At 42.9% G+C, this 57671-nt stretch carries 44 protein-coding genes and 2 tRNA genes (1 of these 46 running past the window's edge); 18 read left to right on the top strand and 28 right to left on the bottom strand.

Going from position 1 to position 57671, the window contains the following annotated elements; translation table 11 throughout:
* From ACT3QP_RS02055 to ACT3QP_RS02040, 4 genes are all read right to left on the bottom strand, one after another.
* Nucleotides 1-1092: the 5' portion of a hypothetical protein gene (locus ACT3QP_RS02055; RefSeq protein WP_444524283.1), read on the bottom strand. The gene continues 114 nt to the left of window position 1, outside the view; only the first 1092 of its 1206 coding nucleotides appear in the window; the start codon lies at nt 1090-1092; its stop codon lies off the left edge, out of view.
* Between the two features lie 23 nt (nt 1093-1115).
* A complete protein-coding gene (locus tag ACT3QP_RS02050; protein WP_444524282.1) occupies nt 1116-2345 on the bottom strand; it encodes a PIN domain-containing protein in 1230 nt (409 codons plus the stop codon).
* Between the two features lie 36 nt (nt 2346-2381).
* Complete coding sequence (locus ACT3QP_RS02045) at nt 2382-3671, bottom strand: FAD-dependent monooxygenase (protein WP_444524281.1); 1290 nt, start codon at nt 3669-3671, stop codon at nt 2382-2384.
* A 166-nt stretch (nt 3672-3837) separates the two neighbouring features.
* On the bottom strand, nt 3838-5160 hold the full coding sequence (locus ACT3QP_RS02040; RefSeq protein ID WP_444524280.1) for an FAD-dependent monooxygenase: 1323 nt from the start codon (nt 5158-5160) through the stop codon (nt 3838-3840).
* A gap of 622 nt (nt 5161-5782) precedes the next feature.
* Between ACT3QP_RS02040 and ACT3QP_RS02035 the strand changes: the two genes are divergently transcribed.
* Both ACT3QP_RS02035 and ybeY read left to right on the top strand, forming a co-directional pair.
* Nucleotides 5783-6877 (top strand): PhoH family protein, encoded by a 1095-nt coding sequence (locus tag ACT3QP_RS02035; RefSeq protein WP_444524302.1) that lies wholly within the window; start codon nt 5783-5785, stop codon nt 6875-6877.
* Between the two features lie 268 nt (nt 6878-7145).
* Nucleotides 7146-7736 (top strand): rRNA maturation RNase YbeY, encoded by a 591-nt coding sequence (gene ybeY, locus ACT3QP_RS02030; protein WP_444524279.1) that lies wholly within the window; start codon nt 7146-7148, stop codon nt 7734-7736.
* A gap of 103 nt (nt 7737-7839) precedes the next feature.
* Here the strand turns inward: ybeY and ACT3QP_RS02025 are convergent, their stop codons facing one another.
* Together ACT3QP_RS02025 and ACT3QP_RS02020 are read right to left on the bottom strand one after the other, a co-directional pair.
* Nucleotides 7840-8715 (bottom strand): mechanosensitive ion channel family protein, encoded by an 876-nt coding sequence (locus ACT3QP_RS02025; protein ID WP_444524278.1) that lies wholly within the window; start codon nt 8713-8715, stop codon nt 7840-7842.
* 219 nt (nt 8716-8934) lie between these two features.
* A complete protein-coding gene (locus ACT3QP_RS02020) occupies nt 8935-9822 on the bottom strand; it encodes an energy transducer TonB (RefSeq protein WP_192519235.1) in 888 nt (295 codons plus the stop codon).
* A gap of 689 nt (nt 9823-10511) precedes the next feature.
* Between ACT3QP_RS02020 and ACT3QP_RS02015 the strand changes: the two genes are divergently transcribed.
* Complete coding sequence (locus tag ACT3QP_RS02015) at nt 10512-11363, top strand: hypothetical protein (protein WP_444524277.1); 852 nt, start codon at nt 10512-10514, stop codon at nt 11361-11363.
* Nucleotides 11364-11481: 118 nt separating this feature from the next.
* Here ACT3QP_RS02015 and ACT3QP_RS02010 read toward each other — a convergent pair whose 3' ends face one another.
* The 14 genes from ACT3QP_RS02010 to ndhC all read right to left on the bottom strand — a co-directional run bounded on the left by ACT3QP_RS02010 (nt 11482) and on the right by ndhC (nt 29025).
* The gene (locus tag ACT3QP_RS02010; RefSeq protein WP_444524276.1) at nt 11482-12300 is read right to left on the bottom strand and encodes a ferredoxin--NADP reductase; all 819 of its coding nucleotides are present in this window, start codon (nt 12298-12300) and stop codon (nt 11482-11484) included.
* Nucleotides 12301-12675: 375 nt separating this feature from the next.
* Nucleotides 12676-14154, bottom strand: a complete 1479-nt coding sequence (gene nuoN, locus ACT3QP_RS02005) for an NADH-quinone oxidoreductase subunit NuoN (RefSeq protein WP_444524275.1) — start codon at nt 14152-14154, stop codon at nt 12676-12678.
* A 3-nt stretch (nt 14155-14157) separates the two neighbouring features.
* Nucleotides 14158-15783, bottom strand: coding sequence for an NADH-quinone oxidoreductase subunit M (gene nuoM / locus ACT3QP_RS02000; protein WP_444524274.1), 1626 nt, complete (start codon nt 15781-15783; stop codon nt 14158-14160).
* Nucleotide 15784: 1 nt separating this feature from the next.
* Complete coding sequence (gene nuoL, locus ACT3QP_RS01995) at nt 15785-17659, bottom strand: NADH-quinone oxidoreductase subunit L (RefSeq protein WP_444524273.1); 1875 nt, start codon at nt 17657-17659, stop codon at nt 15785-15787.
* Nucleotides 17660-17663: 4 nt separating this feature from the next.
* Nucleotides 17664-17972 carry an NADH-quinone oxidoreductase subunit NuoK gene (gene nuoK / locus ACT3QP_RS01990; RefSeq protein WP_192519290.1) on the bottom strand — a complete coding sequence of 103 codons (309 nt, stop codon included), beginning with the start codon at nt 17970-17972 and terminating at the stop codon, nt 17664-17666.
* A gap of 98 nt (nt 17973-18070) precedes the next feature.
* Nucleotides 18071-18799, bottom strand: a complete 729-nt coding sequence (nuoJ, locus tag ACT3QP_RS01985) for an NADH-quinone oxidoreductase subunit J (RefSeq protein WP_192519276.1) — start codon at nt 18797-18799, stop codon at nt 18071-18073.
* Nucleotides 18796-19344: an NADH-quinone oxidoreductase subunit NuoI gene (gene nuoI / locus ACT3QP_RS01980; protein WP_192519277.1), complete on the bottom strand. Its 549-nt coding sequence runs from the start codon at nt 19342-19344 to the stop codon at nt 18796-18798. The genes nuoJ and nuoI overlap by 4 nt, the downstream gene beginning before the upstream one ends.
* Nucleotides 19345-19399: 55 nt before the next feature.
* The gene (nuoH, locus tag ACT3QP_RS01975; protein ID WP_444524272.1) at nt 19400-20443 is read right to left on the bottom strand and encodes an NADH-quinone oxidoreductase subunit NuoH; all 1044 of its coding nucleotides are present in this window, start codon (nt 20441-20443) and stop codon (nt 19400-19402) included.
* Between the two features lies 1 nt (nt 20444).
* Nucleotides 20445-23555, bottom strand: coding sequence for an NADH-quinone oxidoreductase subunit NuoG (gene nuoG, locus ACT3QP_RS01970; protein WP_444524271.1), 3111 nt, complete (start codon nt 23553-23555; stop codon nt 20445-20447).
* A gap of 10 nt (nt 23556-23565) precedes the next feature.
* Entirely contained in the window at nt 23566-24990 is a 1425-nt protein-coding gene (gene nuoF / locus ACT3QP_RS01965) for an NADH-quinone oxidoreductase subunit NuoF (RefSeq protein WP_444524270.1), read from the bottom strand.
* On the bottom strand, nt 24987-25496 hold the full coding sequence (gene nuoE, locus ACT3QP_RS01960; RefSeq protein ID WP_192519281.1) for an NADH-quinone oxidoreductase subunit NuoE: 510 nt from the start codon (nt 25494-25496) through the stop codon (nt 24987-24989). The genes nuoF and nuoE overlap by 4 nt, the downstream gene beginning before the upstream one ends.
* A 188-nt stretch (nt 25497-25684) precedes the next feature.
* A complete protein-coding gene (gene nuoC, locus ACT3QP_RS01955) occupies nt 25685-27460 on the bottom strand; it encodes an NADH-quinone oxidoreductase subunit C/D (protein WP_192519282.1) in 1776 nt (591 codons plus the stop codon).
* 114 nt (nt 27461-27574) lie between these two features.
* Nucleotides 27575-28243 (bottom strand): NuoB/complex I 20 kDa subunit family protein, encoded by a 669-nt coding sequence (locus tag ACT3QP_RS01950; RefSeq protein ID WP_444524269.1) that lies wholly within the window; start codon nt 28241-28243, stop codon nt 27575-27577.
* Nucleotides 28244-28401: 158 nt separating this feature from the next.
* Entirely contained in the window at nt 28402-29025 is a 624-nt protein-coding gene (gene ndhC, locus ACT3QP_RS01945) for an NADH-quinone oxidoreductase subunit A (RefSeq protein WP_444524268.1), read from the bottom strand.
* Nucleotides 29026-29791: 766 nt separating this feature from the next.
* Here ndhC and ACT3QP_RS01940 point away from each other — a divergent pair.
* The 5 genes from ACT3QP_RS01940 (at nt 29792) to argB (ending at nt 37236) form a co-directional block, all read left to right on the top strand.
* Nucleotides 29792-31825, top strand: a complete 2034-nt coding sequence (locus tag ACT3QP_RS01940) for a UvrD-helicase domain-containing protein (RefSeq protein WP_444524267.1) — start codon at nt 29792-29794, stop codon at nt 31823-31825.
* A 537-nt stretch (nt 31826-32362) separates the two neighbouring features.
* The gene (mgtE, locus tag ACT3QP_RS01935) at nt 32363-33766 is read left to right on the top strand and encodes a magnesium transporter (RefSeq protein WP_444524266.1); all 1404 of its coding nucleotides are present in this window, start codon (nt 32363-32365) and stop codon (nt 33764-33766) included.
* 105 nt (nt 33767-33871) lie between these two features.
* A complete protein-coding gene (gene dut, locus ACT3QP_RS01930) occupies nt 33872-34336 on the top strand; it encodes a dUTP diphosphatase (RefSeq protein ID WP_444524265.1) in 465 nt (154 codons plus the stop codon).
* Between the two features lie 83 nt (nt 34337-34419).
* On the top strand, nt 34420-36240 hold the full coding sequence (locus ACT3QP_RS01925) for a phosphomannomutase (protein WP_444524264.1): 1821 nt from the start codon (nt 34420-34422) through the stop codon (nt 36238-36240).
* Between the two features lie 93 nt (nt 36241-36333).
* Nucleotides 36334-37236, top strand: a complete 903-nt coding sequence (argB, locus tag ACT3QP_RS01920; protein ID WP_192521000.1) for an acetylglutamate kinase — start codon at nt 36334-36336, stop codon at nt 37234-37236.
* 159 nt (nt 37237-37395) lie between these two features.
* Here the strand turns inward: argB and ACT3QP_RS01915 are convergent, their stop codons facing one another.
* Together ACT3QP_RS01915 and ACT3QP_RS01910 are read right to left on the bottom strand one after the other, a co-directional pair.
* Nucleotides 37396-37755 (bottom strand): hypothetical protein, encoded by a 360-nt coding sequence (locus ACT3QP_RS01915; RefSeq protein WP_444524263.1) that lies wholly within the window; start codon nt 37753-37755, stop codon nt 37396-37398.
* 157 nt (nt 37756-37912) lie between these two features.
* Entirely contained in the window at nt 37913-38290 is a 378-nt protein-coding gene (locus tag ACT3QP_RS01910) for an arsenate reductase (RefSeq protein ID WP_442477815.1), read from the bottom strand.
* A 143-nt stretch (nt 38291-38433) separates the two neighbouring features.
* On the opposite strand from ACT3QP_RS01910, the gene leuS reads away from it, so the two are divergent.
* From leuS to ACT3QP_RS01875, 7 genes are all read left to right on the top strand, one after another.
* Nucleotides 38434-41121: a leucine--tRNA ligase gene (gene leuS / locus ACT3QP_RS01905; RefSeq protein WP_444524262.1), complete on the top strand. Its 2688-nt coding sequence runs from the start codon at nt 38434-38436 to the stop codon at nt 41119-41121.
* A 64-nt stretch (nt 41122-41185) separates the two neighbouring features.
* Nucleotides 41186-41902: an LPS-assembly lipoprotein LptE gene (locus ACT3QP_RS01900; protein WP_444524261.1), complete on the top strand. Its 717-nt coding sequence runs from the start codon at nt 41186-41188 to the stop codon at nt 41900-41902.
* 81 nt (nt 41903-41983) lie between these two features.
* The gene (gene holA / locus ACT3QP_RS01895) at nt 41984-43060 is read left to right on the top strand and encodes a DNA polymerase III subunit delta (protein ID WP_444524260.1); all 1077 of its coding nucleotides are present in this window, start codon (nt 41984-41986) and stop codon (nt 43058-43060) included.
* A 344-nt stretch (nt 43061-43404) separates the two neighbouring features.
* On the top strand, nt 43405-44742 hold the full coding sequence (locus tag ACT3QP_RS01890; RefSeq protein WP_444524259.1) for an efflux RND transporter periplasmic adaptor subunit: 1338 nt from the start codon (nt 43405-43407) through the stop codon (nt 44740-44742).
* Nucleotides 44743-44946: 204 nt separating this feature from the next.
* Entirely contained in the window at nt 44947-46896 is a 1950-nt protein-coding gene (locus ACT3QP_RS01885; RefSeq protein WP_444524301.1) for a MacB family efflux pump subunit, read from the top strand.
* Between the two features lie 357 nt (nt 46897-47253).
* A tRNA-Lys gene (locus ACT3QP_RS01880) sits at nt 47254-47329 on the top strand.
* Nucleotides 47330-47493: 164 nt separating this feature from the next.
* Nucleotides 47494-47569, top strand: a tRNA-Lys gene (locus ACT3QP_RS01875).
* A 59-nt stretch (nt 47570-47628) separates the two neighbouring features.
* Here the strand turns inward: ACT3QP_RS01875 and ACT3QP_RS01870 are convergent.
* Nucleotides 47629-48417, bottom strand: coding sequence for an MBL fold metallo-hydrolase (locus ACT3QP_RS01870; protein WP_444524258.1), 789 nt, complete (start codon nt 48415-48417; stop codon nt 47629-47631).
* A gap of 304 nt (nt 48418-48721) precedes the next feature.
* Between ACT3QP_RS01870 and ACT3QP_RS01865 the strand changes: the two genes are divergently transcribed.
* Nucleotides 48722-50995 (top strand): hypothetical protein, encoded by a 2274-nt coding sequence (locus ACT3QP_RS01865; RefSeq protein ID WP_444524257.1) that lies wholly within the window; start codon nt 48722-48724, stop codon nt 50993-50995.
* A gap of 18 nt (nt 50996-51013) precedes the next feature.
* Entirely contained in the window at nt 51014-51892 is an 879-nt protein-coding gene (locus ACT3QP_RS01860) for a DUF3142 domain-containing protein (RefSeq protein ID WP_444524256.1), read from the top strand.
* Between the two features lie 171 nt (nt 51893-52063).
* Here the strand turns inward: ACT3QP_RS01860 and ACT3QP_RS01855 are convergent, their stop codons facing one another.
* Complete coding sequence (locus tag ACT3QP_RS01855) at nt 52064-54151, bottom strand: catalase (RefSeq protein WP_444524255.1); 2088 nt, start codon at nt 54149-54151, stop codon at nt 52064-52066.
* Nucleotides 54152-54459: 308 nt separating this feature from the next.
* Between ACT3QP_RS01855 and ACT3QP_RS01850 the strand changes: the two genes are divergently transcribed.
* Nucleotides 54460-55251: a dienelactone hydrolase family protein gene (locus tag ACT3QP_RS01850; RefSeq protein ID WP_444524254.1), complete on the top strand. Its 792-nt coding sequence runs from the start codon at nt 54460-54462 to the stop codon at nt 55249-55251.
* 117 nt (nt 55252-55368) lie between these two features.
* On the opposite strand, the gene ACT3QP_RS01845 is transcribed toward ACT3QP_RS01850, so the two are convergent.
* The 4 genes from ACT3QP_RS01845 to ACT3QP_RS01830 form a co-directional block, all read right to left on the bottom strand.
* Entirely contained in the window at nt 55369-56013 is a 645-nt protein-coding gene (locus tag ACT3QP_RS01845; protein WP_444524253.1) for a DUF938 domain-containing protein, read from the bottom strand.
* Nucleotides 56014-56091: 78 nt separating this feature from the next.
* Nucleotides 56092-56556 carry a flavodoxin family protein gene (locus tag ACT3QP_RS01840; RefSeq protein WP_444524252.1) on the bottom strand — a complete coding sequence of 155 codons (465 nt, stop codon included), beginning with the start codon at nt 56554-56556 and terminating at the stop codon, nt 56092-56094.
* 1 nt (nt 56557) lies between these two features.
* A complete protein-coding gene (locus ACT3QP_RS01835) occupies nt 56558-56971 on the bottom strand; it encodes an OsmC family protein (RefSeq protein WP_444524251.1) in 414 nt (137 codons plus the stop codon).
* Between the two features lie 187 nt (nt 56972-57158).
* Nucleotides 57159-57671, bottom strand: a 513-nt coding sequence (locus ACT3QP_RS01830) for a hypothetical protein (protein WP_444524250.1), incomplete at its 5' end; no start/stop codon positions are given.

Below are 57671 nucleotides of genomic sequence, written 5' to 3'. Positions count from 1 at the left end.
CTCAATATAACGGCATGCTCGATAGTTTTTGGCATACTTATCGTAATCGACGATCCACTGCTTACGCGCTTTTAACTCGTTTTGACGTTGCTCAATACTACTATCTGCGTCTGTGCTCTCGGCATCAAACCAGAATTTTTTGGCAGGGATATCTTTAGCCAGCTTATCATCTTCACCCTCAGCCATACGCCACGGCTTTGCAGTGAGCCGCGCTCGAAAACACTGCTGCGCCTGACAGAGGCGTACGTAATTAGCATCCGCATGAAAATACTCAAACCAGTCCGCAACTAACGCGTCACTTGGCGAGATAGTATCGTGGGTCGCAATGATACGAAAGCCTGCCGGTGTTTTATATAAACGAAAAGATTCGGTAGGATGACTAGCAACACGTTGTTGAATCAAATCAGTGATAAAGGATGATAGCGATTCACTATCTTCAGTATATTTTTGCATACGCGCCTTTTCTCTTTTACTGGCTTGTTGCCATAAGTAGGCTGTCACACCTATCATAACCATCAAAAGCCACAACCATGACGCTCCTAGCCAAGAAATGATGCTGGCAATCAGTATAAAGAAAAAGATAAAAAGCCAAACTTTCATTTTGGCTCCTGAAGTCTTTTCATCAGCTAGCAAAGTAGACATAAAGCCATGATAGTTATAGCGTTCAGGATATCTATAATGCAATAGCTGATCGTTATCAGCATCAATAATCGCAATATTATTGACATTGGCAATCTGGGCGCCGTAACTGTTACGCGTGACAACAAGCTGCGTATCAGATGCATGACTCTCTACACCAGCTTTAGTTAAGCCATTCTCTGAAAAAATTTGCTCAGAAATAATCTGCTCACGGATAGGAATGCCATTACTTTCGTTATACTCTTCCCTGCGCTCACGTCTGACAATATCCTCGCCATCTAGCCAGCGTTGATGCGCTTCATTTACTCGTTCCTTAGCATGAGCCAAAGCCTCTGCTTGACTGATATCTGACCAGCCATAGCGCTTAATAGTTGCTTGCTTTGATGACCGATCAGCCGTGGCTAGCGCATCAAAACGCTGCTTGTATTGCGCCCAGTATTTAGGGATGAGCATAAGGGGTTACCTTTTTTAAGCTTCTATATTTTGTAGCTAAGCTTGTTTGTATCTGATATTACGATAACTTTATTTTTAACCATCTGTTTAATAAGTTTATCGATTATTTTAGGATTCTCATTACGTAAATGGCTTTTAAGATAATTCACTAAGCTTGATTTTTTGGACGGTCTAGATGTTAGCGGTCGACTTTTTATTAATGTTATTACACCTTGATATATCGTATCAAAAGCTTCAACCTTCTCACTACTATTTGAAGGTTTGCTTGTATTTTCTGCTATATCATTAAAAGGTGGGTAATGGATAACTTGATTATTCTGCTTAATATAAACTTGCTTTTCTAACCACCTCACAACTAGGCTAACTTGTTTTTCATCATTTACTTGGCGATAAGTTGCAAGTTTCTGCTTAATGACATTATTTAGTCCGTCAATTTTTTTAGCCTTATTCAATAGAACTTGATCTTTTACTAAATCTAATATTCCTTGCCTATCTACCTTATAACTTAGTTTTTCTTCGTTTTGGTCGTGGCTAATAAGACCTAATTTAACAAACTTATCGAAAACTTGTTCAAAAATATAATCTTGCTCAAGATTATTAAAGCTCTCTAACATTTTCACTGGAACATACTTCTTCATCAAATGTAATAAGTTAGACTTATAGCTTGGTAAAAATACTTTACGATTTACAATGCCATCAAAAACTAAGACATAACAGTCGTATATAATCACTTTAGGTATATCATTTTCGATCGGCTGAGCTAGATATTTTTCACTTTCCTTTACCACTTCAGAAATATTATCGCATAAAATATCTTGATTATCGTCAATAACAAGTTTGCTTTGTTCTATATCTAACACTGTGTTTTCATTAAGTTCATAAGCCATACTTAGCTGATTAGCACTTTCTAATCGCATGATATTCATACCATCATAAGCACTATTAAGATGCTCAACTAAGACATCATAACCACTATCTCTTGCTAAAATACAAACATCAGCCTTAGGATCCATTTCAGAAATTTTGCCAAGATAAAAAGATAAATAAAAATCTAGTGCATTTTTTCCTGCATGTTGCATCTTAATAATATGTACACTTTTATTATCAAATCTAAGCAATGTTTCAACCAACTCAAGTGGTAGACTCTTTTGCTGGTTGATACCCAAAAACAACCATACATGACAATCATCGATCTCTACATTATCAAAACTTTTAGGCTGAATGTTCTCATAGTCAATTAAAATATGCTTCATCAAAATATTCTTATTATTTAATTTAAATTATTATCCCTAAACCCCACTCGCTTGCTTAGCAAACAAACGCATCAATGGCTTAATTTTGCCAACGCGGTACATGCCCTCATTACGTATCTGCTGCACGGGGCGTAATTGCGCCATCGACCCTGCGAATAGCCAGTTAAGCGCAGAAAAGCTATGCATCATCAGGCTATTATGCGGACGACGCAGACGCTCGTAACTACGCAACGTTTGATTACTGCCCCAGATCGTACCGCCACTACGAGTAAAGTCGTGTGCTAATTGCTCGCTCAATACTTGTACATCGAGCATACCCAGATTCAGCCCTTGACCTGCCAGCGGATGCACACCATGCGCTGCGTCACCGATCAAGACTAAGTTATCGGCGACGTAACTATTCGCTTGTTGCGCAGTCAGTGGAAAGCTAGCAATGGATTCAATCTGACTGATAGCGCCTAGCTCATAATGACAGGCAGCAGCCAGTTTATCGGCGATAACACGGTCATCTTCCTCTATCAATGCCAATGCCTGATTGCGCGGCAACGTCCATACAATCGACTGCCAATGCTGTGGATTGATTTTGTCGTCGTCGGTGATATCCGCTAATGGCAATAACGCCAGCGTACCCGTAGGCAGCATCGCTTGACGTGCGGTTGCTTGGTGCGGTTTTTCAGTATGAATCGCACAGCAAATGGCAGTTTGATTATAATCAAGCGTGTCTAGTCCTATGGCTGCTTGCTGACGTACAAATGAGCCACGACCATCAGCGCCAACCAATAATTGAGCGTTCACCACAATGCCGTTATCGATGGTCACACGGTAGCCTTTTTGCGTACCTAACCAATCCATATTTGTCACTTTTTGCCCAGCGATAATAGTCAGATAATCACTGACATCATCCTCACCCAGACGTTGCCACAATGCATGCTCAATGACGGCTGGCTCGACCATGCTACCGAGCATTTGCGGCATGATAGTATTAGACGACTCATCGCTACTTTCACCAAAATTATCACTACTCTCACCAAATAACAGCTCACCCCTACCATTCAGTTGCCATACCTGCATTTGTGAGTAATCAGCCTTGCGCTCAGAGCTCGCAATCTTTTGCCAAGCACCCACGTCTTTTAGTAAATTAATACTGGCCAAGCTCAGCGCATACACTCGAGCATCACGTTTGCTCAGCACACCTTGCCAAGCTGATTCATCACGTGCTGGACGAGCATCAATTAACGTCACGGGCATTTTTTGTTGTGCCAGTTTTAGCGCAAGCGTTGCACCAACGATACCACTACCGATAATCAGCGTATGGTTATTTTTCATAAGGTGTCTCTCAATACTGGTCGATATTAGAATACTTGTTATTAGTCTTAATTATATATAGTTGGTTCAGTTTAAAAGAGAGACAAGGCAACCGAGTGTAGATGTATATTGAATACTTCAAGCGAGGTTAACGCTGTCACTCTTTTAAAGAGGATTGTCTATAGCACTACGACTTTAAACCCATCGCATAGGTCGCCACCAGTGGCTTAATATTTGGCAGCTTATCAAAGGCGACTAGAGCCGCATTTCGAGCCAGTTTTATCACTGGATTGGGATGAGTAAAACCATGGACGACAGCGTCACAGAATCGAATGACCCGTTTTTGGTCGCTTAGACGTGCCTTCTCATAACGTTTGAGTAATGTTGGATCACCAATGTCTGCGCCTTTGAGCACTTGCGCACTCATCATCTGCGCTAATACATGGGCGTCTCGCATACACAGATTAAATCCTTGCCCTGCTACGGGATGCAGCGTGTGAGCAGCATTACCCATGATGACACAGCGACCATCTGCCTGTTTTTCCGCTAGCACGCGGGTCAGTGGATAAGCACCGCGACGACCAGCAGCGACAAACGTACCAGCACGCTGACCAAAAGCGTGTTGTAGCGTCTGTAGGAAATGCGCATCGTCTTCTAAATAACGTGTCTCTTCGCCTTTTGGACACACCCAAACGACCGAGCGTCTATAGCCGTTTTGATATTCATTATTGCCATCACCATCTGGATCCGTTAGTGGCAAGACAGCAAGTGGACCTGCTGGGCTAAAACGCTCAATCGCCACATGCTCATGCGGCTTGTCTGTCTCTACCACACCGACGATAGCTGTTTGCTGATAATCATAAGTCGTCGTGCCGATATCCAATAGCTGACGCACGGTAGAGTCACGGCCATCACAAGCGACCAAAACGCTGCCCTGCAATTGCTGCTCTGCTTTCTCTTCACCGTAATGGCTAAAGCTCAGCGTGACACCATCCGCTTTTTGTGTCACTGCGCTGACATTGGCATTATCAATCAGCGTAATCAATGGCGCCTGCTGTGCGGCTAATAAAAGCTCACGCCCAAGCCATGCATTCTCCATTACTTGACCAAATGACTCTACTTTTTCTTCCGCTTTATTGAGCTGTGCGCGACCAAAGCTACCTTGTTCACTGATTTGTACTGAATCGATACGGCAAGCATGGCTTTGTAACTTATCCCACAGACCAATCTCTTGGTAAATCTGTACCGTACGCCGCGACAGTGCGGTATTACGACTGTCCAAATAATGGCTACGATTGCGGTCATCATTTGGGCTGATGGTTGGATAGCGGTTTTTTTCTATTAATGTGCTCGCAATACCATGATTCGCTAGCAGTAAAGCAAAGGATAAACCGACATGTCCACCACCGGCGATGAGTACTTGCTGCTCCGTGATTGCCTGACGGTTGTCAGCTGTAGTTTCAACTTTATTTTGAGCATTCAATAAATTTACATCAGTATTTTGTATCATGCTTATTCCTACTTTATTATATGAGGCATGCTTGCTATACGCAGTTAATGAGGCACTTATTGCCGTTATCAGTTACTTTCATTTAGTGGCTTTTATTTAGTAGCTATCATTTAGCCGTTTTAATATTCTGACCTTGCTTATTTTATTCGTATTTTAAATTCAATTATAAAGCGCTATGATATCATTCATAGACTACCACAAATTACCTATCGCTCCATGCTCTTAACCGTAGACAAAGCGTGTACTAAAAATTCGTGATACCTTGTAATACTGAAGACTAATTCAATATCAGATTGACACGTAAAAGCCATTAATCTTGTAAAAACGTTAAATAAAGCATGACAGTTGCAATCACCATACAAAAACAACGTCATGTAGATGCTGCATGGCTTGAAATTTAAAAACTATCTACCATAATAAAGGCAAGACCGTTACTTATCACCATTCATAAAACAAACAACAGAACCGACAGCCAAACCAATAATACTGCCACCGTCATTTCTATTTCTAAAATTTAAAACTAAGACAATAACGACTAACCATTTTATCTCTTAAGTCCAAAGCTTAATAAAACAACATCACTTTGGGCACACAATAAAAGGATAATCGCTTGACTGATTCCATGAGCCGCCGTATAAAGTTTGAATCATTGACGCCAGCACAGCTTAAAATCGTGCTAGGTGAATACAACAATCATATGAAATATATCCAAAAACGCCTCGATATCAAAATCATGCAGCGTCAAGGTGATTTTTGCCTGAGCGGTGATGTGACTGGTGTTGAGCGCGGTGAACGTATTATTTATAAGATGGTAGATGAAGCGCAAAACAAAAAAGACATCAGCGCAGAAGAGCTGCACCTTATCATCCAATCGAGCATTTCTCGTGATGAAGACATGGCTGCAGATGCGCAACGGGCAGAAGAAGATGCTGCCAAAGAAGAAGATTTCGATGTCACCCATGAGTTCACACCCGTTAGTTTGCGCACGCGTAAGGGTCGCATCATTCCTCGCGGTGGCAATCAGCAAACCTATGTCCAAAACGTACTAAACTCTGACGTCTCATTCGGTATTGGCCCTGCTGGTACAGGCAAAACATATTTAGCAGTTGCTTGTGCTGTGGATATGCTTGAGCGTAATGAGATCGAGCGAATTTTATTGGTGCGTCCAGCAGTAGAAGCTGGTGAAAAATTAGGATTCTTGCCGGGTGATTTAACCCAAAAAATCGATCCTTATTTACGCCCATTATATGATGCGCTATATGAAATGATCGGCGTTGAAAAAGTAGGTAAGCTGATTGAAAAGCAAGTCATTGAAATAGCTCCCCTTGCTTATATGCGCGGCCGTACATTAAACAATTCATTTGTCATCTTAGATGAAGCGCAAAATACCACGCCTGAGCAAATGAAAATGTTTTTGACCCGTCTAGGGTTTGGCTCACGAGCGGTAATTACTGGTGATATCACCCAAGTGGATTTGCCACGTGGTCATAAGTCAGGCTTGGGCCAAGCACTAGAAATATTAAGTGGTATTGAAGAAATTCATATCACCAAGTTTGATTCAAAAGATGTGGTACGCCATCAATTGGTACAAAAAATTGTCGAAGCATACGATGTGTTCGATGAAGAACAAATAGCATTAGAAGAAAAGCGTAAGTTTGAGCGTATCAAAGAGCAAGAGCGTAGACAAGCCATCGCTAATGCAGCAGCCAAACTATAAACTGGCTAGCCTGCTATTTACTTCCATAGAAATGCAAAACCGGATTACTGATTAGTAGTCCGGTTTTTTGCTGCTAGACTGATGGTTAGCATTAGTAATACCATTCACAAAAATTAGAGTAGCAAGGAAAAAGAGTACAAGCACTACACATTGTAGGCTAAGCGATTTTGACACAGCTAATCGTATTCTTGTTAATGGTATAAGTTAATCTTGATCAGTTCGAGCAAATTAAACAAACAACATGGTAATAAAGTAAGGAGAGAACAACATGAGCCAATATAATAATGATGATAGTTTGAAACAAAACAATGAAAGCTTTGAGATATTAGACATCAGTGCTACGAATAGCATCAACGACGAGATTCTCGATGCTTTTTATCATCGTGACATGCTCCTGCCTGTCATAAATGCGACTTTAGATTATATAGATGGGCGTATTAATAATGGTTTGGTACTGCCCTATTTTGCAGAAATTGATATTGAACTGTGGCAGGAAAAACAGAAATCACTTGATATATATATCACTGATGCGACTGAAGGCCGCGAATTAAACTTGGAAGCACGAGGCAAAGATTATGCGACTAACATTCTGTCTTATCCTAGTGACTTGCCAGCCACTATCATCGATCTGATGCCGACCCTAGCACTCGGCGAGCTGATTATTTGTCATGATGTGATAGTGCGTGAAGCAGCAGAACAAGAGAAAACAGTCGCACAACACATTAGCCACCTATTAACACATGGCATGCTACACTTACTGGGATTTGATCATGAACTGGGTCAAGCAGAGCAAGATGAGATGGAGCTTTTTGAGATTGAGGTTTTGGCAGGTTTAAACCTACCAAATCCTTATGCTTAAATATAGGGCGTACTTGATATTTGACCATGGCACTGACAGAGATTGCTTTAGTGATCAGCAGTGCCTATTTATGAGTATTCAACACGCCCTAATCAATTGATAGCTAGTCTTTTGTCATTGGTAGCTTTTGTGATTGATTCATTTGGTTAATCATCTGATCCAGCCCTTTAACATGAACACTACGCTGCGGGAATGGAATTTCAATCTTCTCATCATCGAGTGCATGTTTAAACTGCTCTAGCAAATCGCATTGCATCGTCCACCAATCAGCATTGGTCGTCCAAATATTTAGAGTTAGATCCACTGAGTTGTCACCCAAATTGGTCACGCGCACGACAGGCTCAGGATCAGTAAACGCTAGCGGGTTGTTCCTTGCTAAGTTTAACATCACATCTTTGGCCGTTTTAATATCAGCATCGTAGCCGATACCAACCGTGATGTCGACGCGCCGATTGGGCAATGCGGTGTAATTGATGACCGCTGAGGTGGTGATATCACCATTAGGAATGATTACATCATGATTATTTATCGTCGTTAAATGAGTATTGACCAACGTAATCTCAGTCACTGTACCAGTATAACTACTGATCTGAACATAATCACCACGTACAAATGGACGGAAAACCACAATCATAATACCAGCGGCAAAGTTCGACAGCTGATCTTTTAATGATAAACCAATCGCAACAGCGGCACCACCCAATATAGCCACAACAGATGTGGTCTGTACACCAACCTTACTCAGTGCTGCCAGTGCCACTATCACCAATAGTACACCATAGAGCAGCCGGCTCAAAAAGCTAGCAATGGTATCATCTAAATGACTACGAATCATGATTTTTTGAGCAATGGCAACCGCTTTTTTAGCGAGCCAGCGACCCACGATGAATATTACGATTGCTAGTGCAACCTTAAGAACTAAACTTAATGTGTTGCTGGTAAGGGTAGCAATATCTATAGTAAAACCTAAAAATTCCATACTAACTCTTTATTTTATAGCTGTGTTTGATGAATTGAGGATATTTTTCATCTACAAATCAAAATATTGGGCCGTGTCTTCATTTCAAAAATGGTGATAAAAATAGCGCAGATAATATCAGGATATTAACCAGCTATTTAACGCTGTTTGGCAAGATTTAGCCGTTTTTAGCCCATTTAGATGACTATCAGGTGAATTGAAGACATGCCCTAGTGTCTGCTAATAAGTCACATCAACTTTGTCAGTGTATTGATAGGTACGAATCAAACGCAATTCAACGATATCCTTCATGTCTTCGGTAAATTTACCGAAAGGTGCTGCTTGTCTCACCGACTGCTTAGCAGCTTCGTCTAATATCGTTGAACCGGAGCTTTCTAGCAGGCGGATGGCTTTGACGTTACCATCACTACTAATAATGACCATCAGACGTACGTCACCTGTGATGCCTTGCGCTCGAGCTTGTACCGGATAATGTAGATTACCAATACGCTCAACATGCTCGCGAAAAGTGTTGATGTAATCTGCAGCAGAACCACGTGTCGTTGAGTTACTATCAACCGTCACGACCTTGGATTTGGTCGCATAGACCTGTTGACGTTGAGATAACTGCGCCTCTAAGGTAGCGACTTGTTTACGCAGACGCTCTTCTTGTGCTATTAGATCATCTTGTGCTTGTTTGCTATCATTATCAGACTCTACATTGGCTTGACGCCAACTGAGTGTCGTACGTAAATAGCTCTCTTGATAGCGTTGCTGCCGAACTTTGCGTTGCAAGCTAATGACATCTTGCGTTTCACCCATTTGCTCAGCAGAGAGTGGACTGAACTGATCATTTTCTTGTCGCAACTGCTCCTCTATCGTACCACCGCCTTCTTGAGAAGCATTAGCGATAAAGTGGGCATCTTCGTTTGGCTGCATGTTATCAGTGAGCACTTTTGCAACATCTTGCATCATTGCAGCAGGATCACTCCCCATAGAAAAGCTAACACCAAAAATAATCAATGCGTGTACACCCACTGCGATAACAACAGCAACAGGTAAGCTAATATCCCGCTTAGGTACTTGCGCGGAAAAATGATAGCTTTGTGAATCTTTAATATAGGCCACGGTCAATCTCAGCTTATGGGTACGAGCTTATAGGTACAAAACAGCAGATAATAAGCGTTATAATAATATGCATAGTATAGTCTGGCGCTATGATAACATGACAAAGAATTATATCACTAGTATAACTATTGCTTGAGCAATTTACCCCACTCGCGCAATATTTACAATCTTTGGCCGACTAATTAAAAGAATGTTGTCAAACCTAATACAAAATCAATACGCCAAATTAAAATCGGTTGATGATTTGACTATAGTAGCCACGCCTATTAGGCTTTATATTCTGGGTGTAATTAAGGCGTGCCTTCAGTTCAATTGATAACCATCAAATATTTAATACCCACTAAGTGAATGACTGTAAAGTATATGCGTACATTTTGTAGCCATCATATTTGATATATACTACTTGGTATAGTCAAAGAACTCTAGAACGGATACAAGGCAGCTGACTGCAAATTGTACAAGTATTACATCTAGGAACGAGTAGCCGTTTAGCTGTTCTCTAACTATAGGTATCATCTTACCAAATCAAAACCACTTTATACCAAAACTAAGTAGTAAGATTGGCCATATCAAACTCGTTTTCTTGGCTACTCTAGTTTTTGTAACTGGTATTAATTACCTTGTCTTGATCAGCACTTCTGTGCACGCTCTATTCAACAATACGCCTATAAACTATAAGGATAAGCAGTTTGAGTGATTTTGATAACTTAGATAACTTAGATAACTTAGATAACTTAGATAACTTAGATAACTTAGATAACTTAGATAACTTAGATAACTTAGATAATTCAGAGGATTTTGACGATTTTTTTGAGGATATTAACTACCGTTTCGATGAGTCATTCAGCAATGGTTGGGAACGTCTTATCCAGTCCGTTAGACAGGTATATGACAAAACAGCTGATAAATTTGAAGATGAGCTTGCCTTACCAGTGACACAAGAGTACGTCAATGATGCACTACAAAAATTCGTCACTGATAATGTAAAAGCCATCTTAGAGTTGCGTGTTGAAATGCATGACGACTGGTTTCGCCTATACAGCACGATTAACACAGCGGGTATTTATGTTGAGGTGGCTAGTAACTTTAGCCTAGTTCATATTCAGCTTGATCGCAATGTCCAACGCTTGGTATTTGGTCAGCAGACCTATACTGATATTCTCAACCTACGCTGTGAGTCTTACCTTAAACGCCAAGGTGTTAAGTTCTTTATTTGGTTCTATCACAGCATCCTTAAAAAAGACCCTTTAGGATTTCTACTATCTTACATCAAGATTGCCCGTGCAAAAGATGAAGTCATTTACATTGACATTCATCGTTGGCTAAAAAATAACAAAAAAATCATTAGTACTTTGCATAAGGTACAAGTAAATTATGCCGATCTTGAAGAAGAGCAAATGATTTTAAAAGCTCAAGTTAACTACCGTGACTTACTGGCTGCAAGTAGCAACGAAGATATCATTAGCGATGATGATGAGCCTGAGCTAATGCAGGCATCCGTCAACCCTTCAAATGAGGCTGCTATACCAAGCACAGTATAGACATGACATATTATATAGAAACGTTGATCCTATAAGTTGCTTATTTAAATGCGACTGCTCTTAAACATCAACGTTTTTACAGCATCAAGCTTATAAGATAATCAAACTAGCCACATCTTTACCAGTAATTCTCTACCGCAATATTACCCTCACCGCGGCGATTCATAACCAATCCTAACGCCTTCAGTGCTTCTTTAGTATCTTCTACCATGTCAGGATTACCACATAGCATGACATGCGTACTATCGATGTCTAGTGCAATACCTGCCCGCTGCTGTAGTGTGCCCTCTAATAATAGCTTTGGCAGACGTTCTGCTAACGCACCCTCGACCGGCTCACGGGTAACAATAGGAATAAAGGTTAATTTGGCAGGATTCTCCACCAATGAGCCAAACTCTTGTTGCAAGCTTTCAATCTTCTCAATATAAGCAAGCTCTTCTAGCGAGCGAGCACTATAGGCGAGTACAATATGTTCGTAATCTTCCCACGTTTTCAAGTCTTGTAGCATCGATAAAAATGGTGCCAATCCTGTACCAGTTGCCAGTAGCCATAAATCTTTGGGCAGTGGTTTTTGATAACGTGCTAACGTTAAAAAGCCAAACGGTGTGGTATTTAGCAATAGCTCATCACCCACTTGTAGATATTGCAGCTGTGAGGTAAACGCACCATCAGGGATAACAATAGAGAAGAACTCTAATACCTCGTCAAAGGGTGAAGAAATAATAGAATAAGCACGAAAAATCTCTTCATCGGCAATATCATCACCTAAATTACCTTGCTGCTTATAATAGTTCAAATGACTAGGATTGACGCCCAAACGCACAAACTGCCCTGCAGTAAATTTAAAGCTGTCAGGACGGCTAACCGTAAAGCTAAACAAATTGGGTGTCCATGTGGTTTTACTGAGCACGGTTACTTTTTGAATGTTGTCACTCATGGTAGTTAATCACTTATAGTTGGTAGTTAATTACTTATTTTTATTAAAGTCTAGGGTGTTTCCTCACTCCAAAAACGGAGATAAAAATCAGATAAATTGCCGTCAAACAAGAAAAACAGTATAGATAATATCGAAATATTAACCAGCTATTTGACGCTGTTTAGCAAAATTTAGCTATTTTTAGTTTGGTTAGAGAGCCATCGCTTTAATTTGAGTAGTGGCTCTGATTTTAAAAAACTGATTGTTAAAAATCTTATACGACACAAACAAAAAAGATGCGCCAAGCTTATCATAAAGCTGGCGCATCTTGGTTTCACAACCGTAACAGCAAACAAGGAACAGGTGGTGACTTATCTCATATCCCTAATAATGACACTACCAAATATGTGCCAAACTTGCCCATTCAATCATATTACTTGGCAAGATACCAAAGAGAATAATCACTGCCGTCACCGCAATAATCATGATACCACCCGTACGCATCGCCCATTGTCCAGAGACATCAAACTCAATAAACTGCTTAGGACGTTTGAAGAGTGTGAGCATGACGCGCAAGTAATAAAACAAGCCAATCGCACTACCTAAGATAATCATTGCCGCCAAGAACCAGTTGGTACCTTGTACTGCTGCCAATATCGCAAACATCTTAGTAATAAAGCCTGCTGTCAATGGAATACCAGCCAATGACAACATCATAATCGTCATTACTGCAGTCAGTATTGGACGACGCCAAAACAGCCCTTGGTAATGCGTGAGTTCATCCGCTTCTCCAGTAGCACGATAAGGGCTCGACATCAAGGTGACTACACCAAAAGCACCAATAGAAGTCAAGGCATAAACGGCCATATACATACTTGAGATGCTGTCTGCTGCTCTACCAATACTCACGATTACGATAAGCACGTAACCCATATGGGCAATAGAAGAATAACCCAGTAGACGTTTCAGACTGGTCTGACGTACAGCCAGTAAGTTACCCACTAAGATAGATAAGGTCGCAATTACCATCAATAACATCTGTACCGATGGTAGTGCCAGCAACGCCGTATCAAGTAAGAATCGAACCGCTAATGCCATCATAGCTACTTTAGATACTGAGGCTAAGAACGTAGCGATAGGTGCTGGTGCACCTTCGTAAACATCAGGTGTCCACATGTGAAAAGGTGCGGCGGATAGCTTAAAGGCAATACCAAACATCATCATCGCCGCGCCCAATATCAACAGTGGCGATTCAAAAATATTACTCAATTCCACGCTAATAGGCTTAAAGGCCAACGACCCTACTTCTGCATAAATAAATGCCATACCCATCAATAAAGTGGCTGACGCCGTCGCAGATAGCACTAGGTACTTTAGACCAGACTCTAGCGAGTTTTTACGCATATAGGTATATGACAGCATACCGTACAGTGGTATAGATAGCATCTCTAAGCTCATAAAGAATGACGCTAGATGCTGAGCACTGACCATCAGTAAAGCACCAATCGTCGATAACAACATGAGCAAATAAAGCTCTTCTTTATTATCTTTTAAATTGGTCAAATATGCATAAGATAACGTACAGCAAGCCAATGCACAGATAAAAATAATCACCATGTTAAACTGAGCAAAATTATCAATCACAAATAGCTGTTCAGCATTTGGTGCCAGAGTACCGCTATTGATAACACCAGTCATTTGACCAAGCAAAGTAAATAAACCAATGTTTAAACCAACGACGGTAACTGTGCCAGTCACCACATGTGAGCGTTTAATTGCGATGGCAATCATAACCACCAGTACCGTAATCACTACGGCAATGATTGGTGCATAAGGCAACAATCCCATCAAATCATTCATCGTAATATCATTCATGACTTAACGTGCCTCCATTGCATCAAGCAGGTGCGCCGCATCTACTTGTGTTACTTGACTATATACATACGCATTATTGATCCACTGCATCGCATGACTTGATGTATCAAGGAACGGCTGTGGGTACAGACCGAGCCAAACCAATCCAGCGGCCAATATGAGTAACAATGACAATTCACGTTTGCCCAAATCTTTTAGTTTACGCGGTGGTAGACCATGTGACTTGGTTTCTTGTATTGAAACCGCTTCAATATTATTTTTACCAAATAATGCGCGGTGAATGAGAATAAGCGAATACAAACCTGCCAATACCAAACTGAATGTGGCAAGTACCACAAATACCGGATATTGTGCAAATGAGCCAAATAGAATCATAAATTCGCCAATAAAGTTACCAGTACCAGGGATACCAAGCAACGCGGCACAGAAGAACATCAATATCGGTGCATAATAGCGGAACTGTCCCCACATACCACCCATCAAGGTCAAATCACGTGTATGCAAGCGCTCATACAACTGGCCAGCCATAATGAACAACGCCGCTGAGCTCAGGCCATGTGCAAGCATCTGAATCATCAAACCTTGCAAGCTGAGTAAGGTACCAGCATAGATAGCCAAGACCACAAAACCCATGTGCGAAATACTGGTATAAGCCAATAAACGTTTCATGTCGGTCTGCATAAAGGCCAGCCATGCACCATAAAAGATACCAATCGTACCTAAAGTTATGGCGATGGGAGCAAACTCTTGTGATGCTGCTGGAAATAATGGCAAGACAAACCGAATCAAGCCATATGCTGCCGTCTTAATCAAAATACCTGCTAAATCTACCGAACCTGCTGTCGGCGCCTGCGCATGCGCATCAGGCAACCAGCCATGGAAAGGTATAATAGGCAACTTCACCGCAAAACCAATAAAGAAACACAGCATGATTGGATATTCCCAACCACCAAGTGACGTACCAAGCAAGTCATTATAGTTAAAACTCACCACACCTCTTTGGGCGTAACTAATAATAACTAACATCAAAATACCAATGAGCATGATAAGCCCAGAAGCTTGGGTATAAATGAAGAACTTGGTAGCCGCATATTCTTTGGTTTTACCAACGACATCATGACCCCAAATCGCGATCAAGAAGTAGATAGGAACCAGCATCATTTCCCAAAAGAAGAAGAATAAGAATAAATCAATGGCTAAGAAAACACCAATGACACCGCCCAAACTCCATAGCAAGTTCAGATGAAAAAAACCAACTCGACGCTGAATTTCATTCCACGAACACGCCACTGCCGCAATACCCAGAAATGCTGTCAAAGCGACCATCAGCAAAGACATACCATCTAATGCTAAATGAAAGCTGATACCAAAACTCGGTATCCATGGCACACTAAATTCTGCGACCCACGGCAGATTGGCGCTTGGCCCAATCACTTGCTTGCTCATCCCGCTAAAGTCACCGTAATGCCATAGCACTAGGGACAGTACAAAAGTCAGCATCATGCCAATCAAGGCAATCCAGCGCGGTAGACGTTTATTAAACCGCTCGACCAACCAACATAGCAATCCTGCAATAAAAGGAATTGCAATTAATGCTGGTAGCATCCACGTTTGTTGTAACTCAATCATCTTATACCACCGTCATCATTACCAGCACCAACAGCACAGCCATACCCAAGCCAAAGCTTGTAGCATAACCTCGAAGTGACCCTGTTTGTGTCGCAGACAACATCTTATTACCCGCTGATGCCAGCTTAGGTAGGATGAGCCACGTTTTATCAACAGGGTCGGCTTTAAGTAAGCGGCCGATGAACAAAAAGGGTTTTACAAAAATTATGTCGTATAACGCATCAAAACCTAAGCCATGATAGCACCAGTGATATAACGCACCACCAATACGTGAGCGCTTAAAGCTGGTCAGCATTCGACCTTTATCTGCGACATATAGGAATGCCGCCAATATTAGACCTGCAGCCATCGCACCCATGGCGATATATTCTGCTGTGTGCTTAGCATGTGCTTCACCGGCAACTTCTAATAAGTGCCCAACACTCTCTGGTAGTACTCCTTGCAATGGCGGTGTAATCCATGCACCAATGGCAGTAGATAGCACCAATAATATTGTAAGAGGTAACCAGTACGACATACCAGACAGCTTATGCGCAGGTGTTTTTTCTTCACCAAAGAAAACAATCCAAATCATACGGAACGTATAAATCGCAGTTAAGAAGGCACCAAACACACCCATGTAGAATAATACGAGATGACCTGTGGCATAAGTTTCCCAAAGAATCGCTTCTTTAGAATAAAAACCAACGGTGACCCAAGGTATCGCTGCAAGTGCGCCGCCACCGACTATATAGCACCAAAATACCAATGGTATCTTTTTGCGTAAGCCGCCCATCTTAAAAATATCTTGTTCATGATGTACCGCAAGAATGACCGCACCTGATGACAAGAACAATAAGGCTTTAAAGAAAGCATGCGTCATCAGATGGAAGATTGCCCCTTGCCATGCACCAACGCCCAATGCCAAGAACATATAGCCAATTTGACTCATCGTTGAGTAGGCAAGAATACGTTTGATATCAGTCTGTGCCAACGCACAAAATCCAGCAACAACCAACGTCAAGGCCCCTACACCGCCGACCCAATACAATAAAATACCAGGGGTCAGCTCAAACAACGGATGTAGACGGGCAATTAAATAAACCCCTGCCGTGACCATCGTTGCTGCGTGAATCAATGCTGATACTGGTGTTGGACCCGCCATCGCATCGGCAAGCCATGTATGTAATGGTAGCTGTGCTGATTTACCCATCGCGCCGCCAACCAACATCATCGTTGTCAACATCATCGTTGGGTTATTAATATCGAACACTTCTGGCGCACGAGTAATAATCTCTTGAATATTAAGTGTGCCAAATTCACGGAACAATAAAAACAGACCAAAGGCTAAGAATACATCGCCGACACGTGTAACCGTAAAGGCTTTCATTGCCGCAAGACCATTGGCCCTATCTTGGTAATAAAAACCAATTAGCAAGTATGAACAAAGACCCACGCCTTCCCAACCGAGATAAAGCAAAAACAAATTATCGGCTAGTACCAGTAACAACATACTGGCAACGAATAAGTTCATATAGCTAAAAAAACGTCCAAATCCAGTTTCACCCTTCATATACCAAGCGGCAAACAGGTGAATCAGGAAACCAATGCCAGTGATAACACCCGTCATCGTCAGAGTTAAGCCATCAAAGCTCAAGCCAAAACTTGGCGCAAAATCACCGACTTGGAACCACGTCCAAAGCGGTATCTCTACGACCGTTCCTGCTGGATTGGTGGTCAAAAAAGTATAACTAACGACTAGTGTGCATAGTGCTGATAACAGCATACTACCCACACCGACAATCGCTGCCACCTGCTCCGTTAACTTATCGCGCATAAAGGCTAAGATCAAAAAGCCAACGAGCGGGAATATAAAGGTTAATGGTAATAAACTCATGACATCATCCTTTCATCTCATTGGCGCTATCGACATCAAGATGCCCACGCTGATGATAAAACCGCAATAATATTGCCAAACCAATGGCAGCCTCTGCTGCTGCTAATGTCAAAATAAAGATAAACATAATCTGTCCATCCGGATCGACCCAACGACTACCTGCCACTACAAATGCTAGAGCTGCCGCATTCATCATGATCTCAAGACTCATTAGCATAAATAAAAAATTACGCCGTACCATGACCCCGCACAGACCAATAGCAAATAAGATACCTGCCAGAATCAATCCGTGGCTCATAGGTATCATACCCAGTACACTTTGTGCCTCAGCCACAGGCTGTACTAAGCCTGCCACCTCATGGGCAAACGGCACATTCGCAACATCTTGTGCCACGCTCGCTGCTAGTACCATTAGTCTGACTCCTTGCGTGCAACTTTCTTCACACCTACCTGCGTGCCCACATTCATACTGACATAGTCATGCGGGTCTACTTCTTTATATTCGTATGGTTCGGCCATTTTTACCGTATCATTATCGGTTTGTGTCGTATGTTCGTATTGCTTAATACTACCGACACTAGGTCTGAATGCCTGACTAGCGTTGCTTTCAACTTCATCATCTATAGACTCTTTGCCTAAATGATAAGCAGCAACTAACGCCGCTAACAATAGTAATGCTGCCACTTCTATCAGCATCACGTATTTAGTAAATAACACAGTGCCCACTTCTTTGGCCGAAATAGATGTCACGCCAATCATCGCTGTTTCATCATGATTGAGACCAATCATCGCATAAAGCACAACCGCAATAATGAGCGTCAGTCCTGTCGGTATCGCCCAAGTGCCCGCATCTAGCCAACGTTCTTCACGCTCATCATTACTCATACCTAAATTGAGCATCATGATAACAAAGACGAATAGCACCATAATGGCACCGGCATAAACAACGATCTCTAGGGCTCCTGCAAATGGGGCTCCTAGCACAAAAAAGATACCAGCAATCGCCAGTAATGACACAATCATCGATAAAATAGCATGCACTGGATTGGCTTGGGTTACCACGCGTAGGCTGGCAAATATAGCCACTGCAGCGAGCGAATAAAATCCTGCCAGTTCAGGATGGTTCAAGATATTCATCATGGCAGCAAGCTCCTTAGATCAATCGGTGCAGCTTCATTTTGTGCTGCGCCTTTTGGTTTGTCCGCTACCGCCATACCCGTCACACGATAATAGTTATAATCCGGATATTTACCTGATCCTGAAATGAGCAAGTGCTCTTTTTCATAAACCAAATCTTGGCGCTTATATTCGCCTAACTCAAAGTCAGGCGTCAATTGAATGGCTGTCGTTGGACAAGCCTCCTCACACAATCCACAAAAAATACAACGTGAAAAGTTAATTCGAAAAAACTCTGGATACCAGCGGCCGTCATCACGCTCTGCTTTCTGTAGTGAAATACAGCCCACAGGACACGCTACAGCACACAAGTTGCAAGCAACGCAACGCTCATCACCATCCGGGTCACGCGTCAGCACAATACGCCCACGAAAACGTGGCGGGACTGGTACAGGCTCTTCTGGATAAAGGATGGTATCGCGTGGTCTAAGCGCATGACTATTGACCATCCACATACTGCGAACAATGGTAAATATACCAATGACGGTCTTTTTTATGGTAGTAAACATGGGATTATTATCCTTATCAGCTTTACCCTAGTTCATCAATGATGGCTAGTGATGACTACAACGTTGGGGAAAAGATCAAAATGACTGCAGCAGTAATCAACAGATTAATCAACGTTACTGGCAGACAAACTTTCCAGCCAAAATTCATCACTTGATCATAGCGCGGACGCATGAGTGAGCCTCGAGCCAAAACAAACAGCGTCATAAAGAACAGCGTTTTAATCATGAACCAAAAAGCTGGTGGAATAAATGGAATATCTAAATTAAACGGCGCAAGCCAACCGCCAAAAAATAAGCAGGTCATCAATGCAGAAATCAACACGACATTGACATACTCACCGATAAAGAACATACCGAATTTCATACCAGAATATTCAACATGATACCCTTCGGCCAGCTCTTGCTCTGCTTCTGGCTGATCAAATGGATGCCTATGCGTAACGGCCACACCAGCTACTACAAAGGTCAAAAACCCAAAAAACTGCGGAATGATATACCAGCCATCCGCTTGCGCTTCGACAATAGCACGCAAATTAAACGAGCCAGTCAATGCAACCACACCCATCAACGACAAACCTAAGAAAACTTCATAACTGATGGTTTGTGCCGCTGAACGCAGACCACCCAATAACGAGAACTTGTTGGCAGATGCCCAACCACCGAACATCACGGCATAGACAGCAATACCAGCCATAGCAAAGAAAAATAGAATACCAATATCCCAATCAACCACGCCAAGCGTTGGCGAGATAGGAATGATGGCAAATGAGGCCAATGCAGTAAACATCGCGACCGCAGGTGCCAACGTAAACATAAACTTATCAGTAAAGTTTGGTGTCCAATCTTCTTTAAAGAAGATTTTTAGCATATCAGCAACCAGCTGTAGTGAACCAAATGGGCCCACACGGTTTGGACCATAACGATCCTGCCATAGCGCCAACATACGGCGCTCATAGATAATCATCATCGCGGCAACCAATACCACAACTAAGAAGATAACCAGTGACTGACCAACCAGAAATAAAATAGACCAAGCATCAAAGCTCAGACTTCCTGCCAAAAAGCTTGGCACATCAGGGATAATACGGGTAACTTGCATATTACACCTCCTGTGTGGTGGTAGGCGCTGCGTTTATCTGCGCTGCATCGTTATTGTTAGTGCCATTGCCAGCACCATTATTTATCAAAGTGCTGTCATTAGCCATGCTGCCCATCATAGTGATTGGTGCATCAACTTTACGTACAGACGCTGGCATCGATGGATGAATGATACTCACCTGCCCGACTGGATAACCGATACAACCTTCTGCTAAATAACCAACAATCTGTACAGGCAAGGTGATTTGTTGCTTATCAATCTCAATTGCCAAATAATCGCCATTAGCAATATTCCAGTCCTTAGCATCATCCATACCGATACGCCATGTAGCCACAGGTAGTTGCTCTGCGACGATTGGACTGCGTGAGGCCATCATCGAGCTAGCATAAATATTATGGATAGGCACCAACTTGGCTTGTCCTTGTTGCATATCAGTTGTCGTCACAGACATTGCTTCTGGCGCAATATATTGACGTGTTTCTAGACGTGCTAGCTGATCAAATAAGCGTACGCCTGGATCACCATTTTTCAGATGGCCGCCAACTTTGTCTTGGTACTTGTTCCATGCTTGTGGTGAGTTCCAACCTGCCGCACTGGCAAAAGGAATCATCGAGCTTGGCGTTTGCTTACCGCTATAACCTTCCATTGAGAAGGTCAAACCGGTGTCTAAATCTTTTGGCTGCATCGGCTCATGCACGGATATCGGCGCACGCATAGCGGTACGACCTGAATAGCGGCGTGGCTGACGAGCAATTTTAAGACCAGTCATACGGTAATCAGCATCAGGAGCAGCACCTTTAATACCAGCAAGCTTAGGATGCGTAGCGATTAATGCCTTGATGACATCATCTAGCTGTGTCCAATCAACATCACGACCTTCAATGCTACTATGCACTGCATGTAACCAGCGCCAGCCTTCTTTGATGCTACTCATCGGATGATAATATTCATTGTCATAAACTTGGAAGAAACGCTGCGCACGGCCTTCAGCAGAGATTAGCGTACCATCTGCTTCAGCAAAGCTTGCCGCAGGTAATACGATATCGACATCTTTGTGCCAATCAAGTAGCTGATGATCCAATGCTATGACGGTCTTATCAGATAATAGCTGCGTCAATTTATTGGCATCGATAGCATCAGTCAGTTGATTTTCAGCGACAATAACCACATCAAAATCAGTGGCTAGCAACTCTTCTACTGATTGTCCACCGAGCATGCAAACACCCATGCTATTGGCATCGGTAACTGTTAAGTAGATACCTGCTTGCGCCTGATACTTATTGTTTACTTCTTTCAGCTCAAGTTCTTTAGCAGGCGCGCGTTCTATATTGTCTTGCGTTTCTGTATCAGCACCAGTTTCAGGCTTGTTTGGTTTAGCAGATAGCTCTTTATCTTCTATTTGCGCTTGCTCATCACGAACTTGAGCATTATGAGCCTCAACTTGATGCTGTTCAGTCGCTTTAATTGCTGAACGTTTTTGCGTCAATGCTTGAGTAATCTGCGCCGCTGCTTCTATCAATGCGGTAGACGATAAGCTACTACCCGAGATAACCAGTGGCTTATCCGCTTGAATCAAGTCATAAGCGATTTGCTGCGCCAACGCTTGCATCCCATCAGTCTCATTACTGGCATCAGTACTAGTATCAACATGAGCATCTTGCTCAGCCGCTTGTGGATCTACTATTTCTAATAAATCATCAGCGAAACTAGCAATCTCAGCAGCAACCTTAAAGCCAAGCTTAGTGATATCTTCAGGCGTTGCGACTACGCTGACTTTACTGATGTCTTCGAGCTTAGTCTGAGTCACATCGATGACATAGACAGGACTTAAGGCATCTTGAGCAATACGTTTAACAGGCTCTGCAAGCCACGGCTGCGTTTTTAATGCTGCCGCCATTTTTAGGCCTTCGTTCTTTGCGGCTTGGCGTACTGACAATGCAACACGTGATGAGGTTTGAGTGATATCTTCACCCAATACCAATACCGCATCATAACTTTCGATATCTGTCATGCTAGGATTATAAATGCCTTCAGTACTCAATACTTCGATGCATTTATTGACCAGTGCTTGCTGCTGATGGTTCAAACCAGTTGAAAACTTATCAAAGCCCACCAGGTTTTTTAGCGCAAAGTTGGTCTCTAGACTGGCACGAGGTGAGCCAATACCAATGACTTTTTTATCTTTGATACGTTTGATGGTTTCATCAAGTGCATAATCGATATTTATTTTGACATGCTTATCATTGATACGTTCAAGCGCTTGGGTAGGACGATCGTCACGGTTGACATAGCCATAGCCAAAGCGACCACGGTCACATAAGAAATAGCGGTTTACTTCACCGTTATAGCGGTTTTCGATACGGCGCAATTCACCATAACGCTCACCTGGTGAGATGTTACAACCAGCCGAACAACCATGACAAACGCTTGGCGCATACTGCATATCCCATTTACGGTTGTAACGCTCAGAATGCGTTTTATCAGTAAAAACACCTGTTGGACACACTTCGGTTAAGTTGCCTGAGAACTCGCTCTCAAACTGACCATCTTGGTCGCGACCAAAATAGACGCGGTTGTTTGAGCCATAGACGCCTAAATCTTCGCCGCCCGCATAGTCTTTGTAAAAACGTACACAGCGATAGCAAGCGATACAACGGTTCATCTCATGTGCGATGAACGGACCAAGCTCTTGGTTGTGATGCGTGCGTTTGGTAAATCGATAGCGACGACGATTATGACCAGACATATAGGTCATATCCTGCAGATGACAATGTCCACCCTCTTCACAAGTTGGACAGTCATGTGGATGGTTGGTCATGAGTAGCTCAACCATTGATTTACGGAATGCTTTGGCTTCATCATCAGTGACCGAGATGTACATGTCATCGCCAGGGGCGACCATACATGACATCACGAGACGACCGCGACCCGCTTCCATATCTTCTTTGTTTTGAAACTGCTTGACCGCACACTGACGGCACGATCCTACTGAACCAAGAGCTGGATGATAACAAAAATAAGGCACATCAATGCCGAGCGATAAACAAGCTTGTAACAAGTTATCTGCGCTATCTACTTCGACAGTGGTTCCATCAATATGTATGACTGCCATGCCGCTCTCCTTATTTCACTACTGGCTGTTGGTTGGCTGCAGCATCAATAATATCGACACCAACCGCCTGCGCGATTTTTTGATCAAATTCAGGACGGAAATATTTAATCGCACTCATTAGTGGCTCCATCGCACCTGGCGCATGCGCACAGAAAGTTTTACCAATCCATAAGTCACGTGTAAGGCCCTCTAATTTTTCCAAATCACCTGTCTGCCCCTCACCATCATTGATGGCAGTAAGCAGTTTAACACCCCACGGCAGACCATCACGGCATGGTGTACACCAACCGCAAGATTCACGCTGAAAGAAAACCTCAAGATTACGAACCAGTGGCACCATATCTTGTGCTTCATCCACCACCATAATCAGTCCTGTACCCATACGACTACCAGCTTTTTGAATAGTGTCAAAATCTACTATGACATCTAAATGTTCGGCTGTTAAAAAGTCAGTCGATGCGCCACCTGGTAGCCATGCTTTAAGCGTTTTACCATCAATCATACCGCCCGCCAAACCTTCAATGATTTCGCGTGCGGTATAACCAAAGGGCAATTCCCACAGACCAGGATCATTGACCAATCCTGAACAGCCAAATAGCTTAGTACCTGGTGTTTTGCTAGTACCTTTGATATCCGATAGCGACTGGTACCACTCTACGCCATGGTTTAAGATGGCGGGCATATTGCTCAAGGTCTCAACGTTATTGACAACGGTTGGGCGGCCCCACGCACCAGAAATTTGCGGGAAAGGCGGTTTGGTACGTGGGTTGGCACGTCGGCCTTCTAGACAGTTAATAAGTGCCGTTTCTTCACCGCAAATATAGCGTCCAGCACCCGTATGCACATGCAGGTTAAAACTAAAATCTGAGCCTAAAATATTATCGCCCATGAGGTTGTTAGCCAAGCACTCATCAATGGCAGCAACCAAACGCTCAGCGGCCAAAATGTACTCACCACGAATAAAGATATAACCATCGGTTGCACCAATTGCATGCGCGGTAATAAGCATACCTTCAATCAACTGAAGCGGTAGACGCTCCATTAATAGACGGTCTTTAAAGGTACCCGGCTCCATCTCATCGGCATTACAGATAAGATAGCGAGGTAAACCATCTGGCGGTGACATAAACGTCCATTTCAAACCAGCATTAAAGCCTGCACCACCGCGACCTCTGACGTTAGCAGCTTTAATCATATCGCCGACGGCTTTAGGCGATTGACTTAAGGCCTGCTTTAAGCCATCAAAACCTTTTAGAGATTCGTAAGTGGCCAGATCTAGCACCGCATCATGATGTGCTAGACGCCACGTTAACGGTTTGGTTTCGCTAGTGGCTGTGGCTTTATCACCATAAATTGGAATGCGCTGCTCATTAAGCTGGCTTGGTGCTTTGCCTTGGCTACGTTGAGCAATCTGCTCTGAAAGCGTTAATCTCATGCGTATAGCTCCAATAATTGCGCGACCTCGGAGGGTTGGACGGGACCATACGTGTCTTCATCAATCAACACAGCAGGCCCTTTATCACAGTTACCTAAGCAGCAAATTGGCAATAATGTAAAGCGCCCATCTGCCGTTGTTTGACCATATTCAATACCCAGCTGCGATCTAATTTCAGCCGATAACGCCTCATAGCCTGTCAAAAAACAAGCCACTGAATCACAAATAAGGATAACGTGGCGACCAACAGGCTGACGATAAATACGGTTAAAGAAAGTAGCGACCCCATCCATATCTGACATTGGAATATTTAGAATATTAGCAATGGCGTTCACCTGCGCATCATCTACCCAACCGTTACGCTTCTGCACGATTTTTAGTGCATCTAGTGAGGCAGCACGGGCTTGTGGATAATGGTGCATAAACTCATGGATAGACGCAATTTCCTCGCTAGTGAGAATGCTTTCCACATCTACTTTTGGCATTTTATCGGAAACAATTTTCATAGTTTTCTATCTGTCCTCACTCATCACACTTCATCACCGAATAGCAATAGCCTTAACAGACTTATGAATATCGCTATACCGCAACATATCAGCATTTTGGTGTGCCATTCGGCAATGATATATTGATAATATGTGTCTTTTTAATAACTATAATTTTTCACTCAAAGCACTAGGCTTAAATCAAAGCGTTAGCGATCACAATCTGCCATCACAATATCAATTGATGCCAAATACATGATGGCATCAGAGACGAGCGAACCATTAATCACTGACGGCATCTGCTGTAAATGTGCAAATGTCGGCGTACGGATACGGGTACGATAGCTCATCGTCGCCTTATCTGAGGTGATGTAATAACTGTTTAGACCTTTAGTCGCCTCGACAATCGTCGTACACTCGCCCGCTGGCATCACAGGACCCCAAGATACTGAGATAAAGTGATTAATAAGAGTTTCAATATCGTTTAAGGTACGGTCTTTCGGCGGCGGTACAGCTAGTGGATGATCCGCTTTATAAGGGCCTTGTGGCATATTATCCATACACTGGCGAATGATACGTAACGACTGACGCATCTCTTCGACTTTTACCATACAACGATCATAAGCATCACCGTTGTAACCCACTGGCACTTCAAAATCGTAATTCTCATAGCCCATATATGGACGCGCTTTACGCAGATCAAAATCAACGCCTGTCGCGCGCAGACCTGCACCAGTGACACCCCAAGCCAATGCTTGCTTTGCATTGTACTGAGCAACCCCTTGGGTACGGCCTTTAAGCACGCTGTTTTGCAATGCTGCTTTGACATACTCGTCCAAGCGTTTTGGCATCCAGTCTAAGAACTCACGAACCAGACGCTGCCAACCACGCGGTAGATCAGCAGCAGTACCACCAATACGGAACCAAGCCGGATGCATTCGATAGCCAGTCACTGCTTCGATAACGTCATAGGCTTTTTGGCGATCGGTAAACATATAGAATACAGGGGTCATACCACCCGCATCCTGAATAAAGGTACCGACGAATAACAAGTTATTGGTAATACGAAAAAACTCACTCATCATTACGCGGATGGTTTCAGCGCGCGGTGGAATCTTAATTCCTGCAAGCTTCTCAACCGACATGATGTACGGCAGTTCATTCATCACACCGCCGAGGTAGTCAATACGGTCGGTATACGGAATAAATGAGTGCCATGTTTGACGCTCAGCCATTTTTTCTGCACCGCGATGATGATAGCCAATATCAGGGATACAATCGACGACTTCTTCTCCGTCGAGCTGTAGCACCAAACGGAACGCACCGTGAGCAGAGGGATGGTTAGGACCAATGTTCAAGAACATAAAGTCTTCGTCACGACCTGAGCGTTTCATACCCCACTCTTCTGGGACAAAACGCAAGTTCTCTTGCTCGTATTGTTGCTTGGCAGTATTCAAGAAATATGGGGTAAATTCAGTCGCGCGCGCATGATACTCTTTACGCAGTGGATGACCTTCCCAGTATTTTGGTAATAAGATACGCGTTAGATGCGGATGACCTGTAAAAACAATGCCAAACATGTCCCATACTTCACGCTCATACCAATTGGCATTTGGCCAAATCTGAGTGGCACTCGGCACATTTACATCGTCTTCGCTCAATGCAACTTTGACCCGCACATCACTATTACGCTCAAGTGACATCAAGTGATAAAACACCGTAAAGTCACTATCAGGTAAACCCGCACGATGCTGACGAAGACGCTCATCTATTGCTGATAGGTCAAATAACATGACATAGGGTTTTGGCAACTTACGCAAGAATAAGAGAATGTCGAGTAAGTCAGCACGTGCAACCCACACTGTTGGAATCTCATCAACAGTGTGCTGTACAACGAATTTGCCAGCATACTTATGCTCTAGCTCTTTGATAACTGCTGGAACAGGTTTGATCTTAGGATCTGTGTTTTCGACTACCGTGACCATGAATGATGTATTCCTTCATTAATCATAACTGATTCATCATAACTACACTGTGATGAGCGTATAAAACGTTGACGTTGTTGCTATGGTTATTACCATTAATCTAAACGCACGAGCCTAAATACTGTCTGGGCTACGCAAGTTTTTAACCGCGATACGATCTGCTTGCTTACGATCGCGCTCAGGTGTCATCTGTGGCTGATAGACACCTTTCTCGTTGACATAAGCACCTAACGGACGGCGCTCTTTAGTAATGGACTCTTGTAACAACATCAAACCTTGGATTAGCGCTTCTGGACGCGGTGGACAGCCTGGCACATACACATCGACTGGAATAATTTTATCCACGCCTTGTACGACCGAGTAGATATCATACATGCCACCAGAGTTGGCACAGGCACCCATTGAAATAACCCATTTAGGCTCAAGCATTTGCTCATAAAGGCGCTGAATAACCGGCGCCATTTTGACAAAGCACGTGCCAGCAACGATCATCACATCTGCCTGACGAGGCGACGCACGAATAACTTCCGCGCCAAAGCGTGATAAGTCATGAACAGCGGTTAAGGTAGTGGCATATTCGACATAACAGCAAGACGTACCAAAGTTAAATGGCCAGAGTGAGTGCTTGCGCCCCCAATTTGCTGTTGAATGAACAAGGTCTTCGAGACGACCCATAAAGACGTTTTTATTGACTTCGTCTTCGATAGGATCATTGACCGTTTGAGTGGTCTGTGCAGGGTAAGTATCTGCATCAGGGTTGGCTTTTGTTAATGTGTATTTCATAACATACAACCTTTATATTAGACGTAGTGTGACAATCATCTTGTCCTCGCTATCGCCTTAACTTCTATTATTAATAAGCAATCATCAATACAAACACATCTTCATACTTCTACTATTAGCGCTTGATAGGCTGTTGCCAACTAAGACAAACTTAATAATTAACGCTTAACATTATCTTTTTGATCAGATACCGCAAAGTCCACAGAAGTAACATTACCTGTGGTATTAATGTGATCGATGTTTTCTAGATGATGACGATTGATTTCAATATTGTTTGACACGTTAATCTGGCCTGAAGACTGTGCTGGCACTTTACCCGTGGGATCAACCATTAACTCATGAGCACCGTCAAACTTAGTGATGTCTGCCAGGTTAAAACCAGCAGGTGCTGCGTATAGACGTACTTTTTTGCGCAGCTTATCAGCAGGTGCCCAGTTCATTGCACCGAGACTTAGCTCATAGATTAAACCGATGATGAGAATAGTAATAAAGATGGCAGCCGCAGCAAAACCAAGCCAGCCTGCCTCACGCACTGACACGGCGTAGGCATACAAATAGAGCGCTTCTAGATCAAAGATAACAAAGAAGATAGCCACCAAATAAAATTTGGCAGACAAACGAATACGGGCGTTGCCAGCTCCGACAACACCCGCTTCAAATATTTCTTCTTTTTGTGAACCTTGAGAGCGACCACCAAGCAAACGTGGTACGACTAGCATAAAGACAACTAGCCCAATGGCGGCTAAGATAAAAGCGATTGCTGACCAACTAAAAGCAGACATGATAATACGTGCTCCTCACCCAATCGAGTGTTAAGCGCAGCGCAAGTACGCACCTATTCAAGGTCGTCTAGCGATAGGCATTACACAAACGAAAACACAAAGCGACCGTCATTCCAATCACTGTATTGAAGCAACTGTCATTAAGTCACATTTTAGGTATTTGCTAGTAACAACCAATTATCAAGCATATTGACGACGATGTCAGACATAACCAACGGTAGAATTTCCGAAGATACCTACGGAAAAATGGCTGGTCGCCTAACCCATCTTGTAACAACGTTAGATAAACGTATTAAATCAATATCATATTGGCTTGTTTACTTAATTGATTTAATAGCTCATTACACGTCGTCAACAATGACAAGACAACTGGCATAAATTATTTACGTACTATACGCATTTCAGCGTCTAAAAGCTAGTTTTTAACTGTATTGAACGGTCATTTTATATGCAAAAAAACATGTTTTTTGCAACAACAGTTATGATATATAGGTTACCTTATATTGTGTCCAAATCCATGTTTTCAATCATGAGTAGTAATGACGCCTTATAAAGCAAAGGTTTGATGCCTCTAAACCGCTTTTTCGACATGCAACTCCTCACCCAAAGTACTGCCTTTTGCTTTATAATAGCCCACTTGATTTTATTGAATAACTTTTTGATTAAAACATCATTAGGACAGCCATTTTAGTGATACGCATCGCGTATATCTTAATACTGCTATCAGCACTACCTTCTTTTTTGCTTTTGTCTTACAGGTCACCTTATGAGTCAACTTAATCCTAAACAAGCCGAGGCCATGCTTTATGTCTCTGGTCCACTATTGGTTCTGGCAGGCGCTGGTTCTGGTAAGACGTCAGTGATTACGCGCAAAATTGCCTATCTTATCGAAGAATGCGACATGCCTGCTGAGCGTATCACAGCAGTGACTTTCACCAACAAAGCCGCCCGTGAGATGAAAGCTCGGGTTAGCAAGCTACTGCCTAGCGAAAAAATGCGCGGTTTGACAGTATCAACTTTTCACCAATTCGGGCTGCAGTTTTTACGCTATGAGCTGATTCATACACCACTAAAAGGCAATTTTTCCATCATGGACAGTGACGATAGCAAACGTCTACTGATGGAGCTGATGATGCGTGACAATCTAAGCGGCGCAGAAAGCCGTGAGCTGGTTGGCAAAGCAATAAAAATGATTTCCGATTGGAAAAACGATCTGGTTGAACCCGACAAAGCGATGGAAACCTTAGACGACCCAGAAGAGATGATTTTTGCTACTTTATATGCATTATATGAGCGTAATTTACGGGCTTATAATGCAGTCGATTTTGATGACTTAATTGTCCTGCCAACCAAGATACTGCGTGAGAACAGAGAGCTACGTGATAAGTGGCAAAACCGTATTCGTTACTTGCTGGTCGATGAGTATCAAGATACCAATACCGCTCAGTATGAGATGATCAAACATCTAGTTGGTCCACAAGGTCGCTTTACCGTAGTTGGTGACGATGACCAATCTATTTATGCTTGGCGTGGGGCCAAGCCTGAAAACATGGGACTGCTAAAAGAAGATTTCCCAAAACTAAAAATTGTCATGCTCGAGCAAAACTACCGCTCTACCACGCGTATTTTGACTTCAGCCAACGCCGTCATTACCAATAACGAGCATTTATTTGAAAAGAAACTATGGTCAGATAAAGGTCAAGGCGAAAAAATTCGGATTATTAATTGCCGTAATGATGATGACGAATCCGAGCGCGTGGCAAAAGAGATCGTTACGCATAAACTACGTTTCGGTAATGAGTGGGAGCAGTACGCCGTTCTGTACCGTAGTAATTTTCAAGCGCGGATGCTAGAAGCACAGCTGCGACAGTTACAAGTGCCTTATAAGTTATCTGGCGGTCAGTCTTTCTTTGCACGTAGTGAAATCAAAGATATTATGGGCTATCTACGCCTGATTTTGAATCCTGAAGACGACAGTGCCTTTTTGCGGATTATCAACACACCTAAGCGCGGCATGGGACCAGCCACACTCGAAAAGCTTGGCTTGTTTGCGCAGGAGCACAGCATATCGCTACTGGCTTCCTGTACCCATGCTGGTCTGTCTCATGTTTTGCCATCGAAGGCTTATGGCACAATAAAAGAGTTCGGTGACTTTATCGAGCATTATACGCGTGAGTTAGACCAACATCCTGACCCTGTGCCCATCGTGCGTCAGATGATTGATGAAACTGGCTATATTGATTTTGTGCGTAGCGACTCAAAAACACCGCAACAAGAAAAAAATCGCATCGATAATATCGATATGCTCTACACCAGTATTCAATCTTTGATTAACCGCGCGGAAGAAGATGAAGATCGCACTATTGATACCATTATTCGTAAACTGGTATTACTGGATATGCTGGAGCAGCAGCAAGAGGAAGAGAATACCAACAAAGTCAACTTGATGACTTTACATGCCGCAAAAGGCTTGGAGTTTGATTTTGTTTATATCATGGGTTTAGAAGAAGAAATGCTACCGCACCGCAACTCGATTATGAGTGAAACAATCGAAGAAGAACGTCGCTTAATGTACGTAGGCATCACCCGTGCCCGTCGCGAGCTGACGTTGACACTAGCGACTCAGCGCCGTGCAGGTGGGCAGATGCGTGTCACCTCTGAATCACGATTTTTGGAGGAGCTACCAGAGGATCATATCGACTGGCCTGCCAAAGCCAAAAAGAAAAAAGCGACCAAAGATCCAGAAGCGGTCGCTGATGAATATTTGGCGAATATTCGAGCGTTATTAGGTAATCGCTAGGGCGTGTCCTCATTTTAAAAATGGTAATAAAAATGAGATAAATTGCAGTCAAACAAGGAAAATAGCGCAGATAATATCGAGATATTAGTCAGCTATTTGACACCATTTGGCAAGATTTAGCCATTTTTAACCCTTTTAGATGACTATCGATTGAATTGAGGACACGCCCTAGTATGCATCAACACACTTAAACAATACGACCAAAACTAAGCCAACAATTAGGGCGTGTTGAACATTCAAATGTGGTGCTGGCAGTGACTATTTTTTAGACAATATGCAGTGAAATTTTTGATGCCTAGTCATTTTAGGTTAAACAATTTCGCTATATATTGGCAAAAAAGAGTACTCCCCCGAAGGGCTGATGCTAAAATCACCCCAAACGTTGTTGCAAACCTAGCTAAGGTCTCGACATTATCGGCGGCTTGCGCCTAGTTTAGTGCAATTTTAGCGATCAGCAGCCCTAATATTTGAATGTTCAACACGCCCTAATATTTTAGTAATTGCTACTATTTACAGTTTTAAAAATCAGGAATTTTTATGCCTACTCCTATGCCTGATCAAGACCAACCTTCTTCACTACAAATAGATTATAATTCAGCTGAACACAACGCTGAATATAAGCTGCTGTATCTGCAAGGATTGGTGGCTAACAAGGCATATACAGCCATTACTGAGTTTTTAGAAAAACAGTCAGAATACGAAATTGCCAACCTACTAGAGTCCTTTCCGACTCAAAACCGTCTCTTAATCTGGGCGCAGGTTCCAGAAAGCATTAAAGGTGAAGTCCTTGCTGAGTTAGATGTTGATACGCGCCAGCCTTTGATGGAGAACATCTCTTCAAGAGAAATCTCTCTATTTACCCAAGATCTAGATGCACAAGATATCTCTGAAATCTTGGATACAGTGACTGACAGTGTGCGAACCTCAGTCATGGCGACCTTAGACGAAGATATCCGAGTTCAGGTCAACAGGCTAGACACCTATGTCGACTGGGAAGTCGGTAGCTATATGGATCCTGATATTATTCAGGTAAGAGAAGACATCACGCTTGCAGAAGTGCAAAACTGGCTACGAGAAAACGATGACTTACTCGATGATGAAAGCCAAGAGCTGTTGGTCGTTGATCAAAGCCAACAGTTACTCGGACTATTAAGTTTGGTAGATTTGATTAAACATCATCAAACCACTCTGGTATCCGACTTGATTGATGTGGCTGTTACTATTAATGATCGACTAGATATCCAAGATGCTGCTGCGATTTTTCGATCAGAAGATATACGCTTTGCTCCCGTGATTAATAGCTATGGTGAGCTGGTGGGTCAATTGAATGGTGAGGATATCATGGAAATCATCCAAGATGATGTCGATAGCACCATGAAAAATCTTGCGGGTGTCAGTCAGGACGAAGAGTTGTTTGCACCAATTTTGACCAGCGCCAAAAGTCGTAGCGTTTGGTTAGGCATCAACTTGTGTACCGCGCTATTAGCAGCGGCGGTCATTGGACAATTCGAAGAAGTATTGGCACAAGTCGTGGCGCTCGCGATACTTATGCCAGTTGTCGCTAGTATGGGTGGTATCGCCGGTTCTCAGACACTGACAGTTGTCATCCGTGGTATGGCGATGGGTCAAATCGGTGGTTCTAACCGTGTATGGCTATTAAACAAAGAACTGTGGGTCGGCGCCATAAACGGTATTATTTGGGCAATAATCATGGCATTTATTGCCCAACTGTGGTTTCATGACATCAAAATTAGTGCGGTCATTGGCTTGGCCATTGCTATTAATATGACAGCCGCAAACGTATCGGGTATCAGTATACCGCTAGTGCTAAAACGTATGAATATCGACCCTGCACTATCTGCTTCCGTTATTTTGACCACAGTAACCGATATCGTCGGCTTTATGTCATTCTTAGGCTTAGCCAGTGTCTTGATACTATAATCAAACACTAAACTTTAGAAAATGTCATTACTATTCAACAGACCCTAAATCACCTTTGCTCAAAACCATCATTTTCAAATTCTAAAATCTTTAAGAGAGTGCATTATGCAAGCTGTACAAGTAAAAGTCGTCAACCCTAAAATCACTGAAGATGAAGCATTTTCTCTTCCAACACGTGCCACTGATGGCAGTGCAGGTATCGACTTGCGTGCGTGTATTGATGCGCCATTGACCATTAAAGCCGGTGAAACACATTTGATTGGTACTGGGCTCGCCGTTTATATCCAAGACCCTAATTATGCAGGTATGATCTTGCCGCGCTCAGGGCTTGGTCATAAGCACGGTATCGTTTTAGGTAATCTAGTCGGGCTCATTGATGCTGATTATCAAGGTGAGCTGATGGTTAGTATTTGGAATCGCAGTAACGAAGACTTTGTGCTTAACCCAGCAGAGCGTATGGCGCAGTATATTGTCGTACCAGTTGCCCGTCCTGAGTTTTCAGTGGTATCAGAGTTCAGTGATGAAAGCGAGCGCGGTGCCGGTGGGTTTGGACATTCAGGTCGTCAGTAGTCCATGATCAGTAGCCATTACTGATTTGTTATTTTATTTTTTGTCCATTTTAATAATAACCACGATAATAAGGAGAGTAAGCAATGCCATCTTTTGCTGCGCAGCAATCCTTGTTTCGTGCTTATGATATTCGTGGTTCACGCCAGTATTTTACTACTGATTTTATACAAGCATTGGGTCATGCTTTTGCTCATCGTTATAGCACATTACCTGTTTTTTCGGACCATACGTTCTCAAATGATGCCTGTGCGCATAATACTGAATTAAAAGATATTAGTTCAACAAATAGTCTTATAACTCAAAACCAAAACAATAAAGACACCATTATCGTGATTGGTTACGATACGCGTATCGGTAGCGATATGATTGCGCAAAAGATTGCATCTATATTGGCTCATCATGACTTACAAGTTGTCCAATTGGGTCTGGTTACGACACCTATGATGGTTTTCTGGGCTGAGCAATATCAAGGACACGGCATCATTGTAACTGCCAGTCATTCTGCAAAAGAGATTTTAGGCATCAAATGGTTGGTAAACCATCGGTCGCCAAGCAGTGCAGAGATTCAGCTGTTTTATCAGCAACTCCTGCATCGCCAGCAGGCATCAATCGATGCAGAATACAACTGTGCTATGCAAGCGAATGGTCTTAAAAACCATCCGCAGGATACATGCTTACCTGCGGAGCAAGTAGCAACGACTTATATTGCCTCTATTGACCAAGTCTTTCAGAAAATCCATCAATCTAGGCAGCAACGTTCAAACAAACGACTGTCAAAAAACAATAACCAACTCTTTACCAAGCTTGATTTTCGAGTGATTATCGACTGTATGCATGGGGCGACCAGTATCATCGCTCAGCGTTTATTTGCCCATTTCTGCCAAGATGTTATCATGCTCAATGACACACCAGACGGCAACTTCCCCTCTGGAAGTCCTGACCCTACCGAACCTCATCGTCTTAAACAATTACAGTACAGTGTACGACAACATCAAGCAGACATAGGTCTAGCTTTTGATGGTGACGGCGATCGCCTAATGATCGTGGATAATAACGGCAAAGTCGTCTCGCCTGACCATCTACTGTACTTACTGGCGCAATTAACACTCGCTGAACACCCTGACATGTTATCCCCTAAAATTTCTGTGGATTCACCATTCAAGCCTCAGATCGTTTTTGATATTAAATGCTCTCATCACCTTTCAACCCTTTTGTCTGAGCTTGGGGCAACACCGATCATCAGTCGCACAGGTAGCAGCTTTATGCGCCAGCAGTTACAGTATTCTGCTGGTGAAATCGTCTTTGCTGGTGAACTGTCAGGACATTTTATATTCAATGATAGCCGTTTTATTGTTTATGACGATGGTATGTATGCCGCTTTACGACTGTTACACTGGTTAGCAGCGAATGGCGCTGGACATGGTAAAAAATCGCTGACAGATATGACGGATGAGCTACCTGCAATGGTCAGTACTGCAGACCATTATTTACCGTTGCCAAAGACTTTGAGGACAGAGTATTCAATCGTAGAGCAGCTGTCTCAATTCTGCCGTTACTTACGCCAACTCTTAAAAGCGACATCAGCAGATTCTGAGCAGCATTTAATAAATACTAATTCGCTAGTAGATTGTCATTGTTCAGTGATTGAGCCCCACTTAACACTCAAACAAGCCAGAGAGTTAATGCCAGTAGGGACAACGCTAAGCTGTATCGATGGCGTTCGTTTGGATTTTGCACATGGCTTTGGCGTACTGCGACAATCAAACACCAGTCACCATCTGACGGCGCGCTTTGCTGGTGATAGCATTGATGAGCTAAAAGCAGTTCAAGAAAAATTTGCCACATTATGTCGCCCATTTGATAAAGACCTGGCTGCACAGATTGTCGCGATTCCTGCCGAATAATCATATGTCACAAACTGTTTTATCTATGCGCAAGACTGCATCAAGAAACACAATATAACCAACCCGCTCAACACTGTACTTTAGGAGTTTTTAATGACGCTTAACCTAGATGATGCCAAAATCACCGCTGAAGTATTGACCACAGCCCTACCTTATATTCAGCGCTTTGTCGGTAAATTGATCGTGGTCAAATACGGCGGCAATGCCATGACTGACCCTGCGCTTGAAAGCTCGTTTGCCCGTGATATTGTGTTGCTAAAAACCGTTGGCATGCATCCAGTCGTCGTACATGGTGGTGGTCCACAAGTCGATAACTTGTTAAAAGAGCTTGGTCGTCAGTCTGACCGTATTGATGGTATGCGTGTCACTGATAAAAGCACCATGGATATCGTTGAGATGGTGCTAGGTGGCGGCGTCAATAAATCTATTGTTAGCTTGATTAATAAGCACGGTGGCCGCGCGATTGGTTTGACAGGCAAAGACGCTAACTTAATCCAAGCAAAAAAACTGGTCATGGAAAAAGTGGGCGAAGATGGTGTCGCTGTCCCTGTCGATCTAGGGTTTGTCGGTGATGTAGTTAGTGTTAATAAAGACGTGATTAATATGCTTATCTCATCTGACTTTATTCCGGTCATCGCACCGCTTGGCGTCGATAGCGAAGGTCACACTTATAATATCAATGCTGATCTAGTCGCAGGGAAAGTCGCAGAATTCTTGCAAGCCGAAAAATTGATGTTACTGACCAATATCAAAGGTGTATTGGGTCGTGATGGTCAAGTCGTCACTGGGCTGACGCCGAAGAAAGTCGATGGACTGATTGAAGATGGCACTATCTCAGGTGGCATGATTCCTAAAATTCAGTGTGCGCTTGATGCCGTACGTAGCGGCGTAAAAAGCGCTGTCATTGTTGATGGCCGTGTGCCCCATGCGACCTTGCTTGAGATCTTTACCAACGAAGGTGTCGGTACCTTAATCAGTCGTGAATTAGATGCATAATTGAGCCAACAGCCTACGATTATTAGCATGAAAAATATTCGTATAGAAAACACTAGTATAAAAAAGCCCGAGCTCGGATACCAAGCTCGGGCTTTTTAACTGTCTATCAATTTTATGATCTATTAGGGCGTGTTGAACATTCATTCAAACAAGATGAATTTAATAAGCACAAAACTCAACAGAACTATGATGACTATTGCCATAAATCTTCATATAGTGGTTGCCTTTACTCTCAGTAATGTAAGACGTTTCATTATCATAGCGGTCACCGTCCAATCGACCACTTGGCCCTGAGACGTAAGCCATATTGATACGATCATCGCCAACATTACGAATCACTAAGTTTTGGTCTGCTGCGAGCCATAAACGAAACACTTTTCCATCTTTGATATTGCCTGTAAAGTTACCGCAATAGCTGTCTTTTGCAAAGGTTACTTTAGTTGATGAGTCTGCCGCCTGTACGCTTGTGACCATTATAGGTGCTGCTGCAAGCGTAGCCATCAGTAATAATTTTTTCATCATTCTATCCTCGAACATTAGGGTCTATTGAACATTCAGATACCGTGCTGATAGCACATTTAAACATTCAATAGACCCTATAAATTAGTAAACTTAATTCTACCGATGAGAGCATAGTTTATAATTTGTCAAAGTGACAGCTTTTTATGAAAATTATTTATGAAAAAACCGCCTCAAACTCAGCTTCATTAAAGCCGCACAGCAATATTGACTGACTTTGATTTTTATCGTCAATCTGACCTTCCACAATCGGACGCTTAATCATACTGGTGTTTTCGACTAGTAAATCAATCGCGTTATTTATATCGGCATCAGCTGCTTGCTTTTGCTCATCGGTCAGCTTGCGCCATGTGGTACCACGCTTGTTCAGCACTTTATCGATACCTAGCGCATCTACCCAACGCTGGACGCTTGGTTTGTCGATGCCTTGTTTTTTATAATCATGAAAATCATAGCTAACACCTAACTCCTCAAGCTTAGTAAACGCCTTTTTCATGGTGCTGCATGATTTGATACCGTAAATAGTGATGGTCATAATGATTCCTATATAATATCTTAAGTGCTTATAAACTTCTTAATACTGCTCTATTATTACGTTGCCCCATCGCATTTTTTGCCGATTTGCGCTATTCTAGCGTATCTAATTTTCTTATCAAAATATTCAATCTAGAGCCCACTATGAGTAATACTGTGACATCTGACCAAGCAGAAAACAATTATTATAACCCACAAGCTATCGAAGCGGCGCAACAAGCCAAATGGGCAACTGACAAGCGCTTCGAAGTTAGTAATGAGCCAAGCGATAAGCCAAGCCGTTATATGCTGTCTATGTTTCCTTATCCAAGCGGCAAGCTACATATGGGGCACGTGCGTAACTATACAATTTCGGACGTACTGAGCCGTTACTATCGCCTAAAAGGTCATGAAGTCATGCAGCCAATGGGCTGGGATGGTTTTGGCTTGCCAGCAGAAAACGCCGCGATCGCCAATCAAACCCCACCTGCCAAGTGGACGTTTGCCAATATTGACAACATGCGCGCACAGCTTAAGTTACTAGGCCTATCTATTGACTGGTCACGCGAGTTCGCTACTTGTAGCCCTGAATACTATCAGTGGGAGCAGTGGTTATTCTTACAGTTATACAAAAAAGGCTTAGTCTATAAAAAGCTATCGACGGTCAACTGGGACCCGATTGACAATACGGTATTGGCCAATGAGCAGGTCATCGATGGCAAAGGCTGGCGTAGTGGTGCTGCAGTTGAGAAGCGCGACATTCCTATGTATTACTTCAACATCACTGACTATGCTGATGAGCTGCTGGATGATTTGGATCAATTAGAAGGTCATTGGCCATCAGAAGTACTGACCATGCAGCGTAACTGGATCGGTCGTAGTGCGGGTATGGAAGTACACTTTCCATACGAGTTGGCAGGTGAAAGCAATACCTTAGATGTGTTCACTACCCGTCCTGATACCTTGATGGGCGTCACCTATGTGGCAGTTGCAGCAGAGCATCCGCTTGCACAGTATGCATCTGAGAATGATAAAGCAATCGCAGATTTTTGTGCCTTGTGTAAAAAAGGCTCAGTCGCTGAAGCCGATTTGGCCAAAGCCGAAAAAGTCGGTATGGACACAGGTCTGACTGTCACTCACCCACTAACTGGCGAAGAAGTACCAGTTTGGGTTGCGAACTATGTGCTAATGAGCTATGGCTCAGGTGCTGTGATGGCGGTTCCCGCTCATGATGAGCGTGATTATGAATTTGCGAACAAATATAGCCTGCCTATTAAACAAGTCATCCAGTCACCTGAAGGTTATAAAGAGTCTGTGCTTGCTGATGCCAAAGCAGACGGTTCTGAGCCAAACCTTGCCTATACTGAACGCGGCACCTTGGTGAATTCAGGCGAGTTTGACGGTCTAGACTTTGAGCAAGCGTTTGAAGCGATGCTAGCCAAGCTTGAGCCACAAGAATTGGCCAAGAAAAAAATCCAATATCGCTTACGTGATTGGGGTGTCTCGCGCCAACGTTATTGGGGCTGCCCTATTCCAATGATCAATTGCGAGCATTGTGGTACTGTGCCTGTCGAAGAAAAAGACTTGCCCGTCGTCCTACCGACTGATGTCGTCCCTGATGGTCGCGGCAACCCACTCAAAAACATTCCAGAGTTTGTAAACACCACTTGCCCTAAATGTGGCAACCCTGCTGAACGTGAAACCGATACCTTTGACACCTTCGTCGAGTCGAGCTGGTATTACGCACGCTTTGCTAGTCCAAATGATGCGCAAAGCATGGTCAATAAATCTGCTGCCAATAAATGGCTACCTGTTGATCAATATGTCGGCGGTGTTGAGCATGCTGTGATGCATCTACTTTATGCGCGTTTCTTTCACAAGCTCATGCGTGATGAAAACTTGGTATCTGGCAACGAGCCGTTTGCCAACTTGATGACTCAAGGCATGGTACTCGCTGGTACTTTCTATCGCGTCAATGCAGATGGTAGTACCACCTATTACTTCGCCGAAGACATCGATATTGACTATGATGATCGCGGTCAACCGATTAAAGCCATCTTAAAATCTGATGGACAGCCAGTGACTATTGGCAAAATCGAAAAAATGTCTAAGTCAAAGAATAACGGCGTCGATCCACAGATTACCATCGATAAGTATGGTGCTGATACCGTTCGTCTATACACGCTATTTACCGCGCCTGCTGACCAAACGCTAGAGTGGTCGGATGATGCGTTAAAAGGCCCTTATAACTTCGTGAAGAAAGTGTGGCGTATTGCCGCTGAGCACATGCAAGCACTGACTGCTGCAAACTTAGATCTGACGACGCTAAATAGCGAAGTACTTAATACTGAAGGGCTAAGCAAAGAAGCCAAAAACTTGCGCCGTAAGACCCATGAAACCATTGCTAAGATTGACAATGATTTGGGTGATCGTTTGGCACTAAACACACCAGTATCAAGCCTGATGGAGCTTGCCAATGAGCTTACAAGCTTTAAAGCCACCAATGAGCAAAACCTGCAAGTACAACATGAAGCATTGGTAGATTTGCTTATTATGTTATCGGTGTATGCACCGCACGTCGGTGAACATTTACTTGAGCAGCTAGGGCTAGATACTGTTACCCTAAACTATCCAATTGTTGATGAAAGTGCGCTCGTGCAGGATACCATCACGATGGTTGTACAAGTTAATGGTAAAATGCGCGGTAAGATGGATGTCGCGCCAAACAGCGATCCAGAGCAGTTAAAAGTACAAGCTCGAACCATGGAGAGTGTGGCAAAATTTATCACAGGCGACATCAAAAAAGAAATCGTCGTTCCTAATAAGTTGGTCAATATCGTGGTTGCAGGTTAGGCATTTTAGGCTTAGTGGATACTCTATCCAACCTAAGCCTTTTTATAATTTGAGGATAGCGATTATGTCGTATAAACATCGAACTGGTCAGTTACATCCAAGTAAACAGCGCGAACAACGCTATACTACTGTAAGCGTTAGTAGACAGAAGCTAGCAACAGCATTGCTTGCTGCCCTACCGATGTTTACAGTACTAGGCGCAACCGCTGCTTTGAGCGGTTGTGGCTTCCAACTACGTGGCTATGATGCCCCAATGCTCTTGAACGTTGCAAAAACAGCAGTCATCATCGAAGACGATCGCACTTCCTTCCCACTCAAGCTACCGCTAACACAACGCCTAGAAGCTTTAGGCGTCGACGTTATTAGCAACATGACAGCAAAAGATGTCGCTAATAATAATCAGACCAGCGCTGAACCTATTGCTGCAATTAATATTAGCAACCTCAGTTTTAAGCAATACGAGTTGGTCGGTGTTTTGACAGAGATTCGCTTAGTCATATCAGCAGATGTCAGCTACCAAACCATGGAAAACGGCAATCTAGTAACACTAAGCAACCCTATTCAAGTCGAGCGCAGCTATCAATATAATGAAGCATCGGTTAGCACTGATGATCAGCAAGGTGATCAGATTCGAGAATGGCTCTATGAGAGTTTAGCTCGCCGTATCACGGATCAATATGTCGCTATCTCTCTACCTAAAGTGCCATCGGCAGGTGCCACCATACCTGTACAACCTGGTAATGGCTCATCATCAACCGCCGTCGTGACACCAAACCCTTAACATAAACATATTGCCCGCTGAACGTTTGATACTTATTACCTCCATACTTATTACTACCATCAACCTGTGTACTACCAGTCTATGCAAGATACTTTCATAAAAGCCTATCCAAAGCTACTGCAACCGTCCGTTGCAGTAACTGGCTTGTGGCTAGCACATGGTGACGAACCATTACTCAGTCAATGGCTCATCGATGCCTTGCGTCCTCATTGGCACGCACAAAATTATGCGATTAAGCGCATAGAACTGATATCAGTCAAAAGCTGGCAGGAAGTACTATCAGAGCTAGGCAGCCAATCGCTGTTTGATGATGCCAGTGCCTTGATCGTGACTGGCAATCAAAAGCCCGATAAAACTGTCATCGCCGAGTTAGAACGCTTCGCCGTTGATGCACAAACAGGGGCGCACAGCCATAGCCTCCTATGGCTAACCCCCAAACAAGACAAACGTGCCCAAAGCAGTAAATGGTTTGCGCCATTTGCGCAGTATGGTCACATCATTGACTGCAATCTATACAATGAGCAGCAACGTCAACAACTATTACAGATACAGGCCCAGCAGTTTGGATTAAGACTGTCTCAAGAAGCTTGGCAACTACTGATGTCGCATACTGAACATCATTTGCTAAGCGCTTATCAGACCTTATGGCGGCTGTCTTATCTGTTTGCACCACAGTTGGTTGTCAATAATGATGCTAACAAAGTAGATCATACGTCTGAAAAGTCTACCGCAAACGTCGCTTTGGATGTGCAGGATTTACAGGCCGCATTGGTGAGCGATGCTCAATTTAGCGTGTTCGACTTATCAGATGCAATGCTTGCCGGCAATAGCACACAAGTGGTAAAAATCATCTTTCAGCTCAAAGCCACTGATGAACCAACAACCTTGGTCTTATGGGCAATTAGCAAAGATATGCGCCAAATTATACAGTTGATGGATGGGCAAGATCCACAAGCGCTTGGCATTTGGCGTAGCAAACAAGGACTATATCAACAAGCTTGTCGTCGCCAATCAAAAGCGCATACTACCGCATGGCCTGCACTCCTATACCGCTGTGACCAAGCAATAAAAGGGCTTATTCGTCAGCCAGCGTGGGAGCTACTGCTGCAAGCAGCACTTGAGTTATCAGGTCAAAGGTTATTTGAAAGTCCAAAGTAATTTTGAATGGCGCATTCATTTTCTTCTCAGTCATATTAAAGATAGCCTCAGTTAAATAAAAAACCATTAGTCAAAGCCATGGTCATAGCACCATCACTTATCACTTATCACTTATCACTTACCACTTACCACTTATCACTTATCACTTATCACTTATCACTTACCACTTATCACTTACCACTTACCACTTACCACTTACCACTTACCACTTATCACCTACTCCTTCTCTATTCCCACTATGCTCAAAAAAAACCTTAACCTTTCTTAAACTAATTGCCATTTCCTTTTTTGTATCAAACATTTACTATACCTACAATTGATACTTTTGTGGTTGGATAATCGTCATGCGTAAAATGAGTAAAAAATCTGCTATTAAATGGGGTGTTATCGCTTTGATTGTGGTAGCAGTAGCAGCCTTAGCCTATCACTTTTTGAAACCTAAAGAAGAAGGTCCAACCTACTTAACCGCCACGGCTGAAATTGGCGACATAGAAAACAATGTCATGGCATCAGGTAAAGTAAAAGCACTCAACACCGTTGATGTTGGTGCTCAGGTTTCTGGTGAAGTGACTCGTCTCTATGTAGAAGTAGGCGATGAGGTAGAAAAAGGTGATTTGATTGCCCAGATTGATCAAGTGACGCAAAAGAACAACTTAAGCAATCAACAAGCCAGCCTTCAGCAAAGTGAAGCCGCACTCCAAAGTGCTCGTGCAGAAACACTAAGCAAGCAAGCCAATCTAAAAAGTGCCTATGCTGATCTTGCTAGCCGTCAGTCTGAACTAAAACAAGCAAAATCAGACTTTGCTCGATTAGAGTCTTTGGTCTCTATCGATGCAATTTCTCAGCAGGAGTATGACACACAAGAAACCACTGTCGAAACAGCACAAGCTGCGGTTGCCAATGCGAGTGCTGCCATTGATACAGCAAAAGCAGCCATCGCTACTACAAACGCTAATATTAATAGTCAACAGGCGGCCATACGCATATCTGAGACGAATGTAGGCACAGCAGAGGAAGATCTCAGCTATACCACTATTCGTGCGCCCATATCCGGTACGGTGGTCTCTATCACGACTGAGCAAGGTACGACCGTCAACGCCAGTCAAACTGCGCCAACATTGGTCACACTCGCTGACTTATCTACGGTTCGTATCAACGCACAAATCTCCGAAGCTGACGTTATCAACGTCAATGCTGGCATGCCTGCTTACTTCAATATCATTGGTAACCCAGACCAAAAATACAATGCAACATTGACAGCCATTGAACCGGCACCTGAAGAGATTAGTGAGACTAGCTCAACAGATTCTGCTATCTACTATGTAGGCTATGTAGAGGTGCCAAACCCTGATCGATTATTTAGAATTGATATGACCGCCCAGATTTATATCATCATCGATCAAGCCAAAGACGCGTTGCTTGTGCCATCAGCAGCCATACAAGAAAGACCCGCGAAAAATCAAACTGAAGGTCAAGCAAAAACCAGCAAGATTGTACGCGTACTAAATGATGACGGCACAGTAGAGCCTCGCACAGTAGAAGTGGGCATTGATAACCGAGTAAATGCGCAAATTTTAAGCGGATTGGAAGAAGGTGAGCAAGTCATTATTGGTGAAGCTAGTGCCAATGCTTCAGAGAACCGTAGTAGTAGTACTCGTATACCTGGTACTCCAAGGATGTAATTAACTCTTTGACTATGTTAACGATGGAGGGGCTGAAAAACCTTGGCCCTTTCATCACGACACTCACTATCTTTGATTAAAGACATTGCTATGACTATATCTCAATCTACTAAACAGCCGACTGACAGCACTAGCGCTTCGATAGAAACCAACTCACCGAATAATATCAATACTGCAGCTACCGCTACCGCTGACAAGCCAATTATGGAGCTGTCGGGTATTATTCGAGAGTTTGCTGCCGGCGAGCAAACCATTCGCGTATTGCACGAGGTTAATTTAACGATTAATCAAGGTGAGATGGTCGCGATTATCGGGCAATCTGGCTCCGGTAAGTCTACTCTAATGAATATCTTGGGTTGCTTAGATCAGGCGACAGCAGGTGACTATAAGATTTATGGTCAATCAGCAAACAAGCTAGAGGCAGATGAACTGGCTGAGTTACGCCGAGAGCATTTTGGCTTTATCTTTCAGCGCTACCACCTGCTTGGTGACATTAGCGCTAAAGATAACGTTGCCGTCCCTGCCGTATATGCTGGTATGAACACTGAGGCACGAATCAATCGCGCAGAAAAGCTCTTGACCGATCTAGGTCTTGGTGAAAAGGTAAATAATCGTCCCAGCCAGCTCTCAGGCGGCCAACAGCAGCGTGTTTCTGTTGCTCGCGCTCTGATGAATGGTGGCGATGTCATCTTAGCGGATGAACCAACAGGTGCCCTAGATAGTAAATCTGGCGAAGATGTCATGGAGATTCTGCATGACCTAAATGCTCAAGGTCATACCATCATCATGGTTACCCATGATCCCAAGCTTGCTGCCCAAGCCGAGCGCGTGATTGAACTAAAAGACGGCTATGTCATTGCAGATTACAAAACGGAGCACTACAAACCAACCGAAAAACAGCCAGAACCTATTCTTAGTCAACACCGAAAAAGTGCGTTTGCTAGCTTTATCGATCGCTTTTTTGAAGCATTAAAGATGTCATTACTTGCCATGCGTGCACACAAGATGCGCACCTTGCTGACCATGTTAGGCATTATCATCGGTATCGCTGCGGTTGTGTCCATCGTCGGTCTTGGTCAAGGCTCTCAGCAGCAAATTCTCGCAAATATTAGCTCGCTAGGAACCAATACTATAACAGTGAATGACGGCTACCCTAGAGGCGACCCGCGACGTGAATATAATGACGACAACCTCACACCAGAAGATGCAGAAGCGGTCAGCAGTCAACCCTATGTTATCAATGTGAGCCCTCAAGTCAATACCACCTCTAGTGTACGCTATAACAGCGTTCAGGAAGACTCAACCATCAATGGTGTTGGTGAGTATTACCTAGAGGTCACTGGTGAGACGCTGGCATCAGGTCAAGATTTCGATTCGGAAAGTATCGAACTTCGCAGTCAAGATATTATTATCGATGACAATGCCAAGAGTACTTTTTTTGCAGATATAGATAACCCTATCGGCGAAGTCCTACTCATCGGTAGTGTGCCTGGACGAGTGGTTGGCGTCCTTGAGGCAAGTGACAGTGGCTTTGGACCAGATGTATCTACACCCACCATATATATGCCTTATACCACTGTGATGTCACGTGTAACTGGTAGTGCAAATATTGATAGTTTTATAGCATTGCTAGATGATAGTGTCTCATCTAGTGTAGCTGAGTCAGCTATTTCCGACATAATAGAAGGTCGCCATGGTAAAGATGATTTTGATATTATTAACTCAGATTCTATTCGTCAGACCATTGAAGCAACTACAGGTACTATGACACTGCTTATCTCATCGGTTGCTGTTATCTCATTAATCGTTGGTGGTATTGGTGTGATGAATATTATGCTAGTATCGGTCACGGAACGCACTAATGAAATTGGTGTACGTATGGCTGTTGGGGCTCGTCAAAACGATATCATGCAGCAGTTTTTGATAGAAGCCGTACTCGTCTGTATTTTGGGCGGCTTATTAGGTATTGGAGTAGCGTTCGCTATCGGTGAAATCATTAATAATTTTGGTGGTGATAGCTATAAAGTGATTTACTCATCAACCTCTATTATTGCTGCATTTATATGTTCAACACTGATTGGTGTCGTATTTGGCTTCTTACCAGCACGCAATGCAGCCAAACTTGACCCTGTGGACGCACTTTCTAGAGATTAATAATGAATGACAAGGGTGCTGAATCAGCATATTCAGTGCTCAGAATAGCCCTAATGATAAAATTCTAAAAAAATAGTGATTTTTTTCTCATATTTATAGTTTTTTCCTTATCAGGGGTTGTAATTGTCATAATTATATATATAATGTGCTCTCACGTTTAGGGATACAAACTCTTTAAACGATAAAACAAGCTTAATGTGTTTATTAATATTAAGTTTGATTAACAAAGTTTTTGTTTGAAGAACTTTGACTTGCAGTTAAATGCAAACCTAGTGTTGATATCGAGTTTTTAGAATTTACGAAAATGTAAATCCTCTTGCACTCGGATGAAGTAGTACTTCATTTTATCCTCGCTCAGGGCCGATAGCTCAGTTGGTAGAGCAGTTGACTTTTAATCAATTGGTCCCGCGTTCGAGTCGCGGTCGGCCCACCATATTTAGTATTACGCTTGTTATGTACCTTACCCTATTAGGTAGCGACGTAATAAGTTACAAAGCGTTAAAAAACATCTTAAAGATGTTAAGTTTTACATAATTTCCCTTTAAGGAAATTATTCTTGCGAGACTAAAATTGTATACAATTTTTTCACGTCTCTCAGGGCCGATAGCTCAGTTGGTAGAGCAGTTGACTTTTAATCAATTGGTCCCGCGTTCGAGTCGCGGTCGGCCCACCATATTTAGAAAGCCCAGTTACTATATCGCATAGTAACTGGGCTTTTTTTCGTTTAAATTTTTATTTCTTATGTTTTTTCTTAAAGACAGTAAAGTCGCTATTTTTCCGCCACAGCAGCTTATGCTTGATCGTGTCTTTAATCGTACGTGGATGCTTAGGTGCTTGCGTAATCAACATATCAAAAGTTGCCTCATCTATCGCCAGCTCACACCCATGAGCCATCATGACCATCGAAGGTCTTAACGCTTTGATTTTTTGGAGTGATTGAATATAGACTTTAGGATCATAAATAGGAAAAGGCGCGACAAACTTGTGACGCAGCTTAATAATTAAATCAGCGATATATACCTGTCGACTGGGCATATGAAACAAAGACAAATCACGGTCTGTATGACCTGGGGTCCCTAACACCTGCCATTCATCAAACCCAGGCACGCAGTCACCTTCACTAACGGTGATATCCGCCTTGAGATGCGCTGGATAATATAGGTTTTTGGGCTTTCGACCTTGGCGTTTTGCCACATAATGCGCAAGATTCATATCGACAAGGTGCATGGTACGCCCAGCGATACCGCTATACCACTGCGTCTCTTTGTCTGCTGAGACAATCAGGCAACCCGTCTGCTCTCGAAATTTATGCGCCCCACCAGCATGGTCTGGATGCATATGCGTCACTACAACGACTCTTAGATCCGTTATTGGTCGTTGCAGGGTCATCTTGATGTAATCTAATACCATCGGCACATCAGGGCGACATGCACCATCTAGCAGCATAATCTTATCTGGATATACTGCCAGATACGTACTTTGAATATATCCTTCTAAACGTACAATTTCACATAAACTCATTGGCATTCCCTGCTAAATAATTGCTCACTGTTATAGTATCCCTACTACAGGAGACGCTTTTAACGCGCCTTAATAGAATTTAGTATAACCTTCGCTATTCAACTTGTAACAACTTTGAGTGAACGCTTGTGACTATAGAATACTCATAGACAATCAAACGCGAACGCTCTTATCTATCATAACCCCACCTGTCAAAAGCACAAACCCAGCGCTGAGGCTAGGTTTGTGCTAAAACAAGGAACAGTTAAAATAAAATTCTGCTATGATTGTGGCAATCAACAAAAGTATAATAAACGAGCCATTCATGAATCACCTTGCAGAAACTATCAAACGGCCTACGCGACCCTTCCTAAACCTTATAACTAAACGCTGCGCTTTAACCATATTGACCACAGGACTAATGGGGGTCTCTATCTCTGCAAAAGCTGGTGGCGGCGACTACTGCGGCTCTAATTTTTCATTGGACAATCGCACTTATAACGAATGTCAGATTAACTTTCCAATCCTAGACACAGGCAATGACACCCAAACCAACCTATATTTACTACTCGCTGATAAAGGCTTGATTCACTTTGACGAGCCTAATACGCATGATTCAGACTCCTATCGTGCTTATGACTTTCCGTTAACCTTAAGTACTTTAAGACAAATGGCAGTGAATGAAGTCAAAAACCCCGATCAGAATTTTTTAAAGCAATCTGAAAAAAGTCATTATGCCGAATATTGTAATAGTTTTCATACGGGTGAAGAGGCGCTAAAAGACGCTCTAAAAATTGATACTCAATTGACGTCTAAAGAACGCTTACAACTGATGCAGTTTCGCCAAGCTATCCGCAGCGAATGTACAGATTCGTTTGGTCATGACACCTCATCAGCAAAGAACACATCTACTTTTCCATTGAAATGGTCTGTCAATGCTCAGCCATACGCAGACTATATTATGGCAACTCAACTGTTTTATTTGGGTGAGAAATCAGACTTTGACAGTGCCCATAATCTCTATAGTGCTTTGATTGATCTTAAAACAGGTGACAATGCAGGGCTTGCTTGGCTCGTCGATACTGCCAACTATATGCTGATTCGTACTGGTATTAATCGTGTTTATCAACATGGTATGGGAGACTATCGCTATAAGAGCGAGACCGTTGATCCAAGACTGTTTGCTAGCACTCAAAAGGCGATCAATACTTATCTTAGCCACTTCAAAAACGGCCATTATACTGCCTCAGCTCGCGGCTTACAGCGTCGACTATATTGGCTCGCAGGTCAACAAGATAAGCTAATTGATGAGATAGAATGGCAAATCGATCATACAAACTCACTACTCTTTAATCTTGATAGCCGCTTATTGCCAGAAGAGATCGAACAAAGAGTCTTCTTTGCAAGCTTTGATGAACTAATCGATATCAACAAGCTTAATGGCCCCATTTTACTCACCAGTTTTGCACTATACCGCTTAAGACCTGCCGACTCTCTCAACGCTCCTAAACCTCTAACACTCACAGAGCTTGAACGTCTAAAACCTAAATTTAAAAATCGAATGGATTTGTATCAGTACCTCATAGCGACCTATTATTTCGTGCAAGAGAAAAATCCAAAACTGGCCATAAAATACTTACCAACCACGCTACCGACAGGCGAGATGTCATATTCAAGGTTTAGCCAATACGTCCTAAAAGCAAAAGCCTTACAACAGATAAGCCGTGTCGATGAAGCAAACGCAATATGGGATCGTCTACATCAACTGCCCACACAACCGTTCCAAGACACAGTAACCGAGCTTGCGTTAGCGCTGCAAGCAGATCAAACCAATGATTACAGCAAACTTTTTGGCAATAACGCTACAGTACAATCTCAAAATTTAAAAATGCGAGTGATAAAATATTCTGCCGATCCTACTTTATTAAAAAACATTGCTAACAACCATTCTAGTACCGATACGATTGGTGCAGAAGCTCGCTACGCTCTACTAGCAAAATCTCTGATACATGGACAATATAGCGATTATTTGACATATCAGCAGTCTTATTTGCCAAAAAATGCTCAAAAATACCTAGGTTTCGATAGCGAAGACGAAGCATTGAAATACCTGCCTGCATTCAGTGAATTTAATTGGCAGGGTAAAAAAGTTAGTCCTAGCATCAATTGCCAAGATTTAACGAAAACAGTGACTCGTTTAAGCCAAAACCCAAAAGACAGATTACAAACTCTATGTATGGCCGAGTTTATGGATGATACAACCATCAATTACTATCTCGAAGATTATGATCAGTCTTATCATTCTTCTGATCAAAGCGATTCAGGCTATCGCTATCCTTACTTGGGTGATATACCCAGTCGTTTTGAAGGTCAAGCGCTAAACCGATTGGACATATATCAATCTATATTTAACAGCAATCGAGATGACGAATTATCTGCTTATGCGCTACATCGTGCGATTGGCTGTTTTGCCAGCTCTGGTAGTAACCACTGTAGCGATGAAAATGTGGACATGTCAGTTCGTAAAGCCTGGTTTAAACGCTTAAAATCAGACTTTAAAAATACAAGCTGGGCGAAAAACCAAAAATATTATTGGTAAATTAAAAGGCTTTTTGAATTGATAAAAAATCAGCAACACTATCGAGGGCTAGTATTAGGTGTTATTGGCTTAACCATACTGGTCTTTGAGTCTTTTATTTATAACTCAGTTTATAGTCTTGATTCAATTCATCAATCTGAAACTAAGCCGCAAACCCAACCAGTAGATAGCCCCCTCAATGGTGGATACACTACCAATGCTGCTACTAGCGATGCCATTGTTAATGCGAAAGATTATGAGCAGTTTTGGATATGGACACCGCCTAAGGATGACACAAAGCTTAGCCAAGCTCATACATTGTATATCTTACAAGGTGAAATTCGTCCAAACAATATCCCATACTATCATTCAAGCGCTAGTGACAATAGAGCACCTGCTACACTTGCAACGCTGACACCGCAAGGTTTAGGTGTTCGTTCTTTAAGTGATAAAAAGATTTGGCTCGTCTATCGTGCAACCAGTCAAGAGTGGTCGGACGAAGTGATGGCACAGCTGATTGAACGCTTAGAGAAATGGCAGCGTGCCGGCAATCAAGTGATGGGCATCCAAATCGACTACGACGCTCCAACCTATCAGCTAGATAAATATGCACAGCTGCTTGAGAGTATTCGTCAGCAGCTACCCGCGCAGTATCACTTGAGTGTGACTGGATTGCTCGATTGGTCAAACCAAGCTGAAAAGCCTCAGTTTATGCAATTAAACGATGCCGTCGATGAATTAATTGTACAAACCTATCAAGGTACGACTACTTTGACCAATTACTCTCGATATTTAAAAAGGTTGGAGAACCTACCTTTTGATTTTAAGATTGGTGTTATCGAAGGCGGTCAATGGCAAGGCGCAGATTTTTTGGAAAACAACCCACACTTTAAGGGTTATGTGGTGTTTTTACGATAAAGGATGAAGTAATTGAGATATAGCATCTTCTTATAAAATGACACGCTTCTAAAAAAATGTGATTAGCACTCACATTTTCTTACCCTCACTAAAAAACCCAGCGCTTAGGCTGGGTTTTTGATAAAACTTAATATATAAAACTTAACGTATTTAGAAACCGTATGACATAAATTACGCCAAATCACGAACCTTTGGCTCACGCTCCCACAGACGAGATTTCGCATTTTCAATAAAGCTATCTAATTCAGCCAGTGGCGTGACAAAACTGTCTTTTTCAATCGGTAACTTACTCAAGATAAACTCATCCGTTGCGCCGCAATACGCAATCGCTTTGCAATGGTTGTACGCATCATTGAACCAATCTAATGCTGAGCTGTCTTTAGCGAGCTTTTTCGCTTGCTCTGGCATGATGATACTCACGACAGCATCAAACATCACTGATGGCCCGCCAGCTAGACGCTCATCCGCTTGTATGCGTGTACCATCGTCCAATACCACTTCTTTGTTAGGGGCGACGATTTTTACGCTAGCACCCTGCTCCATCGCTGCTGCTTCAAACTTCTTGATTTCGCTACTGTTAGAGCCTTCTGCGACCAAGATACCAATCAACCGGCCTTTTAAACTGTCAGGTGTCAGACCGATGGTTTGTACCGCTTTAGAGGTTGCCATATCTATTACAGGTGCAGCGGCATTCGCAGGTTCTGGCAATTCCATACCGAGCGCGGTTGCCACACGGTTGGCCAAGTCTTCATCGATATGAATCAGATGACTTAGCATACGGGCACGTACATGTGCGGTATCCACTTTACCCAGCTCAAAGGCATACGCGGTTGCAATGTGCGCTTGCTCAGTTGGCGTCTGACTACGATAGAACATACGTGGTTGACTATAGTGATCGGCGAAGCGCTCTGCACGTACGCGACCTTTTACCCCATCATCCAACTGCTCATGGAATGATTCAAAGCCCTCTTTAACGCTTTCACGTGGTCTCGTTGTGTCCAAACTCTGTGGCTCATAAAGCGTACGAGTTTTAGGTACTTGCATTTGCATATGACCATCTTGCTGATTATTGGCAAACGGACATTTTGGCGCATTGATTGGAATCTGAGCAAAGTTAGGCGAGCCTAAACGAGACAGCTGCGTGTCTAGATAACTGAACAGGCGACCTTGCAACAATGGATCGTTACTGAAGTCGATACCTGGTGGCAGATGCGATGGGCAGAATGCGACTTGCTCCGTTTCCGCAAAGAAATTATCCGGATAACGATTGAGTACCATTTTACCGACAACTTTCACAGGTACTAACTCTTCTGGAATCAGTTTGGTTGCATCTAAATGGTCAAAAGGAAACTCATTTGCTTGTTCTTCCGTAAATAACTGGACGCCAAACTCCCATTCAGGATAGTCGCCATTGTTGATTGATTCGAATAAATCACGACGATGATAATCGGGATCTGCGCCTGAGATTTTCACGGCTTCATCCCATGTGGTTGACTGCACACCCAATACCGGCTTCCAATGGAAACGTACAAAGGTGCTCTTGCCTTCTTTATTAATGAGACGATAGCTATGAATGCCAAAGCCTTCCATCATTCGCAGACTGCGCGGCAAACCGCGATCACTCATCAGCCAAATCAAGTTATGCATGGTTTCAGGACTTAGTGACACAAAATCCCAAAAAGTATCATGCGCAGATGCCGCCTGCGGAAAGCCGCGATCAGGCTCTGGCTTTACCGCATGAATCAAGTCTGGAAATTTCATCGCATCTTGAATAAAGAAAATCGGCATGTTGTTACCAACGATATCCCAATTGCCTTCTTCGGTATAAATTTTGACAGCAAAACCACGGACATCACGAGGCGTGTCTTTTGAGCCTTTGTTACCAGCCACAGTTGAAAAGCGAGTAAACAGAGGTGTCTGCTTATCTGTCTCGGTCAAAATCTTCGCCGTAGTATATTCTTCTAGCGATTCTGTCAGCTCAAAATAACCGTGTGCGGCACTACCACGCGCATGGACAATACGCTCGGGAATACGCTCATGGTCAAAATGATGAATCTTTTCACGCAGTACAAAATCTTCTAGCAATGTGGGGCCACGACTACCAGATTTTAGAGAGTTTTGATTATCAGAGATGGCAACGCCTTGTTGCGTCGTCAAAACTTTGCTGTCATCACCGGCACGCTGATGGGTTTCGCCCCCATTGCCACGTTCCGTATTCATATCTTTAGCGGGGTCGGTATGATCAATATTATTATTCATTATGCTTCCTAGCTAGTTATTAAAAGTAGGCTCTATATAGAGCTGTCTCTTATACTAGCCAATAGATATGATTGACTCATTGCACTCCTTGTTGATATTTAGTTAAAGTTTGCAGTCATAACAAGTCAGCACTTTTAAGCGGTTTGGTAGTTGCATCAATGTTAATAATAGCGCCTTGTAATGTAGTTATTCTTTAAGGTATGCTTTTTATGAAGTACCAGAGATTATTGATAAATAAATTGGCATGGTTTTAGCCTTATATTTATCTTTTCATACGACTATTTTATATAAATATAAGGCGCTCCATTATGTTATCAACTCTAAGCTCCCCTACTAAAAAACCTTATCACTCCTTGCTAGCAGGCGCATCAATAGGTCTAATGGCATTAACTTTCAGCCAAACAGCCGCCGCGATTACGACCAAAAACGTTACCTATACAGTGGACGATAAAGCCTACGAAGGCTATTATGCCAAAGCAGATAAGCCTAATGCGCCCTTTATCCTACTGATTCATGATTGGGATGGTCTAACCGACTACGAACGCAAACGCGCTGATATGTTAGCGACTGAAGGCTATAACGTCTTAGCAGCAGACATGTTTGGGCAAGGCGTACGCCCGACATCTATTGAAGAAAACAAACGCCTAACGGGTGAGCTATATGATGATCGCAGCAAAATGCGCCGTTTACTACAAGGCGCGTTAAATGCAGGACGACTACAAGGCAATGACGTGCGTAAAGGCGTAACCATGGGTTATTGTTTTGGTGGTACGGTTGCGCTAGAACTGGCACGTTCAGGATTTGAGCAAAAAGCGTTTGTACCGTTCCATGGGGCTTTTGAGGTGCCAACGGGCCAAAGTTATGATACGGTCACAGGCGAGATACTGGTATTCCATGGCTCAGCCGATGAAGTGGTGTCTCTTGAAAGCTTTGCGACGCTAGGTAAAACGTTAGAAGCGGCTAAGATACCGCACGAGATGGTCACGTATAGCGGCGCGCCACATGCCTTTAGTGTGTTTGGCGGCAATAACTATGATGCTCGTGCGGATGAACGCTCTTGGAAACGTTATTTGGACTTTTTAGCAGAAGAGTATAAATAACCTCATTGTATAAATCGAATAATTAGAAATATAAGTAAGCCCAAATAAAAAGACACCTCAATCAAGATCTGAAAACGATCCATTGAGGTGTCTTTTTTAGTCTAAGGATTTGATGCGTTAACTTTTTTGAAATACCAGTAATTGATTATTGGCAGGCATCGCATAAGTATTGACAAGTTTCAGGTGATGTTCACTGGCTAAACTGACAACCTCTTCTTTATGACGAATCCCGCTGTCAGGATTTCCTGCCCTCAACATCGCATCAAATCGCTGATTGCCCTCACTGGTATAATCACCATGCTCATTAAAAGGGCCGTATACAATCAGCTTATTATCCGTTTGCAAGGTATCGCCTGCCAATGTAAATAACCTTTCGACCAAGGCCCAACTGATGATATGCAGAGTATTAGCCGTAAATATCGCATCATAAGGTGTATTTAATTGTCCGTTAATAGGTCTTAAGTCAATGGTCAAATCAAAAGGCAGAGGTGGATATAGATTTGGCGCAGGATAAGCCTGATGCCAAGCAATTATGTGACGGTGATTACTAGTGACATCACTGGTTTGCCATTTTAAATGTGCTAAATGAGGCGCAAAGTGAACACTATGTTGACCAGTACCTGATCCAATCTCTAGCACATGATGAGAGCCTTGTAGCTCGCTTTGCAGCACTTTTAAAATAGGCTGTTTATTATTCTCACACGCTTGGGAGCATGGCAGTGCAGAGACATCTATTTTATTATTCAAATCACCATTGTGCATTACGGCTCTCTCCAAACTGTCTATGGTGCTTTTGGTAGTAGTTGCCTATATCAACAAGCATTGCCAAACAACTCACTATCAGTAAATACCTGCCTCGACCCCAGCTGCCAATGTCATTGCTAGCGCTTCTACTTGCTCAGCAAAGCTATCTTGCCAATCGCCTTGTAGTATCAGCGCTTCTTGCACCCATGACCAGCGCAATCCAGTCGTAATCGTCTTGATAGCAAGCTTAGTACCTGTCCCATCATGCCCAGCTCGAATATATACCGCAATTGGCAAACCTTGCTTCTCTTCTAGCACAGGATAGTAGCAACGATCAAAAAAGTCTTTGGTCAGCCCTGCCATATACGCTAGATTTTCAGTCGTGCCTAATAGTAACGCATCGGCAGCCAATACATCTTCTGGCTGCGTGTCCTGCGGTGATTTCAAAATGACAGTGATATCTATATCAGGATGATTGGCACCACTAAAAGCCGCCTGAGCCAGTTTTTTAGTATTGGGCGATGGCGCGTGAGCCACAATCAGTAAGGTCTTATTAGCCATGTTAGGCTTCTGTGCCATTATGAAATACTAAGTTTTGAGTAATAGCAGGATCTAAGCTGTTGCCTACTGGGCACGTCAATGCAGTTTTATAAAATCGTTTTAAGGTGCTCTCATCCAATGCGCGCGGAAAATTAACGATAATGTGTATTTCACTCACACGCCTTGGTTTGGCAGCCATGACTTTGGTGATCTCTGCGGTCGTACCTGAGATATCGATATCCATCGCTTCGGCTTTAATACCGATAATCGTTAAGATACAGCTACCCAAACTAGTCGCTAGCAAATCAGTCGGTGAGAACGCTTCGCCCTTGCCATGATTATCCGTCGGCGCATCCGTGATGATTTGATTGTTAGACTGTAAATGGATGGCTTGGGTGCGTAAATTGCCTTGGTAGGTTACTTTTGATGTTGTCATGGGTTTCTCTTTGGTAGTTGTTGTTAGATTGTAGTTTTCTGAAAGAATTAACATATTCTACTGATAGTAGATAAAGACTTTAAAATATTTATGGTGATACCTATTTAAGCAGAAAATTCTTTAGCTATAATCACAAAAAAATGGAACAAAAATGAATTTTTTACTTTATTCTTACTTCTTGTTAGGTTTATTCCAAATAAATTCTAATTGAAGTATCAGCACATGATATTTTTTTACCATATTTATGCATCAAAAAAGCGCTGAATTTACGCGATTTTCTATCTAGCTCTAAGCCGTTTAGCTTTTTATTTTCAAGAAAGTAAGGAAGCTCATAATTTGCAATAGCTTCTTCCGGAATGCTTAATAATATTGAAGAATCTATCTCTCGCATACAAATACGAGATAAGTTTATCAATGCAAATACTTCATCTATTTCAAACTCTGCATAATTCTTTTTGGCAAAATCAAAATCTTTCAACTCTGTAGTCTGTTTTGACCAATAATTATTTAAATGATTAGAGTCATTCTTTATTAATGAATTATACCCTTCACTCAGACTTTCTCGAACATGTGCTATGTGGTTTCGTCTTAATGAACCGCCCCGAGATTGTCGGAGACTCAACTTTCTGAGAGAATACGACAATGAAAACACGAAACTATACCCCTGAAATGAAAGAGCGCGCCGTCCGTATGCTAATTG

The organism is Psychrobacter sp. AOP7-B1-24 (genome assembly GCF_052376215.1).
Taxonomy (GTDB): Bacteria; Pseudomonadota; Gammaproteobacteria; order Pseudomonadales; family Moraxellaceae; genus Psychrobacter.
This window is presented reverse-complemented; position numbering and strand designations above follow the sequence as displayed.

What these genes read in the sequence shown, in the direction of transcription:
- ACT3QP_RS01885 (WP_444524301.1), top strand. Translation starts at nt 44,947, where the DNA reads ATGGAGCTGTCGGGTATTATTCGAGAGTTTGCTGCCGGCGAGCAAACC.
- holA (WP_444524260.1), top strand. Translation starts at nt 41,984, where the DNA reads ATGCAAGATACTTTCATAAAAGCCTATCCAAAGCTACTGCAACCGTCC.
- nuoH (WP_444524272.1), bottom strand. Translation starts at nt 20,443, where the DNA reads ATGCAAGTTACCCGTATTATCCCTGATGTGCCAAGCTTTTTGGCAGGA.
- ACT3QP_RS01950 (WP_444524269.1), bottom strand. Translation starts at nt 28,243, where the DNA reads ATGAAATACACATTAACAAAAGCCAACCCTGATGCAGATACTTACCCT.
- ACT3QP_RS01840 (WP_444524252.1), bottom strand. Translation starts at nt 56,556, where the DNA reads ATGGCTAATAAGACCTTACTGATTGTGGCTCACGCGCCATCGCCCAAT.
- dut (WP_444524265.1), top strand. Translation starts at nt 33,872, where the DNA reads ATGCAAGCTGTACAAGTAAAAGTCGTCAACCCTAAAATCACTGAAGAT.
- nuoE (WP_192519281.1), bottom strand. Translation starts at nt 25,496, where the DNA reads ATGAAAATTGTTTCCGATAAAATGCCAAAAGTAGATGTGGAAAGCATT.
- ACT3QP_RS01940 (WP_444524267.1), top strand. Translation starts at nt 29,792, where the DNA reads ATGAGTCAACTTAATCCTAAACAAGCCGAGGCCATGCTTTATGTCTCT.
- nuoL (WP_444524273.1), bottom strand. Translation starts at nt 17,659, where the DNA reads ATGAGTTTATTACCATTAACCTTTATATTCCCGCTCGTTGGCTTTTTG.
- ACT3QP_RS02025 (WP_444524278.1), bottom strand. Translation starts at nt 8,715, where the DNA reads ATGGAATTTTTAGGTTTTACTATAGATATTGCTACCCTTACCAGCAAC.
- ACT3QP_RS01925 (WP_444524264.1), top strand. Translation starts at nt 34,420, where the DNA reads ATGCCATCTTTTGCTGCGCAGCAATCCTTGTTTCGTGCTTATGATATT.
- nuoF (WP_444524270.1), bottom strand. Translation starts at nt 24,990, where the DNA reads ATGAGATTAACGCTTTCAGAGCAGATTGCTCAACGTAGCCAAGGCAAA.
- ndhC (WP_444524268.1), bottom strand. Translation starts at nt 29,025, where the DNA reads ATGTCTGCTTTTAGTTGGTCAGCAATCGCTTTTATCTTAGCCGCCATT.
- nuoM (WP_444524274.1), bottom strand. Translation starts at nt 15,783, where the DNA reads ATGATTGAGTTACAACAAACGTGGATGCTACCAGCATTAATTGCAATT.
- nuoJ (WP_192519276.1), bottom strand. Translation starts at nt 18,799, where the DNA reads ATGATGAATATCTTGAACCATCCTGAACTGGCAGGATTTTATTCGCTC.
- leuS (WP_444524262.1), top strand. Translation starts at nt 38,434, where the DNA reads ATGAGTAATACTGTGACATCTGACCAAGCAGAAAACAATTATTATAAC.
- ACT3QP_RS01845 (WP_444524253.1), bottom strand. Translation starts at nt 56,013, where the DNA reads ATGCACAATGGTGATTTGAATAATAAAATAGATGTCTCTGCACTGCCA.
- ACT3QP_RS02050 (WP_444524282.1), bottom strand. Translation starts at nt 2,345, where the DNA reads ATGAAGCATATTTTAATTGACTATGAGAACATTCAGCCTAAAAGTTTT.
- ACT3QP_RS01870 (WP_444524258.1), bottom strand. Translation starts at nt 48,417, where the DNA reads ATGAGTTTATGTGAAATTGTACGTTTAGAAGGATATATTCAAAGTACG.
- nuoG (WP_444524271.1), bottom strand. Translation starts at nt 23,555, where the DNA reads ATGGCAGTCATACATATTGATGGAACCACTGTCGAAGTAGATAGCGCA.
- ACT3QP_RS02040 (WP_444524280.1), bottom strand. Translation starts at nt 5,160, where the DNA reads ATGATACAAAATACTGATGTAAATTTATTGAATGCTCAAAATAAAGTT.
- nuoN (WP_444524275.1), bottom strand. Translation starts at nt 14,154, where the DNA reads ATGAATGATATTACGATGAATGATTTGATGGGATTGTTGCCTTATGCA.
- ACT3QP_RS01865 (WP_444524257.1), top strand. Translation starts at nt 48,722, where the DNA reads ATGAATCACCTTGCAGAAACTATCAAACGGCCTACGCGACCCTTCCTA.
- nuoI (WP_192519277.1), bottom strand. Translation starts at nt 19,344, where the DNA reads ATGTTTACTACCATAAAAAAGACCGTCATTGGTATATTTACCATTGTT.
- ACT3QP_RS02035 (WP_444524302.1), top strand. Translation starts at nt 5,783, where the DNA reads ATGAGCCGCCGTATAAAGTTTGAATCATTGACGCCAGCACAGCTTAAA.
- ACT3QP_RS01835 (WP_444524251.1), bottom strand. Translation starts at nt 56,971, where the DNA reads ATGACAACATCAAAAGTAACCTACCAAGGCAATTTACGCACCCAAGCC.
- ACT3QP_RS01890 (WP_444524259.1), top strand. Translation starts at nt 43,405, where the DNA reads ATGCGTAAAATGAGTAAAAAATCTGCTATTAAATGGGGTGTTATCGCT.
- argB (WP_192521000.1), top strand. Translation starts at nt 36,334, where the DNA reads ATGACGCTTAACCTAGATGATGCCAAAATCACCGCTGAAGTATTGACC.
- nuoC (WP_192519282.1), bottom strand. Translation starts at nt 27,460, where the DNA reads ATGGTCACGGTAGTCGAAAACACAGATCCTAAGATCAAACCTGTTCCA.
- ACT3QP_RS01855 (WP_444524255.1), bottom strand. Translation starts at nt 54,151, where the DNA reads ATGAATAATAATATTGATCATACCGACCCCGCTAAAGATATGAATACG.
- ACT3QP_RS01910 (WP_442477815.1), bottom strand. Translation starts at nt 38,290, where the DNA reads ATGACCATCACTATTTACGGTATCAAATCATGCAGCACCATGAAAAAG.
- ACT3QP_RS01915 (WP_444524263.1), bottom strand. Translation starts at nt 37,755, where the DNA reads ATGAAAAAATTATTACTGATGGCTACGCTTGCAGCAGCACCTATAATG.
- mgtE (WP_444524266.1), top strand. Translation starts at nt 32,363, where the DNA reads ATGCCTACTCCTATGCCTGATCAAGACCAACCTTCTTCACTACAAATA.
- ACT3QP_RS01850 (WP_444524254.1), top strand. Translation starts at nt 54,460, where the DNA reads ATGTTATCAACTCTAAGCTCCCCTACTAAAAAACCTTATCACTCCTTG.
- ACT3QP_RS01900 (WP_444524261.1), top strand. Translation starts at nt 41,186, where the DNA reads ATGTCGTATAAACATCGAACTGGTCAGTTACATCCAAGTAAACAGCGC.
- ACT3QP_RS02045 (WP_444524281.1), bottom strand. Translation starts at nt 3,671, where the DNA reads ATGAAAAATAACCATACGCTGATTATCGGTAGTGGTATCGTTGGTGCA.
- ybeY (WP_444524279.1), top strand. Translation starts at nt 7,146, where the DNA reads ATGAGCCAATATAATAATGATGATAGTTTGAAACAAAACAATGAAAGC.
- ACT3QP_RS02010 (WP_444524276.1), bottom strand. Translation starts at nt 12,300, where the DNA reads ATGAGTGACAACATTCAAAAAGTAACCGTGCTCAGTAAAACCACATGG.